46 protein-coding genes and 2 tRNA genes (1 of these 48 running past the window's edge) are annotated in these 44,393 nt (G+C 66.8%); 33 read left to right on the top strand and 15 right to left on the bottom strand.

Annotated features, from left to right (window positions below; genetic code table 11):
- The 13 genes from tal to AC0CH3_RS15550 form a co-directional block, all read left to right on the top strand.
- A protein-coding gene (gene tal, locus AC0CH3_RS15490; RefSeq protein WP_465238040.1) for a transaldolase crosses the window boundary here: on the top strand, nt 1–618 show its 3' portion. Its footprint begins 507 nt before the window's first position; only the last 618 of its 1,125 coding nucleotides appear in the window; the start codon falls outside the window, past its left edge; the stop codon is at nt 616–618.
- Nucleotides 619–747: 129 nt separating this feature from the next.
- A complete protein-coding gene (gene gnd / locus AC0CH3_RS15495) occupies nt 748–1,731 on the top strand; it encodes a phosphogluconate dehydrogenase (NAD(+)-dependent, decarboxylating) (RefSeq protein WP_354303074.1) in 984 nt (327 codons plus the stop codon).
- Nucleotides 1,728–2,537 carry a Cof-type HAD-IIB family hydrolase gene (locus tag AC0CH3_RS15500; protein WP_354303072.1) on the top strand — a complete coding sequence of 270 codons (810 nt, stop codon included), beginning with the start codon at nt 1,728–1,730 and terminating at the stop codon, nt 2,535–2,537. Before gnd ends, AC0CH3_RS15500 begins: the two co-directional genes overlap by 4 nt.
- Entirely contained in the window at nt 2,534–3,277 is a 744-nt protein-coding gene (locus AC0CH3_RS15505) for an HAD-IIB family hydrolase (protein WP_354303070.1), read from the top strand. Before AC0CH3_RS15500 ends, AC0CH3_RS15505 begins: the two co-directional genes overlap by 4 nt.
- Nucleotides 3,278–3,281: 4 nt before the next feature.
- Complete coding sequence (locus AC0CH3_RS15510) at nt 3,282–3,737, top strand: GreA/GreB family elongation factor (RefSeq protein ID WP_354303068.1); 456 nt, start codon at nt 3,282–3,284, stop codon at nt 3,735–3,737.
- Nucleotides 3,737–3,919: a hypothetical protein gene (locus tag AC0CH3_RS15515; RefSeq protein ID WP_031396458.1), complete on the top strand. Its 183-nt coding sequence runs from the start codon at nt 3,737–3,739 to the stop codon at nt 3,917–3,919. The genes AC0CH3_RS15510 and AC0CH3_RS15515 overlap by 1 nt, the downstream gene beginning before the upstream one ends.
- Before the next feature lie 415 nt (nt 3,920–4,334).
- Complete coding sequence (locus tag AC0CH3_RS15520) at nt 4,335–5,459, top strand: BaiN/RdsA family NAD(P)/FAD-dependent oxidoreductase (RefSeq protein WP_457325975.1); 1,125 nt, start codon at nt 4,335–4,337, stop codon at nt 5,457–5,459.
- A 57-nt stretch (nt 5,460–5,516) separates the two neighbouring features.
- Complete coding sequence (locus AC0CH3_RS15525) at nt 5,517–7,280, top strand: DEAD/DEAH box helicase (protein ID WP_354303064.1); 1,764 nt, start codon at nt 5,517–5,519, stop codon at nt 7,278–7,280.
- 280 nt (nt 7,281–7,560) lie between these two features.
- Entirely contained in the window at nt 7,561–8,028 is a 468-nt protein-coding gene (locus tag AC0CH3_RS15530; RefSeq protein ID WP_056022139.1) for a YaiI/YqxD family protein, read from the top strand.
- Between the two features lie 49 nt (nt 8,029–8,077).
- Nucleotides 8,078–11,329 carry a PAS domain-containing protein gene (locus AC0CH3_RS15535; protein ID WP_354303062.1) on the top strand — a complete coding sequence of 1,084 codons (3,252 nt, stop codon included), beginning with the start codon at nt 8,078–8,080 and terminating at the stop codon, nt 11,327–11,329.
- A gap of 101 nt (nt 11,330–11,430) precedes the next feature.
- A complete protein-coding gene (locus AC0CH3_RS15540; RefSeq protein ID WP_465238041.1) occupies nt 11,431–12,729 on the top strand; it encodes an Hsp70 family protein in 1,299 nt (432 codons plus the stop codon).
- Complete coding sequence (locus AC0CH3_RS15545) at nt 12,726–13,388, top strand: spermidine synthase family protein (RefSeq protein ID WP_354303059.1); 663 nt, start codon at nt 12,726–12,728, stop codon at nt 13,386–13,388. The genes AC0CH3_RS15540 and AC0CH3_RS15545 overlap by 4 nt, the downstream gene beginning before the upstream one ends.
- The gene (locus AC0CH3_RS15550) at nt 13,385–14,440 is read left to right on the top strand and encodes an AbrB family transcriptional regulator (RefSeq protein WP_354303057.1); all 1,056 of its coding nucleotides are present in this window, start codon (nt 13,385–13,387) and stop codon (nt 14,438–14,440) included. Before AC0CH3_RS15545 ends, AC0CH3_RS15550 begins: the two co-directional genes overlap by 4 nt.
- A gap of 126 nt (nt 14,441–14,566) precedes the next feature.
- Here the strand turns inward: AC0CH3_RS15550 and AC0CH3_RS15555 are convergent, their stop codons facing one another.
- Together AC0CH3_RS15555 and AC0CH3_RS15560 are read right to left on the bottom strand one after the other, a co-directional pair.
- Nucleotides 14,567–15,907, bottom strand: coding sequence for a sigma-54-dependent transcriptional regulator (locus AC0CH3_RS15555; protein ID WP_465238042.1), 1,341 nt, complete (start codon nt 15,905–15,907; stop codon nt 14,567–14,569).
- Nucleotides 15,904–17,652: a sensor histidine kinase gene (locus AC0CH3_RS15560; protein WP_354303053.1), complete on the bottom strand. Its 1,749-nt coding sequence runs from the start codon at nt 17,650–17,652 to the stop codon at nt 15,904–15,906. Before AC0CH3_RS15560 ends, AC0CH3_RS15555 begins: the two co-directional genes overlap by 4 nt.
- Before the next feature lie 242 nt (nt 17,653–17,894).
- Here AC0CH3_RS15560 and AC0CH3_RS15565 point away from each other — a divergent pair, with 242 nt between their 5' ends.
- The 4 genes from AC0CH3_RS15565 to AC0CH3_RS15580 all read left to right on the top strand — a co-directional run bounded on the left by AC0CH3_RS15565 (nt 17,895) and on the right by AC0CH3_RS15580 (nt 23,344).
- Nucleotides 17,895–19,241: a dicarboxylate/amino acid:cation symporter gene (locus AC0CH3_RS15565; protein WP_443024757.1), complete on the top strand. Its 1,347-nt coding sequence runs from the start codon at nt 17,895–17,897 to the stop codon at nt 19,239–19,241.
- Nucleotides 19,242–19,293: 52 nt separating this feature from the next.
- Nucleotides 19,294–20,847, top strand: coding sequence for an alginate export family protein (locus tag AC0CH3_RS15570; protein WP_465238043.1), 1,554 nt, complete (start codon nt 19,294–19,296; stop codon nt 20,845–20,847).
- A gap of 192 nt (nt 20,848–21,039) precedes the next feature.
- The gene (locus AC0CH3_RS15575) at nt 21,040–22,248 is read left to right on the top strand and encodes an acyl-CoA dehydrogenase family protein (protein ID WP_056022148.1); all 1,209 of its coding nucleotides are present in this window, start codon (nt 21,040–21,042) and stop codon (nt 22,246–22,248) included.
- 4 nt (nt 22,249–22,252) lie between these two features.
- Nucleotides 22,253–23,344, top strand: a complete 1,092-nt coding sequence (locus tag AC0CH3_RS15580; RefSeq protein WP_465238044.1) for an acyl-CoA dehydrogenase family protein — start codon at nt 22,253–22,255, stop codon at nt 23,342–23,344.
- A 109-nt stretch (nt 23,345–23,453) separates the two neighbouring features.
- Here the strand turns inward: AC0CH3_RS15580 and AC0CH3_RS15585 are convergent, their stop codons facing one another.
- Entirely contained in the window at nt 23,454–23,768 is a 315-nt protein-coding gene (locus AC0CH3_RS15585) for a hypothetical protein (protein ID WP_333996134.1), read from the bottom strand.
- A 76-nt stretch (nt 23,769–23,844) separates the two neighbouring features.
- Nucleotides 23,845–24,963 (bottom strand): fatty acid desaturase family protein, encoded by a 1,119-nt coding sequence (locus AC0CH3_RS15590; protein ID WP_465238045.1) that lies wholly within the window; start codon nt 24,961–24,963, stop codon nt 23,845–23,847.
- A 274-nt stretch (nt 24,964–25,237) separates the two neighbouring features.
- Here AC0CH3_RS15590 and leuC point away from each other — a divergent pair, with 274 nt between their 5' ends.
- Genes leuC through AC0CH3_RS15610 form a run of 4 tightly spaced genes read left to right on the top strand, consistent with a single transcriptional unit; the run spans nt 25,238 to nt 28,428 of the window.
- Nucleotides 25,238–26,677, top strand: coding sequence for a 3-isopropylmalate dehydratase large subunit (gene leuC / locus AC0CH3_RS15595; RefSeq protein ID WP_354303046.1), 1,440 nt, complete (start codon nt 25,238–25,240; stop codon nt 26,675–26,677).
- Complete coding sequence (locus AC0CH3_RS15600) at nt 26,674–26,838, top strand: hypothetical protein (RefSeq protein WP_156350373.1); 165 nt, start codon at nt 26,674–26,676, stop codon at nt 26,836–26,838. Before leuC ends, AC0CH3_RS15600 begins: the two co-directional genes overlap by 4 nt.
- Nucleotides 26,835–27,464 carry a 3-isopropylmalate dehydratase small subunit gene (leuD, locus tag AC0CH3_RS15605; RefSeq protein WP_056020588.1) on the top strand — a complete coding sequence of 210 codons (630 nt, stop codon included), beginning with the start codon at nt 26,835–26,837 and terminating at the stop codon, nt 27,462–27,464. The genes AC0CH3_RS15600 and leuD overlap by 4 nt, the downstream gene beginning before the upstream one ends.
- On the top strand, nt 27,427–28,428 hold the full coding sequence (locus tag AC0CH3_RS15610) for an NADPH:quinone oxidoreductase family protein (RefSeq protein WP_354303043.1): 1,002 nt from the start codon (nt 27,427–27,429) through the stop codon (nt 28,426–28,428). Before leuD ends, AC0CH3_RS15610 begins: the two co-directional genes overlap by 38 nt.
- A 26-nt stretch (nt 28,429–28,454) precedes the next feature.
- Here the strand turns inward: AC0CH3_RS15610 and AC0CH3_RS15615 are convergent, their stop codons facing one another.
- Nucleotides 28,455–28,667, bottom strand: a complete 213-nt coding sequence (locus AC0CH3_RS15615; RefSeq protein ID WP_465238046.1) for a hypothetical protein — start codon at nt 28,665–28,667, stop codon at nt 28,455–28,457.
- Nucleotides 28,668–28,787: 120 nt separating this feature from the next.
- On the opposite strand from AC0CH3_RS15615, the gene AC0CH3_RS15620 reads away from it, so the two are divergent.
- The 6 genes from AC0CH3_RS15620 (at nt 28,788) to nadA (ending at nt 32,538) form a co-directional block, all read left to right on the top strand.
- A complete protein-coding gene (locus AC0CH3_RS15620) occupies nt 28,788–29,111 on the top strand; it encodes a DUF1476 domain-containing protein (protein WP_056020591.1) in 324 nt (107 codons plus the stop codon).
- A 4-nt stretch (nt 29,112–29,115) separates the two neighbouring features.
- Nucleotides 29,116–29,346 carry a BolA/IbaG family iron-sulfur metabolism protein gene (locus tag AC0CH3_RS15625; RefSeq protein ID WP_354303039.1) on the top strand — a complete coding sequence of 77 codons (231 nt, stop codon included), beginning with the start codon at nt 29,116–29,118 and terminating at the stop codon, nt 29,344–29,346.
- A gap of 10 nt (nt 29,347–29,356) precedes the next feature.
- Nucleotides 29,357–29,683 carry a Grx4 family monothiol glutaredoxin gene (gene grxD, locus AC0CH3_RS15630; protein WP_056020597.1) on the top strand — a complete coding sequence of 109 codons (327 nt, stop codon included), beginning with the start codon at nt 29,357–29,359 and terminating at the stop codon, nt 29,681–29,683.
- A 259-nt stretch (nt 29,684–29,942) separates the two neighbouring features.
- A complete protein-coding gene (locus AC0CH3_RS15635; RefSeq protein WP_354303037.1) occupies nt 29,943–30,800 on the top strand; it encodes an MBL fold metallo-hydrolase in 858 nt (285 codons plus the stop codon).
- Nucleotides 30,782–31,525, top strand: coding sequence for a DUF4230 domain-containing protein (locus tag AC0CH3_RS15640; protein WP_354303035.1), 744 nt, complete (start codon nt 30,782–30,784; stop codon nt 31,523–31,525). The genes AC0CH3_RS15635 and AC0CH3_RS15640 overlap by 19 nt, the downstream gene beginning before the upstream one ends.
- A 14-nt stretch (nt 31,526–31,539) precedes the next feature.
- Nucleotides 31,540–32,538 (top strand): quinolinate synthase NadA, encoded by a 999-nt coding sequence (nadA, locus tag AC0CH3_RS15645; protein WP_354303034.1) that lies wholly within the window; start codon nt 31,540–31,542, stop codon nt 32,536–32,538.
- A gap of 12 nt (nt 32,539–32,550) precedes the next feature.
- Here the strand turns inward: nadA and AC0CH3_RS15650 are convergent, their stop codons facing one another.
- Nucleotides 32,551–32,706, bottom strand: coding sequence for a hypothetical protein (locus tag AC0CH3_RS15650; RefSeq protein WP_465238047.1), 156 nt, complete (start codon nt 32,704–32,706; stop codon nt 32,551–32,553).
- Nucleotides 32,707–32,849: 143 nt separating this feature from the next.
- Here AC0CH3_RS15650 and nadC point away from each other — a divergent pair, with 143 nt between their 5' ends.
- The 3 genes from nadC (at nt 32,850) to AC0CH3_RS15665 (ending at nt 34,939) form a co-directional block, all read left to right on the top strand.
- The gene (gene nadC / locus AC0CH3_RS15655; protein ID WP_354303030.1) at nt 32,850–33,692 is read left to right on the top strand and encodes a carboxylating nicotinate-nucleotide diphosphorylase; all 843 of its coding nucleotides are present in this window, start codon (nt 32,850–32,852) and stop codon (nt 33,690–33,692) included.
- A 90-nt stretch (nt 33,693–33,782) separates the two neighbouring features.
- Complete coding sequence (locus AC0CH3_RS15660) at nt 33,783–34,214, top strand: hypothetical protein (protein ID WP_354303028.1); 432 nt, start codon at nt 33,783–33,785, stop codon at nt 34,212–34,214.
- The gene (locus AC0CH3_RS15665) at nt 34,211–34,939 is read left to right on the top strand and encodes a ribonuclease T2 (RefSeq protein WP_457325919.1); all 729 of its coding nucleotides are present in this window, start codon (nt 34,211–34,213) and stop codon (nt 34,937–34,939) included. The genes AC0CH3_RS15660 and AC0CH3_RS15665 overlap by 4 nt, the downstream gene beginning before the upstream one ends.
- 17 nt (nt 34,940–34,956) lie before the next feature.
- Here the strand turns inward: AC0CH3_RS15665 and AC0CH3_RS15670 are convergent, their stop codons facing one another.
- The 5 genes from AC0CH3_RS15670 to rpsA form a co-directional block, all read right to left on the bottom strand.
- Nucleotides 34,957–35,382 carry a DUF4112 domain-containing protein gene (locus AC0CH3_RS15670; RefSeq protein ID WP_354303026.1) on the bottom strand — a complete coding sequence of 142 codons (426 nt, stop codon included), beginning with the start codon at nt 35,380–35,382 and terminating at the stop codon, nt 34,957–34,959.
- Between the two features lie 5 nt (nt 35,383–35,387).
- Nucleotides 35,388–36,839 (bottom strand): ABC transporter substrate-binding protein, encoded by a 1,452-nt coding sequence (locus AC0CH3_RS15675; RefSeq protein ID WP_354303024.1) that lies wholly within the window; start codon nt 36,837–36,839, stop codon nt 35,388–35,390.
- A gap of 2 nt (nt 36,840–36,841) precedes the next feature.
- A tRNA-Leu gene (locus AC0CH3_RS15680) sits at nt 36,842–36,925 on the bottom strand.
- Nucleotides 36,926–37,023: 98 nt separating this feature from the next.
- A complete protein-coding gene (locus tag AC0CH3_RS15685; protein ID WP_056020619.1) occupies nt 37,024–37,305 on the bottom strand; it encodes an integration host factor subunit beta in 282 nt (93 codons plus the stop codon).
- 133 nt (nt 37,306–37,438) lie between these two features.
- Nucleotides 37,439–39,157 carry a 30S ribosomal protein S1 gene (gene rpsA, locus AC0CH3_RS15690; protein WP_055879635.1) on the bottom strand — a complete coding sequence of 573 codons (1,719 nt, stop codon included), beginning with the start codon at nt 39,155–39,157 and terminating at the stop codon, nt 37,439–37,441.
- Between the two features lie 295 nt (nt 39,158–39,452).
- On the opposite strand from rpsA, the gene AC0CH3_RS15695 reads away from it, so the two are divergent.
- Entirely contained in the window at nt 39,453–39,710 is a 258-nt protein-coding gene (locus AC0CH3_RS15695; protein ID WP_354303021.1) for a SemiSWEET family transporter, read from the top strand.
- Between the two features lie 121 nt (nt 39,711–39,831).
- Here the strand turns inward: AC0CH3_RS15695 and cmk are convergent, their stop codons facing one another.
- Nucleotides 39,832–40,467: a (d)CMP kinase gene (gene cmk, locus AC0CH3_RS15700; RefSeq protein ID WP_354303019.1), complete on the bottom strand. Its 636-nt coding sequence runs from the start codon at nt 40,465–40,467 to the stop codon at nt 39,832–39,834.
- A 1-nt stretch (nt 40,468) separates the two neighbouring features.
- On the bottom strand, nt 40,469–41,803 hold the full coding sequence (aroA, locus tag AC0CH3_RS15705; RefSeq protein WP_354303017.1) for a 3-phosphoshikimate 1-carboxyvinyltransferase: 1,335 nt from the start codon (nt 41,801–41,803) through the stop codon (nt 40,469–40,471).
- A gap of 98 nt (nt 41,804–41,901) precedes the next feature.
- Here aroA and AC0CH3_RS15710 point away from each other — a divergent pair, with 98 nt between their 5' ends.
- Both AC0CH3_RS15710 and AC0CH3_RS15715 read left to right on the top strand, forming a co-directional pair.
- Nucleotides 41,902–42,228, top strand: coding sequence for a TIGR02300 family protein (locus AC0CH3_RS15710; protein WP_031395784.1), 327 nt, complete (start codon nt 41,902–41,904; stop codon nt 42,226–42,228).
- A gap of 82 nt (nt 42,229–42,310) precedes the next feature.
- Nucleotides 42,311–42,386: transfer RNA gene (locus AC0CH3_RS15715), tRNA-Ala, on the top strand.
- 50 nt (nt 42,387–42,436) lie between these two features.
- On the opposite strand, the gene AC0CH3_RS15720 is transcribed toward AC0CH3_RS15715, so the two are convergent.
- Together AC0CH3_RS15720 and AC0CH3_RS15725 are read right to left on the bottom strand one after the other, a co-directional pair.
- Entirely contained in the window at nt 42,437–43,723 is a 1,287-nt protein-coding gene (locus AC0CH3_RS15720) for a methyl-accepting chemotaxis protein (protein WP_354303015.1), read from the bottom strand.
- Nucleotides 43,724–43,806: 83 nt separating this feature from the next.
- The coding region (locus tag AC0CH3_RS15725; RefSeq protein WP_465238048.1) for a peptidylprolyl isomerase at nt 43,807–44,393 on the bottom strand (587 nt) is incomplete at its 5' end.

The following is a 44,393-nucleotide window of genomic DNA, read 5'->3' on the forward strand; positions in this document are numbered from 1 at the left end:
ATCGACGCCTATGTCCGCGTCGCCGAGGCCTATGCCGCAGGACTCGAGAAGCGCGTTGCCGAGGGCAAGCCGATCGACCGGATCGCCAGCGTCGCGAGCTTCTTCGTCAGCCGGATCGATACGATGATCGACAAGCAGATCGATGCACGGCTCGAAAAGGGTGATGCCGACGCAGATGCGCTGAAGGCGGTGCGCGGCGAGGTCGCGATCGCCAACGCGAAGATGGCGTATCAATGGTATCTCGAGTTCCTAAAGTCGGATCGCTGGCAGGCGCTCGCCGCCAAGGGCGCGCAGCCGCAGCGGCTGTTGTGGGCGTCGACCGGCGTGAAGGACCCGAGCTATCCCGACACGCTCTACATCGACACGCTGATTGGCCGTGACACGGTCAACACGATGCCGCCAAAGACGATGGACGCGTTTCGCGATCATGGCACCGCGGCGGAGACGATCACAGCGGATGTCGATGCGGCCAAGCGCACGCTCGCCGAAGCCGAGCGGCTCGGGCTCGACCTCACCGGCGTGACCGGCACGCTGGTCGAAGAGGGCGTCGCGTCGTTCGTGAAGGCGTTCGACGATCTACTCGGGTCGATCGCGAAGAAGCAGCCGGCGACGGCGTAAGACCTATGCTCCCTCTCCCCGCTGGGGAGAGGGTTGGGGTGAGGGGCTGCCAAGAGCGCCCCCGCCCGGAACTGCCCCTCACCCCGACCCTCTCCCCGGAGGGGAGAGGGAGAAGACAAGGATTTCCTTATGAAGATCGGACTGATCGGCCTCGGCCGGATGGGCGGCAACATCGCGCGCCGGTTGATGAAGAACGGCCATGAGGTCGTCGCGTTCGACCGCGATGCGGAGGCGGTGAAGAAGCTCGCGGCGGACGGTGCGATCGGCGCGGATTCGCTCGACGACATGCGCGGCAAGCTCGACACGCCCGCGATCTGGTGGGTGATGGTGCCCGCAGGCGAACCGACCGAACAGACCGTCCAGGCGATCGCCGAGAAGGCCGCCGCGGGCGACATCATCATCGACGGCGGCAACAGCTTCTACAAGGACGACGTCCGCCGCGCGAAGGAACTCGGCGAAAAGGGCATCCGCTATGTCGACGTCGGCACGTCGGGTGGCGTCTGGGGTCTCGACCGCGGCTATTGCATGATGATCGGCGGCGAAAAGGACACGGTCGATTATCTCGACCCGATCTTCGACACGCTGGCACCCGGCATGGGCGAGATCGTCCGCACGCCGGGCCGCATCGAGGGGCAGGCTGATCCGCGTGCGGAAAAGGGCTATATCCATGCCGGCCCGCCGGGTGCCGGGCATTTCGTCAAGATGGTCCATAACGGCATCGAATACGGCCTGATGCAGGCCTATGCCGAGGGCTTCGACATCCTCAAGGGCAAGTCGGGCGAGCATGTCGCGGAGGATCAGCGCTTCGACATCAATCTGACCGACGTCGCCGAAGTGTGGCGTCGCGGCAGCGTGATCTCGTCGTGGCTGCTCGACCTGTCGGCGATTGCGCTGGCGAAGGACGGCACGCTCGAAGGGTTCAGTGGCAGCGTCGCGGATTCGGGCGAGGGCCAGTGGACGATCGACGCGGCAATGGAGGAGAAGGTGCCCGCCAACGTGCTGAGCGCCGCGCTCTATGCACGCTATCGCAGCCGGGTCGACCATACGTTCGGCGACAAGCTGTTGTCGGCCATGCGCTTTGGCTTCGGCGGGCATGTCGAGATGCCCCAGTGAGCATCAAGCTCCTGGTATCCGACGTCGACGGCACGCTCGTCGACAAGGACAAGAAGGTCGCGCCCGCGACCGTCGATGCGGTCAAGCGGCTGAAGGCGGCGGGCCTCGGCTTCACGATCATCAGCGCGCGGCCGCGATCGGGGATGATGCCGATCGCCGAGCTGCTCGGGATCGACGAGCCGATGGGGGCGTTCAACGGCGGGATCGTCTTCAAGCGCGACGGCACCGTGATCGAGCATCACATGGTCGACATCGACGTCGTGCGCGGCGCGATGGAGATCATCGGCGACGCCCCCGTCGACACCTGGATCTTCGCCGACGATACCTGGTATGCGAGCACCGACCAGGGCAGCCATATCGACAGCGAGCGGAAAGCGTCGGCGCAGGATCCGGTGATCGTCGCCGACTTCACCGACCTGCTCGCCAAGGCGGACAAGGTGACGTTCGTCAGCGACGACGAGGACCTGCTGCGCGACCTGCATGCGAAGGTCGCGGCGAAGTTCGACGCGCAGGCGACGATCGTCCAGAGTCAGACCTATTATCTCGACATCACGCCCGTGGCGGGCAACAAGGGCAGCGGGATCGAGGAACTCGCGGACGCGTTCGGCATCAGCCTGACGCAGACCGCGGCGATCGGCGACCAGGCGAACGATATCGCGATGCTCAAGCGGGCCAGGCTGGCGATCGCGATGGGCAATGCGCCGCAGTCGGTCCGCGACGTCGCGCACGAAATCACCACCGCGAACGATGCCGACGGCGTCGCGCACGCGATCGACACGTTTATCCTGACTGGAGTTTCCGCATGAAAGAGTTGGTTGCCTTTGACCTCGATGGCACGCTGGCCGAAAGCAAGCAGCCCTTGCAGGAGCCGATGGGCGAGGCGCTGGCGAACCTGCTCGAGGTCGCGCATGTCGCGGTGATCTCGGGCGGCGACTGGCCGCAGTTCGAAAAGCAGGTCGCGAGCCGTCTGCCCGAGCGCGCCGATCGCACCAAGCTGTGGCTGATGCCGACGACGGGGACCAAGTTGTACCGCTTCGACGATGCATGGCGCGCGGTCTATGCCGAGCTGTTCGAAGACGAGGAAAAGCAGAAGATCCTGAAAGCGTTCGACGAGTCGCTCGAGGCGACCGGGTTCGTGCCCGAGCAGACCTGGGGCGAGCGGATCGAGGATCGCGGCAGCCAGATCACCTTCTCCGCGCTCGGCCAGGAAGCGCCGATCGACGCCAAGCACAGCTGGGATCCGGACTTCGCCAAGCGCAAGGTGATCCAGGCGGACCTGCGCCAGCGCCTGCCGGGGCTGTCGATCAACATGGGCGGCGCGACCTCGATCGACATTACCCGGGAAGGTGTCGACAAGGCGTACGGTCTCAAGAAGCTCAACGAGGCGAGCGGGATCGCGCTCGACAAGATGATGTTCATCGGCGACGCGATCTTCCCAGGCGGGAATGATTATCCCGCCGAGCAGCTCGGGCTCGATGTCGTGAAGGTGAAGAATGTCGATGGGACGCTGGCGGCGATCGCGGGGATCGTTGCGTGTCTGAAGTGATCGCATGAGCGTCGCGTTTCGCCGTGAAAGCGACGAAGAACATCTCGAGCCGAAGTTCGAACAGCCGATCGCGCCGGGACCCAATCTGGTCACGGCGCGCGGCCTTGCGCTGATCGGCGAGCGGGTGGTCGCGATCGAGGCGGCCGTCGCGGCGGAGACTGATGAGGAAGCGCGGAAGGTCCTGCTGCGCGACCTGCGCTATTGGCATACGCGCCAGACGACCGCCGAACTCGCGCCCGAACCCGAAGAGGGCGAGGTCGGGATCGGCTCGCGTGTCCGGATCCGGATGAACGGCGGCGAGCGAGTGATCGCGATCGTCGGCGGTGACGAGGCGGAGCCGGGGGAGGACCGCCTGGCGTTCTCGGCACCGCTCGCGCGCGCGCTGATGGGCGCTGCGGTGGGCGAAACGGTTGCGTTTGCCGGCAAGGCGGACGCGATCGACATTCTGGAGATCGTGTAATGGCTGAGGCGAAATTCGAGCGGCATCGGCAGCCCTGGACTCAGGACGAGATCCAGAAGCTGCACACGCTCGCCAAGAAGGGCATGGCGCTGAAGGCGATCGCCAAAGCGCTGACGCGCAGCGAGGAATCGGTGAAGACGCGCGCGAAGGAAGATTCGCTGAATATCGCGAAGTTGCGGTAGTCACCCGTCATCCTGGACTTGATCCAGGATCCAGAGCCACGAGCGTCGCCGCTTGTGGCTCTGGATCCTGACTTTCGTCAGGATGACGATTGAAGAGTTCACCACCCCGGCGAAGGCCGGGGTCCAATTGGAAAGGTCGCAGTAACGGCGCGCAACCTGCGTTATCGCCGTCCCCCAATTGGGCCCCGGTCTTCGCCGGGGTGGTGTTTTCGTTGAGAGCAGGCGCTACCCTAAGTTCCCCTCCCGCTTGCGGGAGGGGCTAGGGGAGAGCAGTGCCGCATACGCGCCGGGTCGGTCTCGGACGCGTTCCCTCCCCCGACTCCTCCCGCAAGCGGGAGGGGAGTTTTGGTGATCCGACTTGGCGACCTCCCTCGACTACGACGCGATCATCCTTGGCGCAGGCGCCGCCGGCCTCATGTGCGCTGCCGTCGCCGGACAGCGCGGGCGGCGAATCCTGCTCGTCGATCACGCCGAGCAGGCGGGGAAGAAGATCCTGATCTCGGGCGGCGGGCGGTGCAATTTCACCAATGTGCATACCGCGGCCGATCGCTACATCTCCGCCAACCCGCATTTCGCCAAGTCGGCGCTCGGCCGCTACACCGCGCAGGATTTCCTCGCGCTCGTCGAGAGTTACGGGATCACGTGGCACGAAAAGACGCTGGGGCAGCTGTTCTGCGACGGCTCGGCGAAACAGATCGTCGAGATGCTGCTCGACGAATGCGACAAGGGGCGGGTCGACCTGTCGCTCGGGCGCGGCGTCACGGGGGTCGAGTCACATGACGTCGGCTACCGCGTGTCGATCGACGGCCGCGCGGTCACCGCGCCCGCGCTGGTGATCGCGACCGGCGGGCCGTCGATCCCGAAGATGGGCGCGACCGGCTTTGCCTATGATCTGGCGCGGCAGTTCGGGCTGAAGGTGGTCGAGCCGCGGCCTGCGCTCGTCCCGCTGACGCTCGGCGGCGACGAGATCCTGTTCCGCGAATTGTCGGGCGTCGCCGCCGACGTCGTGGCCACGGCGGGAAAAACCGCGTTCCGTGAGGCGGCGCTGTTCACGCATCGCGGACTGTCGGGCCCGGCGATCCTGCAGGCCTCGTCCTATTGGCGGCATGGCCAGCCCGTGGGCATCGATTTCGTCCCCGACCGCGACTCCGGCTGGCTCCCCGCGGCCAAGCGCACCACGCCGCGCGCGACGCTGCGCAAACTGCTCGGGGGGACGTTGCCCGACCGACTCGCGGAGACGTTGAGCGAGCGGCTGGGGATGACGGGGGAGATCTCGACGCTCACCGACCGCAAGCTCCAGGACGTCGAACGCGCGCTAAGTCATTGGCAATTCACGCCAAATGGTAGCGAGGGCTATGCCAAGGCGGAGGTGACGGCGGGGGGAATCAGCACTGCTGAGCTTTCTTCGCAAACAATGGAAGCCAAACGCGTAAAAAACCTGTATGCGGTCGGCGAAGCGGTCGATGTCACAGGGTGGCTCGGCGGCTACAACTTCCAATGGGCATGGGCGAGCGGGTGGGCCGCGGGCCAAGTCCTGTAGGGACCACCACGCCAGTGCTTTGCCGTAGCGTCAAGCCGGCCACCAATTAGGACGTACATGCCTTTTTCAAATATTCCGTCGCTTCTTTCCGAAGCGCTCGCCGCGCGTGGCTATACCGCGCTCACCCCCGTCCAGGCGCATGTGATCGAGGAAAACGCGGTCGGTCGCGACCTGATCGTGTCCGCGCAGACCGGGTCTGGCAAGACCGTCGCGTTCGGCCTCGCCATGGCCGGCGAACTGCTCGGTGAAGCGGGTGAGGACGGCGTCCAGCGCCTGCCAGCCCCGCACAAGCCGCTCGTTCTCTGCATCGCGCCGACGCGTGAACTCGCGCTTCAGGTCAGCCGCGAGCTGATGTGGCTCTATGCCAAGGCGGGTGCGCGCATCTCGACCTGCGTCGGCGGCATGGATGCCTCGAAAGAGCGTCGTAGCCTCGCGCACGGCGCGCATATCGTCGTCGGCACGCCGGGCCGTCTGCGCGATCATCTCGAGCGCGGCGCGCTCGACCTGTCGGCCCTGAAGGTTGCGGTGCTCGACGAGGCCGACGAGATGCTCGACATGGGCTTCCGCGAGGATCTCGAGCAGATCCTCGACGCGTCGCCCGAGCAGCGCCGTACGCTGCTGTTCTCGGCAACGATGCCGCGGCCGATCGTGGCGCTCGCCAAGCGCTACCAGAAGGACGCGCTGCGCATCTCGACCGTCGGCGAGGATCGCGGTCATGGCGACATCTCGTATCAGGCCGTCACGGTCTCGCCGTCCGAGATCGAGCATGCGGTGATCAACCTGCTGCGCTTCCACGAGGCGGAGACGGCGATGCTGTTCTGCGCGACTCGCGATAACGTGCGCCATCTGCATGCGAGCCTGGTCGAGCGTGGCTTTGCCGCGGTCGCTCTGTCGGGCGAGCATTCGCAGAACGAGCGTAACGCCGCGCTTCAGGCACTGCGCGATCGCCGTGCGCGTGTCTGCGTCGCGACCGACGTTGCTGCACGCGGCATCGATCTGCCGACGCTCAGCCTCGTCGTGCACGTCGAGCTGCCGCGCGATGCCGAGACGCTTCAGCATCGCTCGGGTCGTACGGGTCGTGCGGGCAAGAAGGGCACCGCCGTGCTGATCGTGCCGTTCCCCCGTCGCCGTCGCGTCGACATGATGCTCCGCGGTGCCAAGATCAACGCGGAGTGGGTCAACGCCCCGACCGCCGAGGACATCCGCAAGAACGATCACGAGCGGCTGATCGGCATGCTGTTGCAGCCGGTCGAGGTCGAGGACGAGGATCGCGCGCTCGCCGTCCGCCTGATGGCTGAGAAGACGCCCGAGGATATCGCCGCCGCGCTGGTGCACATGCACCGCGCGACGATGCCGCAGGCCGAGGACCTGATCGATCAGAGCAAGCAGTCGGTCAGCGACGATCGGTCGCAGGGGCCGCGCGCGGGGTTCGAGGACACCGTCTGGTTCCGCATGGACATCGGCCGTCGCCAGAACGCCGATCCGCGCTGGATCCTGCCGCTGATCTGCCGTCGCGGGCACATCACCAAGTCCGAAATCGGCGCGATCCGGATCGGGCCGAACGAGACCGCGTTCGAGATTCCGCGCGCCGTCGCGTCGCGCTTCTCGGCGGCGATCCAGCGGACCGCGCAAGCGGGCGAAGAAGAGAGCGGCGTCGCGATCGAGGCGATGCAGGGCGCGCCCGAGAGCGGTGCGCGGCATGATGGTGGTGGTCGCAGCAATGCGAGCGGTCCGCGCTCGACGCTGCATCGGGCTGCACCGCGCGGCGGTCCTGCACCGGCGCGCAAGGCGCCGTATCGCGGGAATCGCGAGCGCAGCTGAGCGACGTGACGTTCGTGCTGAGTGAAGTCGAAGCGGCCCGGTTTGGGGCGTGCCCTTCGACTTCGCTTAGGGCGAACGGGTAGGGTGCTGGCCGCCTCCAGCGCCGTCATCCCGAGGCTGCCGGACATCTTCCCAGCCCCGTCATCCTGACGATGCCGACAATCCTCTCAGCTCCGTCATCCTGACGAAAGTCAGGATCCAGCGCCGCGGACGCGGTCCTGCTTGATCCTGGATCCTGACTTTCGTCAGGATGACGAGGGGGGTAGGGCGTGGCATGACCATGACCGACACGCCATCATCGCTCCGCATCCTCGTCGACGCCGACGCGTGTCCCGTCAAGGACGAGATCTACAAGGTCGCGTGGCGCCACGAAGTCCCCGTGACGATCGTCGCGAACAGCCATTTCCGTATCCCCGTCCACCCGCTGATCAGCCGCGTGGTCGTCAGCGACGGGTTCGACGCCGCCGACGACTGGATCGCCGAACAGGCCGACGCGAAGACCGTGGTCGTCACCGCGGACATCCTGCTCGCCGACCGCTGCGTGAAGGCGGGCGCGACCGTGCTCGCCAATACCGGCAAGCCGTTCACGACGAGTTCGATCGGCGGCGCGATCGCGACGCGTGCGATCATGGCCGATCTGCGCGCGGGCGGCGATGTGATCGGCGGGCCCGCACCTTTCTCAAAGACCGACCGGTCGAGTTTTCTCTCGGCACTCGATACAGCACTGGTGAAACTCAAAAGAGTATAACCGACGCGGATCACTCGACTTTGCCGGTTGCACCGGGCAAGCAGGGATTATGCGCTCCGGCTTACTCGATCGTGACGAACTCTTGGCACGGCAAGCGTTTCAACTGGCGCTCGTCGATCTGTTTCGCGTGATGCGGCGCCCCGACGATATCATGGCCGCCGCCGCTGCCGCGCTCGGATCGCATCTCGGCGTCGCGCGCTGCGGTTATGGCGAGGTTTCGGGCGAGGGTGTCGTGATCCACGGCAGCGGCGACTGGACCAGCGGCGCATTGCCGAGTCTCGCGGGCGAGCCGTGCGTGCTCGCCGCGCTCGGTGCGGGCGTGCTCGACGAGCTTCGCGGCGGCCGAACCGTCTTCGTCAGCGACTGCCACAACGACCCGCGCTCGGCCGACCCGGTCAATTCCGAGACCTGGGCCAAGATCGGCATCTGCGCGCTGATCGTGGTCCCGCTGATCCGCGACGGCGTGCTCGCGGCGATCCTGTACGCGCACGAGGATGGCACGCGACACTGGAGCCAGGCCGAGCTGGCGCTGGTCGAGGATGTCGCGCTGCGCACGATGGATGCGGTCGACCGGCTCCGCGCCGAGCTCGCACTCAAGGCGAGCGAGGGGCGCTATCGGTCGCTGTTCGACTCGATCGATGCCGGGTTCTGCGTCATCGAGATGCTGTTCGACGGCGACCGGCCGGTCGATTATCGTTTCGTCGAGGTCAACCAGGCGTTCCACCGCAACACCGGGCTCGACGACGTCATCGGCCGGACGATGCGCGAGCTCGCGCCGGACATGGAGCAGCACTGGTTCGACCGATATGGCCACGTCGCGACGACGGGCGAGTCGCTCCGGTTCGAGGATCCCGCGGCGGTGCTCGATGACCGGTGGTATGAAGTCTATGCCTACCGCGTCGACGCGCCCGAACTGCGTCATGTCGCGGTGCTGTTCAACGACATCAGCGAGCGCCGCCGCAATGAGATCGCGCTCGCCGAAAGTCGCGAGGAGCTCGAGCTTGCGACCCGCGTCGCGCGGCTCGGGCGGTTCGATTTCCATCCGCGCACGGGCTGGCTGAACTGGGATTCGCGGTGCCGCGAATTGTTCGGCCTGCCCGCGGAAGCGCCGGTCGACTATGCGGTATTCCTAGGTGGCCTCCACCCTGACGATCGCAGCCGCCTGGATGCGGTGGTCGCGGGCGCGCTCGATCCCGACGGATCGCGGCGGTTCGATGCCGAATACCGGACGATCGGCCGGATCGATGGCTGCGAGCGGCATGTCGCAGCGCACGGGGTCGCGTTTTTCGAGGATCGCGAACCCGTCAGGCTGATCGGCACGGTGGTCGACGTCACCGAGGATCGCCGGGCGCAGGCGGTTCTCCGCGAGACGAGCGAGCGGTTGCGACTCGCGAGCCGCGCGACCAACGATGCGATCTGGGACTGGGACCTGCGCCGCGACCAGCTCGTCTGGAACGAGGCGCTGACGCGGGCCTATGGCCACGACCTCGCGACGGTCGAACTGACCGGCGACTGGTGGCTGCGGCATATTCATCCCGATGATCGCGGCCGCGTCGATGGCAGCATCCACGCGATCATCGATGGCGACGGCAGCGACTGGGTCGACGAATACCGCTTCGAGCGTGCGGACGGCAGCTATGCCGACGTGCTCGATCGCGGCTATGTCATTCGCGACGAGGCGGGGGCGCCGGTACGGATGATCGGCGCGATGCTCGACCAGTCGTCGCGCAAGGCGGTCGAGCGCCAGCTTCGCGCGATCAACGAGGGGCTCGAGGAAGCCGTGGTGGTTTCGACCGCGGATCGCGACCGGCTTTGGGAATTGTCGTCGGACATCATGTTGCGCGCGACGTTCGACGGGACGATCGCGGCGGCGAACCCGGCCTGGTTCGCCATGCTCGGCTGGCGCGTGGACGAGATCGTCGGGATGTCGCTGTTCGACCTCCTCCACCCCGACGACGTCGCGCGGACGGGCGACGCGGCGGCAGGGCTTGCGCGCGGTGAGACCCTCGCGCGGTTCGACAACCGCTATCGTCACAAGGACGGCAGCTATCGCTGGATCAGCTGGGCGGCGCGCCCGGGCGACGGGTTGATCAACGCGGTCGGCCGCGACGTCACCGCGGAGAAGGCGCGCGAGGAACAGCTCGCGCGGGCCGAGGATGCGTTGCGCCAGGCGCAGAAGATGGAGGCGGTCGGACAGCTGACGGGCGGTATCGCGCACGACTTCAACAATATGCTGACGGGCATTCTGGGTGGGCTCGACATGGTCCGCCGCAACGTCCCCGAACCGCGCGCAGAGAAGGTCGACCGGTATCTCGATGCGGCGACGGTGTCGGCGCAGCGCGCGGCGGGGCTGACCCAGCGGCTGCTCGCGTTTTCGCGCCGCCAGTCGCTCGACGTGAAGGCGACCGATGTCGACCGGCTGATCGCGGAGATGGAGGATCTTCTGTCGCGGACGCTCGGCGAGAATGCCGGGCTCGAGATCCGGCGACAGGACGGAACCTGGCCCGTGACGACCGACGCCAACCAGCTCGAGAGCGCGCTGCTCAATCTCGCGATCAACGCGCGCGATGCGATGCCGAACGGCGGGCGGCTGACGATCGAGACCGAGAACACGCATCTCGACGCGCAGTATACCGATGCGATCGATGGTCTCGCGCCGGGCGATTATGTTGCGATCGGGGTGTCCGACACGGGTATGGGGATGTCGAAGGCGGTGATTGCCAAGGCGTTCGACCCGTTCTTCACGACCAAGCCGATCGGGCAGGGCACCGGGCTGGGTCTGTCGATGATCTATGGCTTCGCACGCCAGTCGGGCGGCCATGTCGGGATCTATTCGGAGGAAGGGAAGGGTACGACCGTCAGGCTGTACCTGCCGCGCTTCCACGGGAGCGCGGCGGTCGCGACCAAGGCCGTCGAGCAGGACCTGCCGCGCGCGAATGGCGAATGTGTGCTGGTCGTCGAGGATGATGTCGCGGTACGGATGCTGATCGTCGATATCCTCGGCAGCCTCGGCTATGCGGTGCTCGAAGCGGGGGACGCGGGTGCGGCGATCCCGATCCTCGAGGATGGCGCGCGGATCGACCTGTTGATCAGCGACGTCGGCCTGCCCGGGATGGACGGCCGCCAGCTTGCCGAGGTCGCACGACGCCATCGGCCCGGTCTCAAGATTCTCTTCGTCACCGGTTATGCGGAAAAGGCCGCGGTTCGCGGCGACTTTCTGGGCGAGGGGATGGAGATGATCACCAAGCCGTTCGCGCTCGACGTGCTGGCGGCGCGGATCAGGACAATGGTCGCGCGCTGAGCGGTGACGGCGCGGGGTTCGCCACGAAACCCACTTTACCGGTTGCCATCCCGCCCCCCCGGTCGCCATAGGCGGGCGCCATCCGGTCCCTGGAGAGTTTCATGTCAACCGCAGCCGCCGGCCCCGCCCTGGGGCTCGACTTCGGCACGACCAACAGCGTCGTGGCTTTGGGCACACCCGGTGGCGCGCCCGAGCTGGTGACGTTTGCCGCACCTGCCGAGACCAGCCCGGTGTTCCGATCCGCGTTGTGCTTCTGGCAGGACGACAGCGGCAAGGGGCTCGCGTCGGATGCAGGGCCGTGGGCGATCGCGGAATATATGGAATATCCGCTCGACAGCCGGTTCATCCAGTCGTTCAAGTCGGTCGCGGCGATGAAGACGTTCGAACAGGCCTCGGTCTTCGACAAGCGCTATCGCTTCGAGGAGATGGGCAAGCTGTTCCTCGACAAGCTCATCGCGCATGCGGGCGGCAGGCTCGACACGCGGCCGCACCGGATCGTCGTCGGCCGACCGGTCGAATATGCCGGTGCGCGGCCCGACGAGACGCTCGCGCGGACGCGGTACGACGCGATGTTCAAGGGCTTCGGCGCGGAGATCCATTATGTCTACGAACCGCTGGGTGCGGCGTACAGCTATGCGACGCGGCTGACCGAACCCGCGACGATCCTGGTCGCCGATTTCGGCGGGGGCACGAGCGATTTCTCGGTCGTGCGCGTCGCCGAGCCGGGGGCGGCGCGACGCTGTACGCCGCTCGGCCATGCGGGCATCGGGATTGCGGGCGACCGGTTCGACTACCGGATCCTCGACCGGCTGGTGCTGCCGATGCTGGGCAAGGGCGGCGCGTACAAGTCGTTCGGCAAGGAGCTCGAGATCCCGCGCGCCTATTTCGCGGATTTCGCGGACTGGTCCAGGCTCGCGCTGATGCGCAACCGCAAGACGATGACCGAGCTCGAGCGGTTGCAGAAGACCGCGGTCGATCCCGATGCGATCGGCCGGATGATCGCGGTGATCGAGAACGAGCTCGGCTATCCGCTGTATGATGCGGTCGGATCGCTCAAGCGTGCGTTGTCGACGGGTGAGGACGCGCATTTCCATTTTGCAGGCGCCGGGCTCGAGATTGAGGCGGACGTGACGCGCGACCAGTTCGAGGGCTGGATCGCGGACGACATCGCGCGGATCGAGACGACCGTCGACCGCGCGCTGGCGGTGGCGAACGTTGGGAGCGCCGAGATCGACCGCGTGTTCCTGACCGGCGGATCGTCGCTGATCCCGCGCGTGCGGCGTATCTTTACCGAGCGGTTCGGCGACGCGGCGATCATGAGCGGCGGCGAGCTGACGTCGATCGCGCACGGGCTCGCGCTGATCGGCGAGCAGGACGATATCGCGGCGTGGTCGGCATGATCCCGCGAATCTGCCTCGACACCGCGCAGGTGCCCGGCGGCGGCGAGCTGCGGCTGTTCCAGCGCGGTGCCGAATTCTCGATCATGCTCGGCGCGAACGAACTGATGAACAGCCGGTTGAGCGGGTCGGAGGAGGCGCTTGCCGAGCAGGCGTGCGATCGCATCGGCGCGCGGCCGGGTGTGCGGATGCTGATCGGCGGGCTGGGCATGGGGTTCACGCTACGCGCGGCGCTGGCGCGGCTGCCGGGCGATGCGGAGGTCGCGGTCGCCGAGATCGTGCCCGCGGTGGTCGCATGGGCGCACGGGCCGATGGCGGCGCTGCACGGCGCCAGCCTGATCGACCCACGCACGCGCATCGTCGAGGGCGATGTCGCCGCGGCGATCGCCGAGGGCGGGTGGGACGCGATCCTGCTCGATGTCGACAACGGGCCCGACGGGCTGTCGCGGCCGGGTAACGACCGGCTCTACGGCGCGGCTGGGCTGGCACGCGCGCGCGCGGCGTTGCGGCCCGGCGGGGTGCTGGCGGTCTGGTCCGCCGCGCCGAGCAAGGCGTTCGCGAGACGGCTCGACGAGGCTGGCTTTGCGGTCGACGAAGTCGTCGCACGCGCGACGCGCAAGGGTGGCGCGCGCCATGTGATCTGGTTCGCCACCAATCCATGATCTGGCGCTGGCTTCTGCTGATCGCGCTCTCGGCGCTCGTTGCGGGGGCGCTGGAACTGATCGGACTCCCCGCCGGGCTGTTGCTTGGACCGATGATCGCAGCGGTCGCGCTCGCGGTGCGCGGCTGGTCGCTGGGCGTGCCGGTGCTGGCCTTTCGGAGCGCGCAGGCGGCGGTCGGCACGCTGATCGCGGGCTCGATCACCACCGGGATCGTCGCGACGGTCGCGGATCACTGGCCTGTGTTTCTCGCGGTCAATGTCGCGACGCTCGCGGCCAGCAGCGTGCTCGGCTATCTGCTCAGCCGCTGGCAGGTGCTGCCGGGGACGGTCGCGGTGTGGGGATCGACGCCTGGGGCTGCGAGCGCGATGGTGCTGATGGCGCAGGCGTACGGCGCCGACTCGCGGCTGGTCGCGGTGATGACCTATACGCGCGTCGTGTGCGTCGCGGTCGTCGCCTCCGTGCTGGCCGCGGTGATGGTCGGCGGCGGCAGCGGGCATCACCCGGCGGCGACCTGGTTCGCCAGCGTCGATCCGGTCGCGGTGCTGCGGACGGTGGCGATCGCGGGCGTGGGCGCGGCGGTCGGCGTCCTGCTGCGGTTGCCGGCAGGCGCGCTGCTCGGATCGCTCGTGCTGGCGGGGGTGCTCAACGTCACCGGGGTTGCGCAGCCGGTGCTGCCGCAGTGGTTGCTCGCGATCAGCTATGCGGTGGTCGGGTGGAAGATCGGGCTGTCGTTCACGCGCGATACGCTCCGCGTGGCGGGCAAAGCGATGCCGCGGATCCTGCTGTCGGTCGGGCTGCTGATCGTATTTTGCGGTGGCATCGCGGCGGCGCTGACGCGCTGGGCGGGGATCGACCCGGTCACCGCCTATCTCGCCTCGAGCCCGGGCGGCATGGACTCGGTCGCGATCATCGCCGCGTCGAGCCCGGTCGACGTGCCGTTCGTGATGGCGTTGCAGGTCATGCGGTTTCTCGGCGTGTTGCTGATCGGGCCGCCGCTCGCGCGGTTCGTCGCCACGCGGCAGGGCGGGGTGCCGCCGGTCATTCCGACCTAGGCGTGAATCCACCCGCCTCACAATCCGTTCGTGCTGAGCGAAGTCGAAGCACCTGCGCGCGCGGCCTGCCCTTCGACTTCGCTCAGGGCGAACGGAATGGGGGGCATTACCGGCAGTCCGCGCCCGTCACCCCTTGGTGGGGCGATAGGCCTCGACGTCGATCTCGTGGCGCTTGAGCTTGTCGTAGAAGGTCTTGCGCGGGATGCCGAGCGCGGCGAGCGCGGATCGTACGTCGCCGCTGACCTGTCGCAGCGTCGTGCGGATCGTCGCCTCCTCGAACTTGTCGACGCGCGCCGGCAACGGCATGTCGGCATGCTCGGCGTCCGGTTCGTCGGCCTCGACGCGTAACACCAGTCGCTTCGCCAGATTGTCGAGTTCGCGGACGTTGCCCGGCCAGTCGTGCTGCCCGAGATAGGCGAGCGTCGCGGTGTCGATCGTCGGTACCTCGCGACCGAACCGCTCCGCCGCCTGGTGGAGGAGGTGCCCGAACAGCAATGGCACGTCGTCACGGCGTTCGCGCAGCGGCGGGATCCGTAATCGCACGGCATCGAGCCGGAACAGCAGGTCCGCCCGGAACCGCCCGGCCTCGACCGCGTGATCGAGCCCGGGCTTCGACGCCGCGATCACGCGAAGGTCGAGCGCGCGTGCCAGGTCGCCGCCGATCGGCATCACCTCGCGTTCCTCGAGCACGCGCAGCAACCGCGCCTGGACGGTCGACGACACGCTCTCGATCTCGTCGAGAAACAGCGTGCCGCGGGTCGACGCCTCGATCCGGCCGGTGCGCGGCAGCCGCGAATCGCCGTCATGGCCGAACAACTCGATCTCGGCGACCACGTCGGGCAACGCCGCGCAGTTGACCGCCACGAACGGTCGCGAACGGCGGTTGCTCCAGCGGTGCAGCAGGACCGCGACCAGTTCCTTGCCGGTCCCGGTCTCGCCCTCGATCAGCACGTCGATATTGGCCTGCGCGATCTGGCGCATCGTGTCGCGCAAGCGGATCATGACGGGGGTCTCGCCGATCAGCGGCTCGGCACCGATCGTCTCCTCGGCGGCGGCGCGCAGGCGGCGATTGTCGAGGACCAGCCGGCGCATGTCGAGTGCCCGGCGTGCGCCCGCGATCAGGTGATCGGTCGCGAACGGCTTCGGGATGAAGTCGAACGCGCCGTTCTTGAGCGCGGCGACCGCCATCGCGACGTCGCCGTGGCCGGTCATCAGCAGGACGGGAATCTCGTGGTCGATCGCGGCGATCCGGCGGAACAGCTCGAGCCCGTCCATCTTGGGCATGCGGATGTCCGAGACGACCGCACCGTCGAACCCGGCATCGATCCGCGCGAGCGCCGCGACCGGATCGCGTTCGGCGATGACCGAGATGCCGGCAAGCTCGAACGATTGCTCAAGCGCACCGCGCAGCACGTCGTCGTCGTCGACCAGGAGGATCGATTGTTCCGTTCGCGCAGGGTCGCTCATGCCTTCACCAGGATCATGCGGAAAATGGCACCTTCGGACGAGGGAACGAGGTCGAGCGTGCCGCCGAACTCGGTCATGATGTCGCGCGCGATCCCGAGGCCCAGGCCGAGCCCGTCCTTCTTGCTGGTCGCGAACGGCGTGAACAGGTGGTCGGCGATGTCGGCGGCAATCCCCGGGCCGCTGTCGGCGACGGTCAGCACGACATCGCGACCGCGGCGCCCGATCGTCACGTCGACTCGGGCATCGCGCCGCTCCGAGACCGCGTCGAGCGCGTTCTGGAGCAGGTTGACGAGCACCTGTTCGAGACGCACGCGCCCGGCGATCACCGTCAGCCGCGCCTCGGGCCCGTCTGGCAGCGCGAGCGTGACGCCTTTCGCGCGGTAGCGGTCCCCGATCAGCAGCCGGACGCCGTCGATGACCGCGTCGAGCGCAACCGGGCCGATCGATCCCGCCCCTCGCCGGGCATAGCGCCGAAGCCCCGCGGTGATCGCGCCGATCCGGCTGGTCAGGTCGACGATCGACTGGAGATTGGTCGCCGCGCGTGCCGGTTCGCCGCGCTCGAGGAACGCGGCGGCATTGTCGGCGAACGTCCGGATCGCGGCGACCGGCTGGTTGATCTCGTGCGCGACGCTGGCGGTGATCGTGCCGATCGAGCCCACACGGTTCGCGTGCGCCAGTTCCTCGCGTGCCTGACGGAAGCGCTGGTCGGACGCCTCGCGCTGCTCGACCTCGACCTGCAATCGTTCGGCGGTCGCGCGCAGCTCGGCGGTACGGCGTGCGACCTCCGCCTCGAGTTCCGCGCGCGCGCCGGCGTTGCGCTTGCGCCGCGCATAGACCCACCACGCCGCCGCCATCGTCGCGATCGTCGCCAATCCGGCCAGCGCGGTCGCCCAGCGCGTCCGCGTCGCAGCGACGCGAAGCGCCACGTCGAGCGGCTCCATGTGCACCAGCCGCCAGCCCGCGATCGGCACCGGCAGCGACACCGTCACCGCGGGCGTGCCATCGGGAAGCCGGGACCGCTCGCCGGCGATCGTCAGCGGAGCGGGGACGAGCCGTATCGAGCCGAACTGACGCGTACGCGCGAGCAGCGCGCGGCGGCGCGGCGGTAGCGGGCGGGTGGTATGGAATTGCAGTCTGGGATCGCTGGAGATCAGGATCACGCCGTCGGGATCGACGACGAAGGTCGCCATGTGCGACCGGATCCAGGCGCGGGCGATCTTGTCGAACTCGACCTTCACCACGACCACGCCGAGCGGCTTGCCGCCGCGATCGATCCGCCGCGAGAGATAGAGTCCGGACCGCCCGCTGACGCTGCCGAGCGCGAAGAATTCGGTCGCGCCCGACGCCATCGCCTCGGTGAAATATTCGCGGAAGCGATAATTGTGTCCGAGGAAGCTGTCGCGGCGCGCGGCGTTCGATGCGGCGATCGTCATCCCCTGGCTGTCCAGCGCGTAGATCACCGGGGCGCCCGTCCGTTCGGCGAGCAGGGCGAGCTTCTGGTTCAACGCCGCATCCACGCGCCCCGATTCGAGTGCGGCCCGGACGTCGGGATATTCGCCGAGCATGATCGGCAGCAATCGATACGTCTGGAGCTCCGCCTCGAGCAGCTGGAGGTTGGTCCGGGTCTGCTGCGTGGCGGCCAGCTGGACCGTCGCTGCGGCATCCGCGACCGCGCGGCGGCCATAGATCGATGCCGTGCCCGCGACCATCACGCCGAGCAGGACGAAGGCGAGAAGGACGGTCATTGCCGCGCTGAAAAGAGCCGATCGCGTCCACGTCATTTTGTGCGGATTATCACACACATCGGGTGCGCGCCATCCGCATAATGGTGCAAAATCCGCACATTGGAAATGCCGGTATGGCTAAAAATGGCGCAAAACCGCGGGTTTATTGGGTTCTGGTCGTGCGGTTGAAGTGTCAGGTCCGGCACGGCATTACGTCCGTCAGATACCGCCAGCACAAGCCGGTGCGACTTCAGGAGGCGATGTTGACGATTCCATCCCAGGCATATGCGGTCGCGGAAACGCCCCGCCGGAAACGCTGGACGGGCCAGCTTTATATCCAGGTGCTGATCGCGATCGTGCTCGGCGCGGCGCTCGGCCATTTCTATCCGACCTATGGCGCGGCGCTGAAGCCGCTGGGCGATGCGTTCATCAAGCTGGTGAAGATGATCATCGCACCGGTGATCTTCCTCACGCTCGTCACCGGTATCGCCGGGATGAAGGAACTCGGCTCGGTCGGCCGGGTCGCGGGCAAGGCGTTCGCCTATTTCCTGTTCTTCTCGACGCTTGCGCTGATCGTCGGCCTGATCGTCGCCAACGTCGTCCAGCCGGGCGCGGGGATGAACATCGACGCCGCCTCGCTCGATACCAAGGGCATCGCTGACTATACGGTCAAGGCGCATGAGACGACGATCACCGGGTTCCTGATGAGCATCATCCCGGACACGATGGTCAGCGCGTTCACCGACGGCAACATCCTGCAGATCCTGCTGATCGCGATCCTGTTCGGGATTTCGCTGAGCCTGGTCGGCGAGCCTGCCAAACCCGTGCTCAACTTCCTCGAGCGACTCAGCCTGATCGTCTTCAAGCTGGTCGGCATCCTGATGCGCGCAGCCCCGCTCGGTGCGTTCGGCGCGATCGCGTTCACGATCGGCAAATACGGGATCGGCAGCCTCGCCAATCTCGGCGCGCTGGTCGCAACCTTCTATCTGACCGCGGCGCTGTTCGTGGTTGTCATCCTCGGCACCGTCGCACGCCTGACGGGCTTCTCGATCTTCAAGCTGATCAAGTATCTGAAGGCCGAACTGCTGCTGGTGCTCGGCACGTCGTCGTCGGAAGCCGCGCTGCCGAACCTGATCCAGAAGATGGAGGCTGCGGGCTGCGAGAAGTCGGTCGTCGGGCTGGTCGTCCCGACCGGTTATTCGTTCAATCTCGACGGGACCAACATCTACATGACGCTGGCGGCGTTGTTCATCGCGCAGGCGACGAACACCGACCTGACGCTGGGCCAGGAACTGCTGCTGCTCGTCGTTGCGATGATCTCGTCCAAGGGCGCCGCCGGCGTCACCGGCGCGGGCTTCATCACGCTGGCGGCCACACTGTCGATCGTCCCGACCGTGCCGATCGCGGGCATGGCGCTGATCCTCGGCGTCGACCGCTTCATGAGCGAGTGCCGGAGTCTCACCAACTTCATCGGCAACGCGGTCGCGACGATCGTCGTCGCGCGCTGGGAAGGCGCGCTCGACCGTGACAAGCTCGACGCGGCGCTCTCGGGCAAGTTGCCCGAACTCGCACCGGCGCCGGTCGCCACCGCCGCGGTTCCTGCCGCTTGATCCCGACGGGGCCGGCACGCGCCGGCCCCGCGACCAGTACCGGACAGCTTATATGACCTCGATGATGATGCGCCGCGTGCGCCACGCGGCGGGCTTTGCCGTCGCGACCCTTCCCGCGATGGCGCTGGCCCAGGCCGCGCCGCAGCAGGCCGCTCCCCAGACCGCGTCGCCCAAGGCGCGCGAACGGCTCGGCCCCGTGTCCAAGGATGCCGCCAGCACCAGCGCGGCATCGCCGATTTCCGAAAGCTATCCCAATGCCGCGGTCGGCGACGGCGTCACCGCGGGCGGCTACAACCAGTCGCGCTGGGCGGAGGACTGGTCGAAGCTGCGCGATCCGGCCAAGCGCAAGGACATCATCGACCAGCTCAAGTTCATCTCGATCGCGGGCGACGGCGACGTGTACCTGACGCTGTCGGGCGAGGCGCGGTTGCGCGTCAACCACACCACCAACCCCAATCTCCGCGACAGCGAAGCGCAGCGTCAGGACATTCTTCGTCTGTTCGGCGGCGCGGACCTGCACGTCGGCGAGCATCTGCGCTTCTATGGCGAGCTCGCGCACGGCACGCTCGAGGGCGAGAATCTGGGGACGGTGCTGCCCAATCTGCGCAACAAGCTCGCGGTGCAGCAGGCGTTCGTCGACCTGACCGGGACGGTCGCGGATGTCGATGTCGGGGTCCGCTATGGTCGCCAGACCTTTGCCGACGGCCCGAACCTGCTCGTCGTGCCGCGCGACAACAACACGCTGTATTTCGGGTTCAACGGCTTTCGCGGCTGGGCGCGGGCCAAGAACGTGCGCGCCGACGTGTTCGACTTCAAGCCGACCGCGTACGGCACGCAGGGTACGCGCGACGACGATGCGGAAAGCGCCCGGCGTTTCTCGGGCATCTCGACCGGCATCGTCCTGCCCGACACGCTGTTCGGTGGTTCGAAGCTCTATCTCGACCCGTTTCTCTGGCGGCTGCGCAATCGCAACGCGGTCTGGGGGACCGACAATGCGCGCGAAGTCCGCAATTTCTACGGGCTGCATTTCTGGGGCGATGCGGGACCGGTCAATCTCGACTGGACGGTCAATTACCAGGGCGGCAGCTATGACAATCGCTCGATCGAGGCATGGCTGATCCTGCTCGCGCAGACCTACAAGCTGGGCAAGGGCCGCAACGCGCCGCGCGTCGGCTTCCACGCGGATTATGCAAGCGGCGGCGGCGCCTATGGCAACGGCACGCTGCGCACCGCGCTCGCGCCGTTCGGCAACAACATCTATTACAGCTATCAACTGTTCGCGACGCCGACCAACCTGATCGCGGTTGCGCCGAACGTCAGCTTCAGCGTGTTCGACAAGCTGCGCCTGACGGCCGAATATCAGCTATCGTGGCGCGATACGCAGAGCGATGCGGTCTACCGCGCCAACGGCACGGCGTTTGCGGGCACGCAGAATGTCTCGGGCAGCAAGATCGCCGACACGATCCGGTTCCAGGCGGTCTATCCGATCACCTCGCGCCTGTCGTTCACCGGGCGCTACGAGCATCTGATCGCAGGGCCTGCGCTGACCCGTGCGAACTACAAGAACTCGGACTTCCTCGCGGGCTGGCTCAGCTACCGCTTCTGATCGGGCGTGGCTGCCCGCCCCAATCCGTCATCCTGACGAAACTCAGGATGACGGCCGGGGCGGGCAGGCGCGATACCGCCTGAATTAACCTGCGACATACCGCCGACACTTCGTACGATTTCGACCATACCGGTCCTTCAATTCGGTCGATCTTTGTGGCACATGGTCTCCAGCACAAGGAGTCACATGGTCATGGATCTCAGCTTCACGCCCGAGGAAGAATCGTTCCGCGACGAGGTTCGCGCCTTCTTCCGCGACAAACTTCCCGCCCGACTGTCGACGCTCGTCCGCGAAGGCAAGCGGCTGCGCAAGGCGGACATGGAGGAATGGCACGCGATCCTGAACGAACGCGGCTGGCTGGCGAACCATTGGCCCGAAAAATGGGGCGGCCCGGGCTGGAGCGTGATCCAGCGCTTCATCTTCGACAACGAATCCGCGCTCGCGCACGCGCCCCGCGTCGTGCCCTTCGGCGTCAACATGCTCGGTCCGGTCCTGATCAAATACGGCTCCGAGGAACAGAAGCAGACGTGGCTGCCGCGCATCCTCGACGGGTCCGACTGGTGGTGCCAGGGCTATTCGGAGCCGGGGGCGGGGTCCGATCTCGCGGGCCTCAAGACCACCGCTGTGCGCCAGACGCGGGAGGGCGGCGACGTCTATGTCGTCAACGGGCAGAAGACGTGGACGACGCTCGGCCAGCATGCCGACATGATCTTCTGCCTCGTGCGCACCGATCCCGCCGCGAAGAAGCAGGAGGGCATCAGCTTCCTGCTGATCGACATGAAGTCGCCCGGCATCGAAGTCCGCCCGATCACGCTGATCGACGGCGAGCAGGAGGTGAACGAGGTGTTCTTCACCGATGTCGAGGTGCCCGTGGCCAACCTCGTCGGCGAGGAGAACCAGGGCTGGACCTACGCCAAGTACCTGCTGACCTATGAGCGCACCAACATCGCCGGCGTCGGCTTCTCGATCGCGTCGTTCGAGCGGTTGAAGGAGGTCGCGCAGTCGCAGCGGAAGAACGGGCGTGCGCTTGCCGACGACCCGCTGTTCGCGGCGCGCATGGCCAGGGTCGAGATCGACCTCGCCAACATGCAGACGACGAACCTGCGCGTGCTGGCGGCGGTTGCGGGCGGCGGTGCGCCCGGCGCGGAGAGCTCGATGCTCAAGATCAAGGGCACCGAGATCCGGCAGGAGATCACCGCGCTGACCCGTCGTGCCTACGGGTCCTATGCCGCGCCCTACATCCCGGAGGCGCTGGAGGCCGGCTGGAACGGCGAGGACGTCGGCCCGGAAGACGCGGCGATGGCGGCACCGAGCTATTTCAACAATCGCAAGCTGTCGATCTTCGGCGGATCGAACGAGATCCAGAAGAACATCATCTCCAAAGCCATATTGGGTCTCTGAGCATATGAACTTCGAACATAGCGATGACCGCCGGATGCTGGCCGACACGCTCGTCCGGGCGTTGCGCGACGGCTATCCCATCGAGACGCGCAACGCCGGTGCCTATGGCGAGGCGGGATATGACCCGGCGGTCTGGGCGCAACTGAACGAGCTCGGGATCGTGTCGGCGCTGTTCGACGAGGCCGCGGGCGGCTTCGGCGGCAGCGGGTTCGACATCATGGTGGTGTTCGAGGCGCTCGGCCGCGCGCTTGTGGTCGAGCCGTTTCTCGGCGCGCTGATGGCGGGCCGGGCGCTCGCCGCGGGCGGCGGGCACGACGCGGCGCTGGCGGGCATCGTATCGGGCGAGACGATCGCGGCGTTCGCGCATGAAGACGGCGCAACCCCGGTCACCGCGACGCCAAGTGGCGATGGCTGGACGCTGAGCGGATCGAAGGCGGTCGTGCGGCAGGCGGGCGCGGCGTCGCTCCTCGTCGTCACCGTCGAGCAGGACGGGGATCCGCTGGTACTGCTGATCGATGCCAAGTCGCCCGGCGTTTCGGTGCGCAGCTACAACACCGTCGAAGGCGGCGCCGCGGGCGACGTCTCGTTCGACGGCGTGACGGTCGCAGCCGATGCGCGGATCGGTAGCGAGGGACAGGGCCAGGCGGTCGTCGACGCCGCGGTCGGCGCCGGGCTGCTCGCGCTATCGGCCGAGGCGGTCGGGGCGATGGACTTCGTCAAGGAGGCGACGCTCGGCTATCTGCGCGACCGCAAGCAGTTCGGCGTGCCGATCGGCAAGTTCCAGGCACTCCAGCACCGCATGGCAACGGTCCTGCTCGAGATCGAGCAGGCGCAGTCCGCGGTGATCAACGCGGCGACCGCGTTCGACGGCGACGACGTGACGGCGCGCAATCGCGCCCTGGCCGCCGCGAAGTACACGATCGGCCGGACCGGTGCGCTGGTGGCCGAGGAATCGATCCAGCTGCACGGCGGGATCGGCATGACGTGGGAATATGCGGTGTCGCACTATGCCAAGCGGCTGGTGATGATCGACCACCAGCTCGGCGACGAGGACCATCATCTGCAACGCTATATCGAGCTCGCGAAGGCCGCCTGAGACGGCTCTGGGGGGAAGCGTCGCCCGTCTTGCCGCAGGTACGATCGAAAGGCTCCGCCCCCTCTGGGACGGGCTTTTCGACGGCGCGCCCGTTACGCTGTCGCCGAGGTCATCCGCGCTTTGCAATGATGGGGCGCAGGCGGACGCCCAGACAGATCACGGTCGGCCAGAACATCGTGTTGGCAATGTCGAGCAGCGTATCGTCCCAGCGCCACGAACCATAGTTCAAGCGGTCCATGACCTCGTTGAACGCCTCGCCAGCGGCGACGACAGTCCAGGGGATGAACGTCCCGAACGAGCGCCGCGTGATCAGCCGTGCGATCATCAGCAGCGCCATGCCGGCATGGATATGAAGGATCGTGTCGGGAAGGCCGGTGCCGTCGCCGATCCAGTCGATCCACTGATGGTAGATTTTCGGTATCACAGATGCACTCCGGCGCGGACCGAAACGGGTCCGCGCGGGGCTTAGCGTGCTACGGCGTCAAGCGATACGGGGGCGATCACGCACGCACGGCATTCCGGCACGCCTTGACGAGATTGACGACCAGCCCCGACAGCGTCGAATAATTCGCGCGGTGATAGGAGGAACGGTCGCCGAGCTCTCCCGTCAGCCGGCGATGCGCCTCGGGAAGCGCATGATAGGGCAGCCCGGGGAGCAGGTGATGCAGTGCGTGGTAGCGCAGCCCGACCGGTGCCCACACTTCGGCCAGAAGGCCGGGCGGCGGGACGTTGACGCTGTCGAGATACTGGTCGGTGATGCTCATCGCATCGCCCTCATTCTCCCAGAGATGCGCGACGAGCGTGCGGACCTGGTTGAGCACGGCGATCGCCGAGACGATGATCAGGAACGTCGCGGACGCCGCAAGCGGGAACACGCCCGTCGCGGTCAGGACGACGAACGATATTGCCCAGATGCTCGCGGCGGTCTCCCAGATACGCCAGCTCCGCAACGCCTTGCCCTCGGGCGGCTTGCGGCGGAACTGGGGATTGATCGCCAGCGCCGAATAGCGCGTCACGACGATCTCGCGCAGCTTGGGCGACAGCAGCGACAGCGGGGCGAGCACGCCGTATCGCAGGATCAGCCCGATCGGCAGCAACGCCGACACCAGGACAAACAACCCCAGAGTCACCACCGGTCCGCGGGCGAGCGGCATGTATTCGGGATCGCGGTTGGTCCCGTAGCGCGTCTTGGCATGATGGAGCGTGTGAACGCCTTCGTACATCAGCGACGGCATCATGACGGGCACGCCGAACAGGATATTCCATCCCGCGGTGAAGCCCGGCACGGCATTGGGCTTCATGTGCGACAGTTCGTGGATGAAGCTGAGCGCGCGGTACAGCGCGAGCACCGCGACGACTCCGCCGAGCAGCTTTGCCCAGAGCGGCGTCGCGACGATCGCCACCGCGAGCCCCGCATAGCCGATCCCGGCCGACGCGATCAGGTCGGTCCAGTACACGACCGGCCGTGCGGCATGGAGATCGCGCGTCAGCATTGCCGCCGCCTTGATCATGGCCCCGTCTTCCTGCCCCAGCTGCGCGGCCTTCGGGCGCGCAACGGCCGCAGCCGCGCGTGCCAGCGGCTCGGCAAGAGGATCGGCGTTGATGAATGCGGTTGCCATGATCATACCATCTGAGGGTGACGTATCGTCGTCGATACAGAAGAATTCAGGCTGAAAAATGGTGATCGCGCCGGGGGAATCAACCAGCCGGGTGATGGTGTGGCGGTTGTGGCGGCTGACAGGGGTGGCGCCGTCATGGCTTTTGCATCAGCAAGCACTCTGAACGTCGTGCAGCGGAGGCCGTCATCCCTTGGGAAGCACGACCGGTCCAATTGACGCATGAAAATTGCCGCAAGCGTTTGCTCGGCAGCTATTATCGGTTAACGGAGGCGTCATGGCTTCCCGTCCGCAAACATTGTACGAAAAAATCTGGGCATCGCATGTCGTCGAGCGTCGCGACGACGGCACGTGCCTGATCTATATCGACCGTCATCTCGTCCATGAGGTGACCAGTCCGCAGGCGTTCGAAGGGCTGCGCGTCGCCGGCCGACGTGTGCGGCGGCCCGACCTGACGCTCGCGGTGCCCGATCACAACCTCCCGACGACGGCGCGGGTCGATGCCGCGGGCGTGCCGCTGCCGATCGCCGACCCCGAAAGCGCGCAGCAGCTCGACGCGCTGCGTCGGAACACGACCGAGTTCGGCATCGACTATATCGACGCGACCGCGGCGGAGCAGGGGATCGTCCATGTCGTCGGCCCCGAGCTCGGCTTCACGCTGCCCGGCTCGACGCTGGTGTGCGGTGACAGCCATACGTCGGCGCATGGTGCGCTCGGCGCGCTGGCGTTCGGGATCGGAACGAGCGAGGTCGAGCATGTCCTCGCCACACAGACGCTGTTGCTGAGCCAGTCGAAGACGATGGAGGTCCGCGTCGACGGCGTGCTCGGGTTCGGCGTCAGCCCCAAGGACGTGATCCTCGCGATCGTCGGCCGGCTGGGTGCGGCGGGCGGGACCGGGCATGTCCTAGAATATACCGGCGACGTGATCCGCGCGATGTCGATCGAGGGGCGCCTGACGGTCGCGAACATGTCGATCGAGGCGGGCGCGCGCGCCGGCCTCGTCGCGCCCGACGAGACGACGTTCGCCTATATCAAGGGGCGGCCGATGGCGCCGTCGGGTGAGGCGTGGGAGCGCGCGCTGGCTTGGTGGCGCACGCTGCCGAGCGACCCGTCCGCACGCTACGACGCCTCGGTCGTCTTGCAGGCGAGCGACATCGCGCCCGGGCTGACCTGGGGGACGAGCCCCGAGGACGTCGTGCCGATCACAGGCCATGTGCCCGATCCGATGAGCTTCGCCGACCCGTCGAAGCAGGCGGCGGCGCGCAAGTCGCTCGAATATATGGGACTGACGCCGGGGACGGCGATGCAGGACGTCAGCATCCAGCACGTCTTCATCGGCAGTTGCACGAACAGCCGGATCGAGGATCTGCGCGCGGCGGCGACGATCGCCAATGGCCGCCACGTCGCCGACGGGGTGCGCGCGCTGGTCGTGCCCGGGTCGGGACTCGTCAAGCGGCAGGCCGAGGCCGAGGGGCTCGACCGGATCTTCACCAGCGCCGGGTTCGAATGGCGCGAACCGGGCTGTTCGATGTGCCTCGCGATGAACCCCGACAAGGTGCCGCCGGGCGAGCGCTGCGCATCGACGAGCAACCGAAATTTCGTCGGGCGGCAGGGGCCGGGTGCGCGCACGCATCTGCTCTCGCCCGCAATGGCCGCCGCGGCAGCGGTGACAGGCCATCTGAGCGACGTGCGTGATCTGATGAGGGGCGAAGTATGAAGCGTGTGATGATCCTGCTGATGGCAGGCGCGGTGGTGAGCGGCGTGGCCGCGTACATGGCCGCGGCGCGGACCGTCCCCGGCACGCTCGGGCGCGAAACCGCGCGCATTGCGGCCGGCCCGGAGGCCAGCGGCGGACGAACGGCGGCCAGCGCGCGATGAGGCCGGTCACGACGGTATCGGGGCGGGCCTATCCGTGGGGCGCGAAGAACGTCGATACCGACGTCATCATCCCCGCGCACTGGCTCAAGACGATCACGCGCACGGGGCTTGGCCGCGGCGCGTTCGAGACGATCCGCGCGCAGCCGGGCAATCTGTTCGACGATCCCGAATTCGCCGGCTCGCCGATCCTGATCGCCGGGGACAATTTCGGCTGCGGTTCGAGTCGCGAGCATGCCGCCTGGGCGCTGGCCGACATGGGCATCACCGCGGTGATCGCGCCGAGCTTTTCGGACATCTTCTCGGGCAATGCGTTCAAGAACGGCATCGTCGCGGTCGTCCTGCCGCAGGCGGCGGTCGACCGGCTGGTCGAAGTCGCAAAGACCGATCCGGTGACGATCGACCTCGAATCGATGACCGTGACCACCCCGTTCCAGGACCGTTTCACCTTCGAACTCGATCCCTTTCGCCGCCAGTGCCTGATCGAGGGGCTGGACGAAGTCGGTCTGACACTGGCAAGGGATACCGCGATTTCTAAATTCGAGGAGGCGGTGGTCGAACACCGCCCCTGGCTGGAGAGGAAAAGCGGATATGCGGGCATTGCTGTCGACGGCGCCGGGCGGACCTGAAACTCTGACATTGTCCGAGCTACCCGATCCGGTCGCCGGTCGGGGACAGGTCGTGATCGCGGTCAAGGCGTGCGCGATCAACTTTCCCGACGTCCTGATCATCGAGGACAAATATCAGTTCAAGCCCGAACGTCCGTTCGCGCCGGGTGGCGAGATCTCCGGCGTCATCGATGCGGTGGGCGAGGGCGTCCAGGGCTGGCAGGTCGGTGACCGCGTGATCGCGATGCTCGGCCATGGCGGCCTGTGCGAAAAGGTCATCGCCGACCCGGCCAAGCTGTACCGCCTGCCCGAAGGCCGCAGCTTTGCCGAGGGGGCGTCGCTGATCCTGACCTATGGCACGACGATCCACGCGCTGCTCGACCGCGGGCATATCGCAGCGGGTCAGACGCTGCTCGTGCTGGGTGCGGCCGGCGGCGTCGGTCTGGCGGCGATCGAACTCGGCAAGGCGTTCGGTGCGCGCGTCGTCGCGGCCGTCTCGTCGGATGAAAAAGCCGCCGCAGCGCGGAACGCGGGCGCGGACGAGACGCTGGTCTATGCGCGCGCGCCGTTCGACAAGGACCAGTCCAAGGCGCTCGCCGAACAGTTCAAGGCGGCGGTCGGCAAGGGTGGCGCGGATGTCATCTATGATCCCGTCGGCGGCGATTATGCCGAGCCGGCGCTGCGGTCGATCGCGTGGGAAGGGCGGTATCTGGTGGTGGGCTTCCCCGCGGGCATCCCGCGGCTGCCGCTCAACCTGACGCTGCTCAAGAGCTGCGATGTGTGCGGCGTGTTCTGGGGGGCGTTCGCCGCGCGCGATCCAAAGGCGAACCAGGCGCATATCGAAACGCTGTTCGCGTTGTGGAAGGATGGGAAGATCGCGCCGCGCGTGACCGAGGTCTTTGCGTTCGAGGAGGGCGGCAAGGCGATCGCCAAGATGGCGGCGCGTAACGCGATCGGCAAACTGGTCGTCGAGGTTGGCAGATAAAGCGATCCGGCCAGGCCGGTGTCGGATCACACCAGGCTGATGACCAGCAGCGCAATCAGCAGCCAGAGGACGCTCGACAGCACGACGCCGTAGAACATGCCCTGCATCGCATGCGGACCACGCCGGCTTTTCGAGGTCGGAGCGGATTGGCTGAGGCTGGCTGACACGGACCGATGGCCCGACGCGTGCAAAATATGAGATCCTGCCATCATGCTCTCCATGTCCGTGCGCTGTGTCACGTGACCGTCTCATACTATGGTTAATCGAGCGGGTTTGTTCCAGCCGTGAACCAATTTATTGCGTTCACCTTGGGTGCTACCTATCTCAAGCGCCGAGACGCCGCAGGGGAAACAACCGCCATGACGAGCTTTGACGATCGCGAACGGTCTTTCGAGGCGAAGTTCGCGCGTGACGAGGAAATGGCTTTCCGGATCACCGCGCGCAGGAATCGCCTTCTTGGTCAGTGGGCTGCGGCCGAGATGCGTTTGACCCGTGAGGAAGCGGACGCCTATGCGACCGCGCTCGTCCATGCCGACCTGGAGGGCGGCGGCGATGACGACGTCGTCCGCAAACTGGTTGGAGATATGACCGCGGCGGGGCTCGATCACGACGAGGCGACGGTGCGCCGTGCGCTGGCGCAGCAGATGATCGAGGCGCGCCGTCAACTTATGGAGGCTCAGTAGCCCGATGCCGATGACTGCCGATGATATCAGCACGATGATCCGTACAGCGATCCCCGACGCGCAGGTCGAGATTACCGATCTGGCGGGCGACGGCGATCACTACGCCGCGAAGGTGACCAGCAGCAGCTTTGCCGGGCTAAGCCGGGTGAAGCAGCACAAGAGCGTTTACGATGCACTGGGCGGCCATATGGGCGGCACGCTGCATGCGCTCCAACTTACGACCGTGATTGCATAAGGACGACGACATGACCGACGATACGAACGCCCGCATCGACGCGCTGGTTAAGGCCAATCCCGTGGTGCTGTTCATGAAGGGCAGCCCCCTGTTCCCGCAATGCGGCTTTTCGAGCCGCGCGATCGCGATCCTCAACCATCTCGAGGTCGAGTTCGAGACGGTCGACGTGTTGCAGGACCAGGGAATCCGTCAGGGCATCAAGGCCTATTCGGACTGGCCGACGATTCCGCAGCTATATGTCGACGGCGAGTTTCTCGGCGGGTCCGACATCATGATGGAAATGTACGAGAGCGGCGAGCTGAAGCAGCTGTTCGAGGCGCAGAAGACGGCCAGCTGATTTCAGCAGATACCGGGTGAGGGTGGACGGTCGCGAGACTGGAATAGCGGGCCGTCCACCCTGCAAAGCGCTGAACGCTCGGTAACATCACTATCCTAGCATGCGCCGTGCCAGTCTTCATCGATGACCGTTTTCCGCGCGTCACGATGGTTAACCGGCCGATCGATACCCGGCCTCCTGTAAAGCATTCCGACACAGGCCCGCGCGCCGCCGCACGGCCCCTCTTGCCTTGACCGCGCCGAGCCGCCATTTCCTGGCAATGGCTGAGCATCCGACCGGCATCCCGATCCAGCTCGAGCCGCTTGTCACGCGCGTGCTCGCGCCGAACGCGTCGCCCTATACCTTTACCGGCACACAGACCCACATCGTCGGTACGGCCGACGTTGCGGTGATCGACCCCGGCCCCGATGACGCCGCGCATCTCGACGCGCTCGAGCGCGTGATCGCCGGGCGCCGGGTCACCGCAATCGTCGTCACGCATCATCACCGTGACCACAGCCCTGCGACGCGGCCGCTGCAGGCGGCAACTGGCGCGCCGATCGTGGGGGCCGCGCCGTTCGGGCCGGACAAGGCCGGTGGCGAAGCCGCGTTCGATCCGTTGTATCGCCCCGACCGCGTTCTGGCGACGGGCGACCGGGTGACCGGCGAGGGCTGGACGCTCGAGGCGCTCGCGACGCCGGGTCATACGTCCAACCATCTCGCCTTCGCGCTGCTCGAGACGGGGGCGTTGTTCTCGGGCGATCACGTCATGGGCTGGTCGACGACGGTCGTCGTTCCGCCCGATGGCGACATGACTGCCTATATGCGGAGCCTAGAACTGCTGATGCAGCGCGACGACAGGGTGTATTATCCCGGGCATGGCGAGGTGATCGAGCGACCGCAGCGGCTGGTCCGCGGGATGCTCGGGCACCGCAGGCAGCGCGAGGGGCAGATCCTGCGACTGCTGCGCGAGCGCGACCGGACTGTCGGCGAGCTCGTCACGCACATGTATGTCGGGCTCGATCCAAAACTGGTACCGGGTGCCAAGGGCTCGGTGCTCGCGCATCTGTATGATCTGCGGGGCCGCATGATGGTCGACGAGGCGAGGGAGGGCGGCGCATGGCGGATCGCGGAGTGAACGAGTCGGCCGGCGTGGCACCCGTCCGGCAGCGTGGCAGCATAGGTGCATTCCTCGCAAAGGCGGCAGGCGTCCTCGTCCTGCTTGCCCTCGCGGCATTGATCGCGCTCTGGGGCGTGCAGCGTTATGTCGAGAGCCGGCTCACGCCCGATCCGACGACGATCGCGAGCGCAAGCCTCGAGGGGCTGCGCGAACAGAACCGGCTGTCGACCTTTGCCGCGCGATTCGTCGCGGTCGTTACCTCGCGCCAATCGCAGCTTGGCTTCTCGACCGAGAAGACGCTGATCATGCCCGGCATGGTGCGGTACGATGTCGATCTCGCCAAGCTGACGCAGCGTGACGTCACGTGGAACGCCGAGACGCGGACACTGGGCGTGCGGCTTCCCGCGGTCGAGGTCGACGGGCCCCAGGTCGATCTGAACGCACTGCGGGAATATAGTTCGGGCGGGTTGCTCGCGACGCTCACCGATGCGGAGAAGCGGCTCGATACCGCCAACCGTCGTGCGGGGCAGGTCGAACTGATGCGCCAGGCGCGCGAGCCGGCGATGATCCGTCTCGCACGCGACGCGACACGGCGCGCGGTCGAGCGCAGCTTCGCGATGCCGCTGCGCGCGGCGGGCGTCGACGCGACCGTCACGGTGCGCTTTGCCGACGAACCCGTCGCGAATTCCGAACGATGGGATGCGTCGCGTTCGCTGCAGGACGTGCTAGGGAACCGCAACTAAACCGGGATACGACCATGGAACTTCAGCAGAATCTTGCGGGCATCGACATTCGGGCCGAGATCGAACGCCTCCGCAAGGAGAAGAACGCGATCATCCTCGCGCATTACTACCAGAAGCCCGAATTGCAGGACATCGCCGATTTCGTCGGCGACAGCCTCGACCTGTCGCGCAAGGCGGCGGCGACCGACGCCGACGTGATCGCGTTCTGCGGCGTGCGCTTCATGGCCGAGACCGCCAAGATCCTGTCGCCCGACAAGACCGTGGTGCTGCCCGACATGGATGCCGGGTGCAGCCTCGAGGACAGCTGCCCGCCCGAGCAGTTCGCGGCCTTTCGCGCCAAGCACCCCGATCACATCGCGCTGACGTACATCAACTGTTCGACCGAGGTGAAGGCGCTGTCCGACATCATCGTGACGTCGTCGTCCGCGGAGACGATCCTCGCGCAGCTGCCCAAGGACCAAAAGATCATTTTCGGCCCCGATCGCAATCTCGGCGGGTATCTGGTGCGCAAGACCGGGCGCGAGATGCTGCTGTGGCCGGGCGTGTGCATCGTCCACGAGGCGTTCAGCGAGACCGAACTGCTCAAGCTCAAGGCCGCCAATCCCGGCGCACCGATCGTCGCGCATCCCGAATGCCCGCCGATCATCCTCGATCACGCCGATTATGTCGGCTCGACGCGCGGTATCCTCGATTATGCGATCGGGATGCCCGGCGACACGCTGATCGTCGCGACCGAGCCGCACATCATCCACCAGATGGAGAAGGCGCTGCCAAACAAGCGCTTCATCGGGGCGCCGGGTGCGGACGGCAACTGCAACTGCAATATCTGCCCGTACATGGCGCTCAACACGATGGAAAAGCTCTACGTCGCGCTGCGCGACCTGTCGCCGCGGATCGAGATCGAGGAAGGCCTCAGGCTGCGTGCGAAGACGAGTCTCGATGCGATGCTGGCGATGGCGTCCAACACCGTCGGCAAGGGCGATCTCGGCCCTGCGATGGTGACGGGGGACTGATCAGGCCGCCCGTCAGGCCTGTTGCGGATCGTTGGCCTGGGTGATGCCGGCGATCGCCTCGTCGATATGGATGGCCGCGAGCGGCAGGCCGATCGCGTCGGCTAGCGCCAGCGCTTCGGTGAGCAGGGAGACGAGTCGCGTGGTTTGGGTAAGCGTATCCGACGGCATTGCGGTTCCTGATGTTCAGCGTCGATTCCGCCCGGCGCCGGGATCATGATATGCCCTATTTATTGTACGATTAATACCGTCCCTTCCGGTGACCGCGCGGTGCGGCAAACGCCGGATCGGCACGGTGAAACCAGGATCAGATCATGACCGAATTGTCGGGCTTCGACATCGCCACCTTCGTGGCGGCAACGCTGGCAGAAGATCTCGGCACCGTCGGCGACATCACGTCGGCGGCGGTGATCCCCGAGCAGGCGCGGTTCGCGGGGGTGATGGACAGCCGCGACGCGATCGTCGTCGCGGGGCTCGACCTCGCCGACGCGTTCTTCCGTGCGCTCGACCGCGACGTGCGGATCACGCATCTGGTCGAGGACGGGCAGGCGGTTCCGGCGGGAACGCAGCTCATGCGGCTCGAGGGAAGCGCGCGCGCGATGCTCACCGCGGAGCGCTCGGCGCTGAACACCGTGCAGCATCTTTCCGGGATCGCGACGATGACGCGCGCCTATGTCGAGGCGATGCACGGAACCGGCGCGATCCTGCTCGACACCCGCAAGACGATTCCCGGGCTGCGCGTGCTCGAAAAATACGCGACGCGGATGGGCGGCGCGAAGAACCACCGCATGGGTCTGTGGGACGCGGCGATGATCAAGGACAACCATGTCGCGGTCGCCGGCGATGTCGGCGAAGCGGTCCGGCGCGCCAGGGCGGCGGGGATCGCGCAGATCATCGTCGAGGTCGACCGGGTCGACCAGATCGAGCCTGCGCTGTCCGCCGGTGCGACGCAGCTCCTGCTCGACAACATGCCGCCGGCAATCCTGCGCGGTGCGGTGGCGCTCGTCGACGGGCGCGTGCCGACCGAGGCATCGGGGGGCGTATCGCTGGAGACGATCCGCGCGATCGCCGAGACGGGGGTCACCTATGTCTCGGTCGGGCGGCTCACCCAGTCCGCGCCCGCGGCCGATATCGGCCTCGATTTCGCGCCACTCTGATCGCCGGCGTCTGGACCCGCTTTGACGTTTGCGTATCGTGCCGCAGCGAGTAGCGTGCGGCCGAAGTCCTGACGAACCGATAGGGTAAAGATGCGTCCGAAATCCGTGGTCCTGGCCGAACGGCTCTATCTGGCGTCGATCGCGATCCTCGTCCTCATCAGCGTGCTGACATGGGACGCGGCGGTTGCGCAGGGCGGCGTGATCCTCGCCGGCGGCGTGACCGCGTTCGGGATCGGACTGTCGTTGCTGCTGCTGATCTTGACGACGCGCAAGGCCAGCAGGATCGCACTCTGGCTGCTGATCGCACTGACCGCGCTCGGCGCGCTCGGGGTGGCGGTGCAGGTCAGCAACGGGATCCTCGCGACGGGTCTCAATGGCGTGCTGACGATCGTCCAGCTCGTCCTCACGCTCATCCCCATCGTATTGCTGTTCCGCCCGCGCGCGCGCGCCTGGTTCGCGGACATGGCGTACCGCGATGACGACTATGACGGCGATGCCGATGATGCGGAGCGCGAGGCATGATCCGCGCCTCGAACACGATGCTGCGCGCGGCGCTGGCACTTGCGACGGGATTGCCCGGCGTCGCGGCCGGACAGGCCTATAGCTGTTCGGTCCCCGGCGGGATCGAGCGGGTCCGTCCCGATCTTCCGTCCGGGCGCGAACCGGCGCGCGTCATGCCCGTGGCGAGCTACACGCTCGCGATCACCTGGACGCCGCAATATTGCCGCGACAACGGTGATCGTCCGGGGTCTGCATTCCAGTGCGGCGCAGGCAACCGGTTCGGCTTCACGCTTCACGGCCTGTGGCCGGACGGGGCGGGCAAGACCTGGCCGCAATATTGCGCTGCGACGGCGATCGTGCCGCAGGCCGTCATCAAGCGCCAACTCTGTTCGACGCCCTCCGCGCAGCTGATCCAGCACGAATGGGCCAAGCACGGGACGTGCATGCCGGGATACCAGCCGGCGCGCTATTTTCGCCAGTCGAGCAGTCTGTACGCTCGCCTGCGCTATCCCGACATGGACGCGCTGTCGCGCACGCCGATGACCGCGGGACGACTGGCGAGCGCGATGGCCAGCGCCAATCCCGGTCTCGAGGCCAGCATGATACGCGTCACGGCCACCCGGCAGGGGTGGCTCGACGAGCTCTGGATCTGCCTCGACACGCGGTTCCGCTATCGTCGCTGCCCGGCGCATGCGGGCGGTGTGACGAGCGGCACCGCGATCAAGATCTGGCGCGGCGGCCGCTGACCCGGCGCGGGCCGGGCTCAGCCCGACAGCGTGACGGTCGACGGATGATGCTTGTCGAGATGCCGCTTGATGATCTTCAGGTTGCGCGTGTTCGAGCGGAAATACAGGTCGGCAGCGTCGCCGACGAACGGGACGAACCCCAATACGGCGTCAAAGCCGACATTGCCCATCATCCGCGCGATCTGGAATTTCGAGAGGCCGAGGTTGCGCGCCTCCCAAACGAGCCAGCTGCCCATCGCGGCGGCGATCAGGTCGCCGACCACCGGGATCAGCCCGACGATAAAATCGAGCCCGACGGGACGGTTGAGCCCCGGCAGGATGAACGCGCGTTCGAGGATGCGCTCGAGTGCTTCGACACGCTGTCGGACAGCCGCCGGATCGCGGCCCAGCGGAAGCGTAGCGGCAAGCTGCGCGGGATCGAAACGGGACGCTGTGTTGGTCATATGTATCAGTTGGTGTCGGTACGCAGCCGGTTCAACGGGTGCCAGGCGCGACTATTCGCCTGCCACTGCGCGAGCCGCGCCGCGACTAGCGACCAGCGGAGTGGCCGCGCGAGCGGGATGAACGGGACATCCTCGTTGACCGCCGCATCGGCCTCCGCGATCCGCTGGCTGCGCGTCGCGAGCGTCGGTGCCTGACGCGCCGCCTCGACCGCCGCGCTTGCCGCCTCGCCACAGGGCGCGCATGCGGTCGCGAGGTACCAGCGTGCGCTGTCATACGGCGCCACCGCGTCGACGAGCTTGAGATCGGCGGCGGCGTCCATCGGCACGCGCTCCGGCGTGATGCCGATCGCGTAGAGCGCCGCGCCGAGATGCGCATAGAGCAAGGTCGCACCGGGGCCCGCGGGGAGCGCGATACGCAGGCGGACCGGGGCGCCGCCGTTCTCGCTCACCCAGGCGGCGACGCGCTGACGTGCGCCGATGCGGCGCTCGTCCTGCGTCAGCAGTGTCCAGGCGGGAACCTGCGGCAGCCCGGCCGAATCGAGCGGATCGGGGAGGATGCGATCCGCTGGCTCCCAATTGGGCGCGATCGCGGATGTCAGCGCGACGCGATCGATCGCCTGCGCCAGCGCGGACCGGTTGGCGGGCGTCGCGAGGAAGCCGCTGCGGGATATGATCGCGAGTCCGAACAGGCCGACCGCGGGATCGACGCGGATCGAAGCCGGCGCGATGTCCGTCGTCGCGAGCAGCGGCCAGTCGGCGAAGCTGCCGCCGCTCACCATGTCCGAGTTGCGTGCGGCAAAGCGCGCGATCGCCCGTGCCGCGCGCTCACCGATCAGCCGGACGTCGCGCTCGGGTTCCTCTTCCCGCTGGTCCTCCGGATCGGCGCGATTGGGGTCATAGGCGGGGCGCAGCAACGGCGCGGTGCCGAGCGCGGCGACGCGGAACGGTCCACTGCCACCGCTCGGACGCACGCGTAACAGCGCGAGTTCGGGTTGCGCGAACAGCTTCAGCAGGTCGGGGCGCGGCCGGTTGAGCCTCACCTCGATGACCTGCGGCGTCATCACGACGATCTCGTCGACCGCGGTCAGGAAGGGGGCGAGCGGGTTGCGCGACCCGCGCGCCATCTGGCGGTCGAGCAGCCCGACGACCTGGTTCGCGGTCACCGGCGTGCCGTCGCCCCACTGGCCTTCGCGCAGACGGAAGATGTAGCTCATGCCGCCGTCGATCACGATCCAGCGCTCGGCAAGCCCGGGTTCGATCTGGCCCGCGGCATCGAACCGGACGAGTCCCTGCGCGGTCGCGTCGATCAGCAGCCGGTCGGGCGTACCAAGCGGCGTGCGGCTGGCGTCCGCGACGCGCGGCGGTTCGCCGATCGCGCTGACGACCACGGTGCCGATGTCGAGCCGGCGATTGCACGCCGCCGGCGCGAGCAGGACGAGCGCGGCCAGCGCGGACATGGTGGTGCGGACGGCGGGACTCGAACCCGCACTCCAGGGGAGGGAGATTTTAAGTCTCCTGCGTCTACCGGTTTCGCCACGTCCGCACACAAATATCAGAAAGACGAGGCGGCGCGCAGGGTCAACCCATGGCGAACGCGAATTCGCGCCGCGTCGTCCGGCGAATCGCCCTGTGGCCCCGATATCAGTCGACGTTGAGCCGCGAGCGCATTTCCTTGCCGGGCTTGAAATAGGGGACGCGTTTGGCGCCGACCTCGACGACTTCGCCGGTCCGGGGGTTGCGCCCCGTCCTCGCGTCGCGTGCGCGCGTCGAAAATGCCCCAAAGCCGCGGAGCTCGACTCGGCCGTCGGCAGCGAGTCGCTTTGAAATCTCGTCGAAAAAGCACGAAACGATCAGTTCGACTTCGCGTGCTTCGAGGTCCGGATGTGCATCCGTCAGTTTCTGGACCAGTTCGGATCGTATCATTGTCGAGAGCCCCCGCCCATAAAATGCAAAAAAACTGATCTAGGTCAGTAAAAGGGGCGATAGCACCAATTGGTCTGGTGTCAAAAAGCAAAAGGGACCGAAATGCATCAACGCATCCCGGTCCCCGTCTGGCTTACTTCTTTTCGGCTTCCGTGCGGGCCTTGAGAGCCTCGCCGAGGATGTTGCCGAGCGTCGCGCCCGAGTCCGACGACCCGTACTGCGCCACAGCCTGCTTCTCTTCCGAGATCTGCATCGCCTTGATCGAGAAGGTCGGCTTCTTGGACCGGTCGAAACCGGTGACCATCGCGTCGAACTTCTGGCCGACCTGGAAACGCTCCGGACGCTGCTCGTCGCGATCGCGACCCAGATCCGTGCGCTTGATGAAGCCGGTCGCGCCATCGTCGCCCTGCTGCACTTCGAGGCCTGCGTCGCGGACTTCGAGAACGGTGACCGTGACGATCGCGTTCTTGTTCAGCTTGTCGCCTGCTGCTGCGATGCCGCCGGCCGAAGGCCCGCCACGCTCGAGCTGCTTCATGCCGAGCGAGATACGCTCCTTCTCGGCGTCGATGTCGAGCACGACGGCCTCGACGGTCTCACCCTTGCGATGCAGGTTGAGCGCGTCCTCGCCCGAAACGCCCCAGGCGATGTCGGACATGTGGACCATGCCGTCGACGTCGTTGTCGAGGCCGATGAACAGACCGAATTCGGTCGCGTTCTTGACTTCGCCCTCAACGGTCGAGCCGATCGGATGCGCGGCAGCGAAGGCCTCCCAAGGATTGGCCTGAGCCTGCTTGAGACCGAGCGAGATACGACGCTTCTCGGAATCGACTTCGAGGACCATGACGTCGACTTCCTGCGACGTGCTGACGATCTTGCCCGGATGGACATTCTTCTTGGTCCAGGACATTTCCGACACATGGACGAGGCCTTCGATGCCCGCTTCCAGCTCGACGAACGCACCATATTCGGTGATGTTCGTGACGCGGCCGGTGAGCTTTGCGCCGACCGGATACTTGACCATCGCGCCATCCCAGGGATCGCTCTCCAGCTGCTTCATGCCGAGGCTGATGCGCTGGGTGTCCTTGTTGATGCGGATGATCTGCACCTTGACGGTGTCGCCGATGTTCAGGACTTCGCTCGGGTGACCGACGCGCTTGTAGCTGAGATCGGTGACGTGCAGCAGGCCATCGATGCCGCCGAGGTCAACGAACGCACCGTAATCGGTGATGTTCTTGACGACGCCGTCGATGATCTGGCCCTCGGCGAGGCTCAGGATCAGGCCCGAACGCTGCTCTGCGCGCGTCTCTTCGAGAACGGCGCGACGCGACACGACGATGTTGCCGCGCTTACGGTCCATCTTCAGGATCTGGAACGGCTGGGGGATATCCATCAGCGGGGTGACGTCGCGCACAGGGCGGATATCGACCTGCGAGCCCGGCAGGAACGCGACAGCGCCGTTCAGGTCGACGGTGAAGCCACCCTTCACGCGGCCGAAGATCACGCCCTCGACGCGGGTCGTCTTCGAGAATTCGGTTTCCAGCTTGTCCCATGCGGCTTCGCGGCGCGCACGATCGCGGCTGAGCATTGCTTCGCCGTGGACGTTCTCGACGCGGTCGACATAGACTTCGACTTCGTCGCCGACCTTGAGGTCAGCCTTCTGGCCCGGCGCTGCGAATTCGCGAAGCGGCACGCGGCCTTCCGACTTCAGACCGACGTCGATGACGGCCATGTCGTTCTCGATGCCGGTCACGGTGCCATGCACCACGCGGCCCTCGAAGCTGTCGGCGTCGCCGAGCGTTTCGTTCAGCATCGCCGCGAAATCGTCGCGGGTCGGCATTACCTGGGTTGCCATAGAATTCAGTAATCCTAGTCTGTTTCCGGCCAAGCGGTTGGGTCCGCTGGTCTTGGCCTTCGTTGCCGCGACGACCGAACGTCGGCGCGGCATCCGGACGGCACGAGGTGCGGAGGACGTAGACGCTGCATGCGAAAACGGCGCGTGAGACTCAGAGGTCTCCGCGCCTTCCTCCACGAGCATCGCTCGCCGGACGCATTGCAGTAGCGCAAACCGCGCTCCGGGGCAAGTTCGCTGCCCCGGGAGCAAGTCGCCGGGCGCTGCGTTGGGGGCTGCTCACAACAGGAGCGAAGATTTGAGCGAACGCGGCATTCTCGTGCTGGGCTGGATCGCCACGGCGACGGCGATCGTGATGTATCTGTCGTATATCGACCAGATCATGCTGAACCTTGGCGGGCAGAAGGGTTCGATCATTCAGCCGTTCGCGACCATGGTCAATTGCGGGCTCTGGGTGGCGTATGGCGTGCTGAAGCCGAAGCGCGACTGGCCGATCGCGGTGGCGAACTTTCCGGGCGTGGTGCTGGGCGCGATCACTCTCGCGACGGCGTTGTAGGGGGCGCTGGCTTCCCCCGTCATCCTGACGAAAGTCAGGATCCAGAGCCACATGGCGCGCCCTTCGTTACCCTGGATCCTGACCTTCGTCAGGATGACGGGGGGGCGGGAAGCGGAAGGGCCTAAACCGCCGCCTTCTTCGCCCGCTGCGCCTCGACCAGCGCGACCGCGCGCTGCACCGAGGCCTCGATCGACAGGAAGCTCGTATCGAGCAGCGCGGCGTCGTCCGCCATGACCAGCGGCGCGGTCGAGCGGCCGCTGTCGCGCGCATCCCGCGCGCGAATGTCCGCCAGCACGCGATCCTTGCTCGCGGTGCCGCCACGCGCCTGCAACTCGGCATGCCGCCGCTGCGCGCGGATGTTGGGGGTCGCCTTCACGAACAGCTTGGCATCTGCGTCGGGCGCGATCACCGTACCGATGTCGCGGCCGTCGAGGATCGCACCACCGTCCTGCGCGGCGAACCGCTTCTGCCGCTGCATCAGCGCCGCGCGGACCAGCGGATGCGCCGACACGATCGAGGCCAGCGCGCCGATATCGTCGTCGCGCAGCGCCGGATCGGTCATCATCGCATCGTCGAAATCGCACGCGGCGACCGCGTCCGCCTCGGTCTCCGGATCGAGCCCCATCCGCGCCACGTTCAACGCGACCGCGCGGTACAGCAGCCCTGTATCGAGGTACGGAAGCTTGTAATGCTTGGCCAAGGCGCGCGCGATCGTGCCCTTGCCCGATGCCGCCGGGCCGTCGACTGCGATGATCATCTTAATTCCCCTGGCCGGTAAGCGCGTCGAGCGACCGGAAGAACACGGGGTAGCTCGTCGCCACCGGCGATACATCATCGATCGTGACGGGCTCGCGGCTCCCAAGTCCAGCCACCACCATGCTCATTGCGATGCGGTGATCGAGTTTCGAGGCCACCCGAGCGCCACCGCGAATCGGCGCGCCACCCGACCCGGTGATCGCCATGCCGTCCTCATATTCCTCGCACGCGACGCCGCACGCCTCGAGCGCGATCCGCATCGTCGTGATCCGGTCCGATTCCTTGACGCGCAGCTCGTGCGCGCCGCGCGCGACCGTCGTGCCGGTCGCGAACGCCGCAGCGACGAACAGCACCGGATATTCGTCGATCATGCTCGGCGCGAGATCGGCGGGGACCTCGATCGCGGTCAGCGGTGCGTGACGCACGCGCAGGTCGGCGACCGGCTCGCCACCGACGATCCGCGGGTCGAGCTCGGTGATGTCGGCGCCCATCATGCGCAGCGCCGTGACGATGCCGACCCGCGTCGGGTTCAGCCCGACATTGCGCACGACGATATCCGATCCCGGCACGATCGACGCTGCGACCAGCCAGAAGGCCGAGGACGACGGATCGCCCGGCACGACGATGTCCTGCGGCCGCAGCTCCGCCTCGCCGGTGATCGAGATCACGCGGCCCGCGTCGGTCTCTTCGACGATCAGCTTCGCACCGAACCCGGTCAGCATCCGCTCGCTGTGATCGCGCGTCGCGACCGGTTCGATCACCGTCGTGATGCCGGGCGTGTTGAGCCCGGCCAGCAGGATCGCCGACTTCACCTGTGCGGAGGCGACCGGCAGCGTGTAGGTGATCGGCACCGCGGGGCAGATCCCGCGCACCATCAGCGGCAGCGTGCCGCCGGGCGATGCGGTGATGTCCGCGCCCATCTGCGACAGCGGGTCGATCACGCGCCCCATCGGCCGTCCCGACAGCGAGGCGTCGCCGGTAAAGGTACAGGTGATCGGATGGCTCGAGACGAGCCCCATCAGCAGCCGCGTCGAGGTGCCGGAATTCCCCATCTCAAGCGCGGTCTCGGGCTGGAGCAGCCCGCCGACGCCGACACCGTCGACGACCCAGATGCCGTCGTCCTGCCGCTCGATCGCTGCGCCCATCGCGCGCATCGCCGCCGCGGTGGCGAGTACGTCCTCGCCCTCGAGCAATCCGGTGATCCGGCTGGTGCCGACCGCGAGGCTCGCGAACATCAGCGCGCGGTGGCTAATCGACTTGTCGCCGGGAACCGCGATCGAACCGGTCAGCGGACCGCGCGCGACCACGTCGAGAGGCTGGGGGAAGGGGTGTGTCATCGGGCCGGGCTTTTGACAGTGGCCTTGCGCTATGGCAAGGCGCGCCCACTTTGCGGGGGCATCCCCCACAATCTATCCATTCGAAAGGTTCTATCGGCATGATCAAGCCGGAATGGGGCACGAAGCGTTCGTGCCCGAAATGCGCGACGCGTTTCTACGACCTCGAAAAAGCCGACCCCGTGACCTGCATCGAATGCGGCTATGCGTGGGAGCCCGAGCCCATCCTGAAGTCGAAGCAGCCGCTGCCGTTCGAGGTCGCCAAGCCCGACACCAAGAAGCCCGACGCGGATCTCGAGGGTGACGAGGAAGAGGATATCGCCTCGATCACCGGCGAGGACGAGGAGCCGTCCGCGGACGACGAAGTCGATCTGGGCGGCGACGACGACCTTGGCGTCGAGACGCCGCAGGACGAGCACGAGCGCTAATCGAAAGAAATTTGGCGAGCGGTGTTTACGCCGCTTGCCAACCCGGGCGGGTCCGGTTAGTGACCCGCCTCCCAACGGGAATGGGGCCGTAGCTCAGCTGGGAGAGCGTTCGCATGGCATGCGAAAGGTCAGGGGTTCGATCCCCCTCGGCTCCACCATTTCCGCCGGACCGCGACGCGGCCTCTGGGTATCCCCTCTACCTTCACGCTCAATAGGTCGCCTGAAAGCTTTCGGTGGCGACGCTGAGATCGTGCGTCAGCAGGTGGACTGATTCCAGATTCCTGCGGATGTGCATCGCCGTGGTGTTGAACCGCCGGTTGCGGCTGGCGAGCTGTTCGACGCCCTCGGTCATCGCGCGCGCGGTGAGGGCGGTTTCGTCGATCGCCGCGCTGATCGCGAGGATCCGATCATGTTGATCGCGGGCGGTGTCGGTGACGACGACCGCACGCTGCTGGATATCGGCAATGTCGCGCGCGATCGCCCGATTCGCCGCGACCACGTCACCTGTGGCGGCCTGCATCGCCGCGATCTGTGGTCCGATCCGGGCCACTGCCGCAGACGTCTGCGTCGCGAGCGCCTTCACCTCGGTCGCGACGACGGCGAACCCGCGTCCCGCCTCGCCGCTGCGCGCGGCCTCGATCGCGGCATTGAGCGCGAGCAGCCCGGTCTGTTTCGCGATGCCTCTGATGACGTCGAGGATGGAGCCGATCGACGCGGCATGGTCCGACAGGCCCTGCGTCAGATGGACGGTTTCATCCGCATGCGCCATCGCACCGCTCGCCGCCGTACTGGTATGGTGGATCTGATCGACGACGGTATCGATCATCCCCGCCATGAGCGCGGAGGTATGCGCCGCATCCTGCATCGCCGCGGTAGACTGTTGCGCCGCGATCACGACCTCGCCCAGGTCGCGGACGATCAGTTCGAGCTCGGACTGGCCCGCCCGTCCCATCGCCTGACCCTCGGCCGCCGCCGCATCGGTCTGTGCGACGACGGTGGCGATCGTCTGGCGGAACCGGTCGGCTTGTGCGGTCTGCGCCGCGACGGCGTCTGCGAGCCGCCGCTCGACGCTGATGTCGCGGTAGGTGATGACCGCCCGGCCGTCGTAGAGCGGCGTGAAGGCAATCTGCAGGATCATGCCGTCGTCGAAATGGTGATCGACGCCGTAGGTCGACTCGCTTGACCACCAAAGACGATGATTCTCGATGACCGCCGCGGTTCGTGCGGCGGGCCATCCGACCGCTTCGCCGACGATCCCGAGATAGGTGGAAAGGTCCATGCCCGGGCGGACACGGTCGCATGCGATGCGAAACAGCGCGGCGACGCGGGGATTGATCGCCGCAATGCGCTCGTCGCGATCGAAGATGACGATGCCGTCGGTCATTGCCGCCAGCGCGATCCCGAGCAGCGCCTCGGCATCGTCGGACCGATCCGCCTCCTCGCCCCGAAGCGTCTGGAGGGGATGGGAGAGAACGGACGCCGACTGGATCTGCATCCGCCGGAGATCGCCCAAAATGGTTGTAACTCTGTTACTTAACCAGAATTAATACCGGATTTTGCGCGTGCGTTCGCGCCGGGTCAGCGCCGTGCTGGGTCGATCCGCCGCGCCGTCAGGATGCGGATCGGCGCGGCGATCATCTGCCCCTTCATCGCGCCCTCGCCAGCGGTGGGCGAGGTCGGCGCGGCGAGGATGCGACGGACGATGTCCATCCCCTCGACGACATGGCCGAACGCGGCATAGCCGCTATTGTCGCCGGGCTGATCGGGGTGCGCGTCGAGGAACGGGACGGCGCCGACGGTGATGAAGAAATCCGCACGGCCGGTACCCGGCGCCAGACGCGCGAGCGAGATCGTCGCGTCGGTGTGAAGGATGCCGGTCTTGCTGGTCGGCTCATGCGCGATCGGCGGAAACGCGCGTGCACCGTCCCCCTTGATCCCGCCTTGAATAAGCCCAGTGTCGGGTCCGAGGTTCATCGCCCGGTAGAAGGTCGTGTTGTCGAGCCGCTTCGCGTCGACATAGCGCAGGAAGTTGGCGGTGGTGATCGGGGCACGCTGTTTCTCGAGCTCGAGCACGAGCGCGCCCTCGCTCGTCTGGAGGCGTACCGTCACGGTCGCCGGCCTGGGGGCGGCGGGATCGGTCGGAGCTGATGGGGGGGCGGATCGGG

Source organism: Sphingomonas sp. AC449, from assembly GCF_979253475.1.

Bases quoted from the DNA above. Each gene is read 5' to 3' on its own strand.
- AC0CH3_RS15525 (WP_354303064.1), top strand. From the start codon at position 5,517: ATGCCTTTTTCAAATATTCCGTCGCTTCTTTCCGAAGCGCTCGCCGCG.
- AC0CH3_RS15620 (WP_056020591.1), top strand. From the start codon at position 28,788: ATGACGAGCTTTGACGATCGCGAACGGTCTTTCGAGGCGAAGTTCGCG.
- AC0CH3_RS15625 (WP_354303039.1), top strand. From the start codon at position 29,116: ATGCCGATGACTGCCGATGATATCAGCACGATGATCCGTACAGCGATC.
- AC0CH3_RS15600 (WP_156350373.1), top strand. From the start codon at position 26,674: ATGAAGCGTGTGATGATCCTGCTGATGGCAGGCGCGGTGGTGAGCGGC.
- AC0CH3_RS15675 (WP_354303024.1), bottom strand. From the start codon at position 36,839: ATGTCCGCGCTGGCCGCGCTCGTCCTGCTCGCGCCGGCGGCGTGCAAT.
- AC0CH3_RS15670 (WP_354303026.1), bottom strand. From the start codon at position 35,382: ATGACCAACACAGCGTCCCGTTTCGATCCCGCGCAGCTTGCCGCTACG.
- AC0CH3_RS15505 (WP_354303070.1), top strand. From the start codon at position 2,534: ATGAAAGAGTTGGTTGCCTTTGACCTCGATGGCACGCTGGCCGAAAGC.
- AC0CH3_RS15540 (WP_465238041.1), top strand. From the start codon at position 11,431: ATGTCAACCGCAGCCGCCGGCCCCGCCCTGGGGCTCGACTTCGGCACG.
- AC0CH3_RS15660 (WP_354303028.1), top strand. From the start codon at position 33,783: ATGCGTCCGAAATCCGTGGTCCTGGCCGAACGGCTCTATCTGGCGTCG.
- AC0CH3_RS15720 (WP_354303015.1), bottom strand. From the start codon at position 43,723: ATGCAGATCCAGTCGGCGTCCGTTCTCTCCCATCCCCTCCAGACGCTT.
- AC0CH3_RS15535 (WP_354303062.1), top strand. From the start codon at position 8,078: ATGCGCTCCGGCTTACTCGATCGTGACGAACTCTTGGCACGGCAAGCG.
- AC0CH3_RS15515 (WP_031396458.1), top strand. From the start codon at position 3,737: ATGGCTGAGGCGAAATTCGAGCGGCATCGGCAGCCCTGGACTCAGGAC.
- AC0CH3_RS15610 (WP_354303043.1), top strand. From the start codon at position 27,427: ATGCGGGCATTGCTGTCGACGGCGCCGGGCGGACCTGAAACTCTGACA.
- AC0CH3_RS15710 (WP_031395784.1), top strand. From the start codon at position 41,902: ATGATCAAGCCGGAATGGGGCACGAAGCGTTCGTGCCCGAAATGCGCG.
- AC0CH3_RS15560 (WP_354303053.1), bottom strand. From the start codon at position 17,652: ATGACCGTCCTTCTCGCCTTCGTCCTGCTCGGCGTGATGGTCGCGGGC.
- cmk (WP_354303019.1), bottom strand. From the start codon at position 40,467: ATGATCATCGCAGTCGACGGCCCGGCGGCATCGGGCAAGGGCACGATC.
- AC0CH3_RS15510 (WP_354303068.1), top strand. From the start codon at position 3,282: ATGAGCGTCGCGTTTCGCCGTGAAAGCGACGAAGAACATCTCGAGCCG.
- AC0CH3_RS15685 (WP_056020619.1), bottom strand. From the start codon at position 37,305: ATGATACGATCCGAACTGGTCCAGAAACTGACGGATGCACATCCGGAC.
- leuC (WP_354303046.1), top strand. From the start codon at position 25,238: ATGGCTTCCCGTCCGCAAACATTGTACGAAAAAATCTGGGCATCGCAT.
- AC0CH3_RS15635 (WP_354303037.1), top strand. From the start codon at position 29,943: ATGGCTGAGCATCCGACCGGCATCCCGATCCAGCTCGAGCCGCTTGTC.
- AC0CH3_RS15545 (WP_354303059.1), top strand. From the start codon at position 12,726: ATGATCCCGCGAATCTGCCTCGACACCGCGCAGGTGCCCGGCGGCGGC.
- AC0CH3_RS15575 (WP_056022148.1), top strand. From the start codon at position 21,040: ATGGATCTCAGCTTCACGCCCGAGGAAGAATCGTTCCGCGACGAGGTT.
- aroA (WP_354303017.1), bottom strand. From the start codon at position 41,803: ATGACACACCCCTTCCCCCAGCCTCTCGACGTGGTCGCGCGCGGTCCG.
- rpsA (WP_055879635.1), bottom strand. From the start codon at position 39,157: ATGGCAACCCAGGTAATGCCGACCCGCGACGATTTCGCGGCGATGCTG.
- nadA (WP_354303034.1), top strand. From the start codon at position 31,540: ATGGAACTTCAGCAGAATCTTGCGGGCATCGACATTCGGGCCGAGATC.
- gnd (WP_354303074.1), top strand. From the start codon at position 748: ATGAAGATCGGACTGATCGGCCTCGGCCGGATGGGCGGCAACATCGCG.
- leuD (WP_056020588.1), top strand. From the start codon at position 26,835: ATGAGGCCGGTCACGACGGTATCGGGGCGGGCCTATCCGTGGGGCGCG.
- AC0CH3_RS15530 (WP_056022139.1), top strand. From the start codon at position 7,561: ATGACCGACACGCCATCATCGCTCCGCATCCTCGTCGACGCCGACGCG.
- AC0CH3_RS15550 (WP_354303057.1), top strand. From the start codon at position 13,385: ATGATCTGGCGCTGGCTTCTGCTGATCGCGCTCTCGGCGCTCGTTGCG.
- AC0CH3_RS15650 (WP_465238047.1), bottom strand. From the start codon at position 32,706: ATGCCGTCGGATACGCTTACCCAAACCACGCGACTCGTCTCCCTGCTC.
- AC0CH3_RS15580 (WP_465238044.1), top strand. From the start codon at position 22,253: ATGAACTTCGAACATAGCGATGACCGCCGGATGCTGGCCGACACGCTC.
- AC0CH3_RS15555 (WP_465238042.1), bottom strand. From the start codon at position 15,907: ATGAGCGACCCTGCGCGAACGGAACAATCGATCCTCCTGGTCGACGAC.
- AC0CH3_RS15590 (WP_465238045.1), bottom strand. From the start codon at position 24,963: ATGGCAACCGCATTCATCAACGCCGATCCTCTTGCCGAGCCGCTGGCA.
- AC0CH3_RS15665 (WP_457325919.1), top strand. From the start codon at position 34,211: ATGATCCGCGCCTCGAACACGATGCTGCGCGCGGCGCTGGCACTTGCG.
- nadC (WP_354303030.1), top strand. From the start codon at position 32,850: ATGACCGAATTGTCGGGCTTCGACATCGCCACCTTCGTGGCGGCAACG.
- AC0CH3_RS15520 (WP_457325975.1), top strand. From the start codon at position 4,335: ATGTGCGCTGCCGTCGCCGGACAGCGCGGGCGGCGAATCCTGCTCGTC.
- AC0CH3_RS15640 (WP_354303035.1), top strand. From the start codon at position 30,782: ATGGCGGATCGCGGAGTGAACGAGTCGGCCGGCGTGGCACCCGTCCGG.
- grxD (WP_056020597.1), top strand. From the start codon at position 29,357: ATGACCGACGATACGAACGCCCGCATCGACGCGCTGGTTAAGGCCAAT.
- AC0CH3_RS15570 (WP_465238043.1), top strand. From the start codon at position 19,294: ATGACCTCGATGATGATGCGCCGCGTGCGCCACGCGGCGGGCTTTGCC.